Below are 57671 nucleotides of genomic sequence, written 5' to 3' on the forward strand. Positions count from 1 at the left end.
CCGATCCAACCGCTGCGCCGGCATCGCCAAGTCGAGGAGTTCAAGCGGTGCTTCTGCGGCGAGCTCCGCGACACGGTCGCCGAGCGTCGTCAGGATAATATCGGGGGTCCCGACGAAAAAATCATCGCCCCAGACGAGAACGTCCTGCCAGTCATCTCCCACGGAGACGACGCGGCGCGATCCCTCAGGAAGCCGGATGATATCCGCCGATTCAAAAGGTTCAAATTCGACGATCGTTCCGTTTCGGTCCCCGTCCGTTGAACAGCGGGCGCAATACCAGGCGTTGGACTGCGGGCCGGACGCATAGCAGGGGAGTGCCAGTCCCTCTCTGCGAAGCGGAACAAAGCCGGCGAGCAGCAGCTCGTTGATTCCGTCATTTTTCACTGAGATAGTCCGGGGTGAGAAATTTGCGAACGACGCGTGTGATCTCTTCCCGCATCTCGTTCGGAACGGTATTCGGCTGCCATTCGTAGGTGTCCCACGGAATGTCGAGCTCATTCAGCATTGCGAGGAATGACGTGTTCTCTTTGCCCCCGTCATCCAGATATTGCCGGGGGATTACGGCGAGAAGGACATTTCCCTTCAGCTGCACATTTTGCGAGCTCGCAACTTCCACCGCTGATGCCCGCTTATCTGGTGCGCGATTGGTTCCGGAACGCGCCATTCCGGCAATGGCCTGCCAGCTGTGCGTCACGCCCTCGAATCGCGGCACATCGTCGACCAGCCCGCCCTTGAGATTACCGTCAAAATAGTCGTCGAGGGTGCCGAAAGCCCAGCCGATATGCCCGACGGCGGATTCCATATCGGGTTTGAGCTCGAAATCCTCCAGATACACAAACTCATCGGCCTGGTCGGAAAAGACCCCGAGAGCTGCCCCGCCGCTGTCGAACGGGTAGACATGATAGGGGGTCGCGACCGCGTCGCCTTTCAGGACGAACGCGAACGGGAAGCGGCTGATCCGGTCTGATTTCTCGTCGCCGGTCTTGAGACTGTATGCGGGACGCAAAACGAAAAAATAGAGGAGATTCTTTTTGAAGACAGGGCAGTGTCGGATCTGGAGGGAACCGCTTTCGATGATTTCTTTCGCATATCCCGTAGCGGTAATGTGAATGAGCGGAAGTTTGTCCGGCAAACTGCCGCGGTCAGCGCGTGCCCGCAGATCGCGTTTAGGCACCGTACCCGCAGCACGACGCCGCATCGGTCTCAGCTCATCGCCTCCCTCGCCACTCATGCTTCAGCCCCTTCATCGGCATCGAGGAGCCCGGCGGACCTCACCGTGGCCAGGGCTTCGAGCCCGTAGCGAGCCTGCTTGAGCGACGGCCTTTTTTCCCAACCGCCAGCCGCATAGCCGGCCAGTGTTCTGCAGATCCCTGCAGCCGTGCGATTCAGAAGGCGGCGGCTTTGTCCTATTTCGCCAGCCTTCAACCAGAGCTGGCTGTCAATTTCCATACATCTGCTGATGCGATCAAAGTCTTCCACCGACAGAGCCGGCTCATCCCCAAGCGCCGCGTCTCCGCCCGCAGTTGCCGGCGCCGTTGCACGAGATATCTCAGGCGGAAGCGGATCCGTCAGGCTTGGGAGAGCATCGCATATTGCTTTCCAGCATTCCTCCTTCTTGAACCACTCGCCCGGATTACGCTGGCCCGCGGTTTGTCGCAGCTGACGGTCGATCTCCGGCGCCCATGCGCGCAGCATCTGCTCGAGTTCGTCGGAGATGCCCTGCTTCTTCCACACGGCGTCGAAGTCGAGCCGACCGCCGGTCCGCTGACCGAGCGCAGCGACAAGATAGGCAGCGATAGGCGCCCTAAACGCCGGAAAACCCATCTGCCGGACGAGCTTCTCGCTGGCGCGATAGAGCAGGCCGATGGAAACCACACGCCGGAACCATGTGTCGTCCGGTGCTGCCGGCGGGGCCTCTTTCATCCGCTGCATAAAATACTGAAAATTCTTCTGGCCGCCGAGGCAGACGCGATTAGGCAAGCCGTTCCATGCATGCAGCCAGCGCGCGAGATCCACCTTGCTGAACCGGCGACCTTTCGGCGTGTTCTCGCGGAAGTTTCGCGTGTCGCTGGCGCGATACGAGGCTTTCTGTTCTGCTGCCAGCCAGGACCCCCGGGCCCGCTCGTAAAACCAGCGGCCCTTGCCGCTCTCAAGCCAGCTGTTGTTCGCGAGCTCCTCGACCGCTTGATGAAAGGGATCATTTGCCGAAAAATCAGCCGGTTGGACGGTGTTCTGCCGGTTCGCTGCGCGCGACACCGAACTCACCATTTCGCTCAGGTCGCCTCCGGTGACATGAATAATTTTCATCGGCACCTCGACGGCATCGAGCTTCACGCTGTCTTTGAACCTGGCGCGGTGGAGCGACGCCGTCGTCTGCCCTCCGTTCACGATCTGGAGGCCGCGAAGTTCAGCAATCATGTCGCGCCCGAGCGCGTCCTTTTCCAGGACGATGTCGTCAACGGTCGCGACGATTCCGTTGTTGAACGCCAGGAACATCGACGGCTGTTCGACAATCGTCCGGCGCAGTTCTGAATTCACACTTTTCCGGCCCTGAAGGCCAAGGAAAGCCCGCACATTGAGTTCGAGCAGTCGGACGCCATAGCGCTGGTATACCCGCGAAAGGAGATCGCCGGGCACGACTGTGAGATACGCCTCATACGCTCCGCTGTCTGGCTTGAGATGCAGGCAGGGCAGGGCGCCGCCGACAAGCTGAGTAAGGTCAACGCTGATGTCGGAGCGCGTTTCGCCCTCGCCCAGGATCCGGTGAAGCCGGTCAATATCAAATGCCGCATGCTCGACCGTCCGGTTCGACCACATGTCATCGGCAGGAAGGGTCGGCGGCGCGATCGCGTCGGTCAGAAGAGTCAGCCGGATCGCGGAAATATTTGCCGCTTCCCGCTCAATCCGCCGGGCGAGGTCGCTTGCGTCGCTGTTTGACGGTTCCAGCTTCGCGGCCAGTCCGTCCACCGACGCTTTCGCAAAGCGTAACGCCCGCTCGTAAGCTGTGCGCATTTCGGCCGGAGTGAGCCGGCGGGGGGGAACTTCGCCGGTGTGAATAGTCGTAAACAGTTCAAGCGATCCGAGTTCATCATCGATGGCATAGCCGTCGATCCGATATTCGGCGCGGCCCGAAAACCCCTTTTGGAAAAGATCAAAAGCGCCCTCGACCCGTCCGGCCTCTTCAAGCCGCTCCAGGACAAGTTGGGTGAACATCACCTCGGAAAAGACTGTTGCAGCGTCTGGGCTGGTGACCGCTTCGTCAACATCGGCAGCGAGCTGCTCCGCAAACTGATCGCGTGGCTCGCTCATTTATTCCTGCCTCCGTAATTATCCAGTACTTCGTCTGCCGCTACCGCCCCGTGCTGCATCGGCCCGAGATCAAGCGTATAATGCACGTCGACGATGGCCGGGGGGAAGCCCGGCCGTATCAGCCGCGGAAACCCGGCGGTTACGCGGAAGGCGGTTATCTTCTGCAGCGATGTCAGCATCCCTGCGCGGGCTGACCGGTCACCGGGAGAAAGGCCGCGTCTCACCAGCGCGTTCGAGAATTCCTGCCGCGCCCTTTCGTCAGGCAGCTTTGCTCTGATCCTGCTCGCGACGTCTTCCAGCGTTTCGCCGTCCGCGTCCGCGGTCAGTCGTACATGGAGCAGGTCAAGCCGCCGGAGCCCCTCGTCGTCGAGCTGGTCGGCGTTTGAAATACGCACCTGCCAACCGGGACCGGCAGTCGTTTTCACTTCAAGCGCGTGCCCGAGATGCTCAAAATCCTGGACGCCATCGGCGGGAGCGCACCAGCTTCTGACAAGCGCCGGGTCAAGGCTGACGAGCTTGTCCAGTATATGTAGCTCGCCGGTCAGGCCGGTTACTTCCTCGGCGCTGAGCCCGCCCGCGAGCGATCGCAGAAAATACTGCCACGCATCGAGCCGTTCCATGACAAGGTCGATCGGCTCTGCGTCCGCTGCCGGGGCGGCGAAGTGGATCAGGTCGCTGCAGATCGTACCGAACAGATCAGACTTGTCGCGATCTTCAAGCACGAGCGCCATCATGTAGCGACCGTCAGCCATGACCTGCAGCAGGCGGAGGCCACCAGCCTCGAAGCCGGCTTCACTTTCATCGGCTCCTGTAAGGTCGAACAGCAGGCACCGGGCGCGATCTGTGCTGCGAAGCGCCACATGGACATCGAGCCCACCGGTGCCCGGCACGCGAAGACTGACAAACTGGCGGTCGTCACCGCGCACCGCCGCCAACCGGAACCAGAGATTTTCCAGATCTGCCGGTGCCGTCATCTGCGCGCCCTTTCGCGCTGGAGGACGCTGTTTTCAAGGTAAATGCGGCGGTTCGCCATCGCACTGTCCGGAAAACTCACCACCGTGCCGACAACCAGTCCATCCCACTCGACCAGCGTCTCCGTCTGCGGATCGAGCGGGTAAAGAATGAGCAGACCCGTTTCCGGCCGCCGTCCTCTGACCGCTCTGATATCAACGCCCGACGGCCGCGCCGGCGGCGCTTCGCCCGCGAGGGCGCGTGCCTCAGCTGTCCGCCGCAGCGCATCAGCAAACTCACCCTCGCTGAGGTCGATGGCTTCATCGGGAGGATTGAGAATCGATTTAACGACGTAGCGCCCTGCCTTGCGTTGTTTGGGCAATGGTTCGCGGACCACGCAGCTGACACGGTGCGGGCCCACGTCCACCGTCTTGCCTTCACCTGTGGCAAGGAAGACGGTCCACTCGGTGAGCTCGTGCGCGGCCATCTGGTCAAGGACATAGCCGGAGAGCGCCCCGGCTTCGATCTCCACGTTTTCGGGGGGATAGCTCAGTGCGCCGAGATAGTCGGCAACCCGGCGCCCCTCGACGTTTCGCCAGAGGAGGCCGGAAGCATTTGCTCCTGTCGGCCGCGGCGGATCACGTTCGGGCTCACCGAGCTGTTCGACAAACTGATCCGTCACCCGCGCATTGCGCTCAAGGGGATCATGCCCGGTGTGCATAACTGTCTGAACTTTGCCTTCGCCGGCAAACCCTGTCCGCCGCTCGACCGCATGGCGTCGTTTGTTGGCGGCCGTCACCCCCATGACACTATGGGCTTCGACGCGAAGGCCATAGTCTTTGGGAGTCTGAAGCATGATGCGCATACGTGCGAGTTCCGCGCGCAGGTCCTGGCTCGCCGTGGCGACGTGACGGAACCAGACCTCCATGTCCGCAGTCGTATAAAGCCGGCACACGTCGGCGAAGCCGCGGCGGTACCCGAACCAGCGGCCCATCTGGAGCAGGCTGTCATATTGCTTCGATACGCGCAGGAAGTAGCTGACGGTCAGGCCTTCAAGCGTCAGGCCGCGCGAAAGCTTGTCGCCGCCGATAGCGATGACCGACAGGCCGGTTTCGCGGTAGCGCTCATAGTCGAGGCCGGTTTTCGAGCGCCCGTTCGACACCACAACCTGAATGCGGTCGCTGCTGTCGGCCAGCGAGCTGAGGACCTGGTCCCAGCTGACATCGACGATACCGCGGTCAAAAACCGTATCGGAGACTGCTGCTCTTGTCGGGACAAAATCATCGTCCCAAAGCGCCTTCAGTCTTGCGCGTGTTGCCGCGTCACCGCCGGAAATCCGCGCGCGTACATCATCAAGATAGCGCTCGACCTGCGCATGGATGCGATCGTGAACATCGACAAAACGGGACACGTGGACAAGCATCGAGTTATGCGCCGTGGGCCGGCCCCGGGCCGCCCGTACGGCGCAACTGATGAGGAATGCATCAATTGCCTCCTCAAGCGTCGGTGGAAGCCGGTCTTCTCCCTCAAAGCGCGGCCGCAGTGTCTTGTCATGGATCTCAGGGATCCAGGCTTCGTCATGGCGGGGCACATAGCGGATAATGGGCAGCCCGCCGGTCGGGCCGTCTGAGGTTGTGCCGAAAACGGCGACAGGCCCGAAATAATCATCGGGCGGCGTCAGCGAAAATATGAAGGTCGAGGGGAAGAGGTCTGCCCCATATTCGGCTGCGCCGCGCTCGTCGTGGATGAGAATATTCGCAAACGGCGTCGCCGTGTAGGCGACATAAGCCGACCGTTCGAACGCCTTGAGCATCTTGCGGATCTCGCCGTTGATCCGGGTAGGATCATAATCTTCATCGAAACTGCCGTCGGCCAGAGTCGGCTGGTCTTTTGTATCGACAGATGCCTGATCCGCTTCGTCATCGATCAGCAGCAGCGGTGCGGTCAGGAAGTCCTGATGTTTTCTGATCCACCCATTGAGGTTCCGGAGGATGGTGGCGTTCTTTTTGACCACGAAAAGGCAGGGCGTGTCGCGCGGCGCGAAATTCTGCTGACGGGCGAAGGCAACGTTGAAGTCGCCGGTTGGAGAGGCCAGCGTCAGGCTGCCGACATTGAGAGCAGGGGGTATTGTGCCCACGCCGACGGCGCGCATCTGACCGAGGTCCTGAACGATCGGGTTTGTATCGAAGCCCAGGAAATCGAGCTCAAGGCGCTGCTGCGTCTGTAACCGCAGCAGATTGTGCATCCCGGCCAGAATGATAACGATTCGGTACCCGGCGTCGACGGCACGATTGACAACGCCGGCATAGTGCGCGGTCTTTCCCGACTGAACATCGCCGACGACGAGGCCGCGCCAGTTCCAAGGTCCCGGGCGTTGCGGGTTGTCGAGCAGCTCGACGACCCTCGCGGTGCTGTCGCGCAGTTCCTCGACCGACCGCACCGGCCAGCTGTCCTCTGCCAGCTTCTGCAGGTAGCGTGACATAAACGGGCCGGGCTTTCGCAGATCGCCGAGGTACCAGTCGGGCGGTGTGTGACGGTCAACGATGGAGATCGCCGGACCCTGCTTTACGGCGTAAGCAAACTCCAGCTCGTGAACCGCGCCTGTAATCTCATCGTCCGTAAACACATAAGCTGTCCGCCGCTCGACGAGAGGCCGCACGGTATCAACTGTATCCGCTACGTCTGAGCGGTCCGGAGCCTCGCCGTCCGTTGAGGTCAGAAGCTGGCGCGCCATATAAAGCAGCGTCTGCAGCGGCGTGACGCTCATGACTGGGCCCTCAGAGCTGCGACGGCGGCGCTTCGCACGCCCGGACTGACGATACGCATCGCGCGCAGCAGGGAATCGATCGTTTCTTCCGGCTCAGAGGCCGATCCGGCTTTCCGGACCGCCGTGACCAGATCGTCAATCAGCGCAGCATTTGCGTCAGCATCGGTTGCCGCATGTTCCACATCTTCAGACACATCGAGCCAGATGCGTTCGACAGGGACACTTCGCTCGATCAGCGTGACCGCTGCGGCTGTCATCTTTGCAACCTCTCCGCCGCGCTCAAACAGGGCAGCGAGAAGCGGGTGGTCACGGTTCACCCGATACCGGCGGCGGCCCGATGCATGTTCTTCATCCCAGATCGGCGACACTTCGTTCCGCTGAACCGGCCCGCGCGTCTGCCCTCCGCGCCATGCAAAAACCTCGCGCGCGCGTTCGCGGGAGGTGAGACCAATTTTTACAAGATAATTGCGGAGAGTCGCAGGCGGGCGTGCCCGCGCCTTTATCACGTTGATACGCCACGCAAGATCGCTCGACGTTGGCAGATCAAGCGCGATTCGCGCCAGCCGGCTGCTCTCATCTTTGGTCCACTCCCGCCGTTCCCCAAGACCAAGCCAGCTGCCCGCGACAACCAGCCGCTTCCCACGGTAAATGTAAAAGCCCTGCCGCTCGGCCCAGCCCCCGGGTCCCCCGGCTGCCATAAAATCTGCTTCGTTCCGGTAACGGTCCCGATGAGGCAGTACATAGGAGGTAACGCTGACCCGGGCAGACGCGCGTCCTACGGTCGTGGAACCCAGATTTTGCGTCGCTTCATGGGTGCGCTGCATCGGATCCCATCCGGCTACATCCCGACCATTTACGACAATACGGACGCGGCGGGCGTCGCCATTCAGAAATCGGTGGAAGACCATCGCAAAATGCGCGCGGACATCCGCCAGCCGCGAAAAGAAACGCTCTTCGTCCAGGCCGTGAAATCCGCCAGCTTCGTCCATCTCGTCAAGTATCAGCATCGTGCCGGTATCATCGGCGCCGATCGCCCGGACATGATCAAACGGTGGCAAATCGCCGCCGACCAGAACCGTCCAGCTGTTTTCCCTTTCGACGGTTTCCAGGTCCCATGTCAGGCGGGACAGTTGTCCGTCCCGTGCACTGGCCACGGTCAGCCGACGGCATTGCGAGAGCGACGCCGTCTTCAGTCCCAGGCCGAACCGGCCCAAATCCCCCGGGCTGCGGACGCAGTTGGGGCCCATCCCGCCAAAACGCATCGCTTCGAGCAGTTCGGTCCGGGACATGCCGCGTCCGTCGTCCCGGACGGTAATTCTGGGACTTCCGCGGTTCCAGTCGATGCTGAGCTCTATCACCGTAGCGTCGGCTGCAATGCTGTTGTCGATCAGATCGGCGAGCGCCGTCTCCGGCGTGTAACCGAGGCCGCGCAGCGATCCCAGCAGCGCCGCCGCCGTCGGCGCAATATCTATGCTAGTCATCTGCGCCCGCCCCCAATATTATAACTGCCAGCGATCTGTGCATTCTGATAGTTTATTTGCACGAACGCGAACCACCGCGATCAGTAATGGGCCCTGGCGTTATGCGCCAGTCAGAGATTGATCCACCTGTCTTTTGATTGCGTGCCGGATCGCTTCAATACCGGCCCGCAGTGCGTTCCCGAAACAGCACGCCGCGAAATAAATGAACGCGGGTGCCGACGGCACCGCTGTTATCGCTGAAGCCGGACGTCACCGCTCCGGTGAGAGAATAAAATAGCACCCGTCCTCCGCCCGGTAGACCACCAGGGCAATATTCGCGTCCTCAGTCTCAATCTGAAGCCAGGTCGAATGCGACCCCGGGCAAACGGATACGAAGTCCGGTGAACTTTCAATGACCGCACGCATCTCGGGCGGAAGGGGCCGGAAGGCGGCCTCGCCGGGCGGTATCAGCTCACCGATACGGCGGGACCCGTCACTCGACGGCCATGTCCGCTATCTAGAATTTTCGCCTAGAAGCGGAAAGTCCGCTACCGGCCAATGTCAGCCATCGTCACGACGTGAATGTACCCGTTCGGTCGAAAACTGGATGTTCCGGATCAGCAGTATAGTTGGCGGACGGTTGGCTGCCGCGGCCCTCGCCAATGGCATGAGCCCTATGGCGGCGCGCGCCGTACGGCGAGGTAGGTGCGCGGACATCAATTGCTCTCCCCTGGTTCGTCGGTCGCCTCTGGTTGATCTTTTCGGCGTGAACGGACGGCTGTGATCAGAAGCCGGCAAAGGTGAAGCTCGCCTCCGCGCGCAGTCCGACCACCAGCGCATCGTCGATAGCCCGGTCGGCGGACGGCCGGCGTATGTAATGGATATTCGGCTGCAGCGAGAGCCAGCGATTGACAGGCGCTCGATAGGTCGCCTCGATCGCGATCTCCGTCGGAGCGGCACCCGTCACTTGCCTGTAGCTGTCCGACGTGAAGGCGGCCGCGATGGCGATGCCGAATTCGTCTTGTTCGCGGCCGGGAACCCCGCCGCTGAATTTGAGGCCGCCACTCGCAAAACGGTCAAACATATTGTAGCGGCCGCTGGCGGTGCCGAGCCGGACGAACCCGTCGACCTTGCAGCCTGATCGTTCGACGAGCGGGAGCTCGGCGCGGATATAGGTCCCGGCATTGCCGCCGCCCGCGCCGTTCCCGTCGTTGCGATCGAAGTCGGCGGTGTACCGCCAGTGGCCGAGAAGCAGCTTGCCGCCGTCAAGAGGCGCTTCGACCTCGCCGACGAGCAACGCGCCGTCGCCATAGCCGAGCCTGACGGTCGTGCGCGCCGGATGCGCGGGATCACCGGGAACCCCGTCCAGAACGGCAGCGCGAACCGTCCAGCCGTCGGCCGGGATTACGGCAAGCCGCGCAGCGAGCGAGGTCGATGGAAAGATCGAGGGGCCGTTCTGGCCGCTCTGCGCGAAGTCGGTGCCGATGCCGTGCGAGCTGCTGACGAACACGCCCGCCGCATCGAGCGCGTCAAATTCCGAATTGAGATCATAGAGACCGGCGCGAAGCGACACCTTGTCGCCGATCTTCTGATCGATCCACGCCTCGTAGAGCCGTAATGCGCGCGTGCGGGCTTCAATATTGCTGACCGCCTGCGTATCGCCGACGAGGTCGCTGATCGAATTGCCGTTGTTGTAGAGGCCATATACATGGACCTGCGCGCCGTTCCAGCCGACGAGCTTTTCCATATCGGCTTCGAATATGATGTCGAGATTGTCGAGATAACGCGTCCCGCGCCGCACGCCGCCCGATGCATTGCCGATCATCTCGGCGGTATAGGTGGCCTGCAAAAGCAGAGGCCCGTGGGTTTCGTCGATCTCCCCCGGCGCGTGGGTATGGGCGTGCGGTAAATGGCCGTGCGGCAGTGGCAAGATCACCTCGTCGCCAGCGGCTGCGAGTATCAGGGCGGAAAGCAGCGTCAAAAGCTGATCATGAAGGCGAGGCGGATGCGGTCGAGCCAATCCGACGGCTGCAAGACGCCGGCATAGGCCGCATCGAGCGGGCGATAGTGATACCAGAGCAGGTCGAGCTGTAGGTTTGTCGCCGGGACATAGGAGAGCCCGAGACCGTGGAGACGGTAGTTGGTCGCGAGGTCGATATTGTCGTGGCTGAACGCGGCGAGCACCGAATCCACTTCGACTTCCGAATAATTATAGGCCAGACGCCAATCGCCCGTCTTGGATGTCCGGCCCGCGGCAAGTTCGAGGTTGAAGGCCGTGTCCCCCGAAACCGCGGCGCCGAAATTGTGGACATAATCCGCCGTGAAATTGATGGGCCAGCGCTCTGACAATCCGGTCCAACCAAAGGTTCCGATGCCTTCGACAAGATGGAAGTCGGACAGATAGCGGCCGCCGGACAGGAGGTTGCCGCGGAAATCGCCGACATCCGCGCCCGCGACCGAGCCGAGACGATAATGATAATAGCTGCCGGTGAGGCCTGCCTTGAAGTCCGAGGCCAGTGGGACCGAAAGCGCCAGCTGGCCGCCCAGCATGTCGCTGTCGCGGGCCGCGGCTGCCTCGTCGATGACGAAATAGAGCGCGCGCGCATCGAGTTTCGCACCGCCGAGCTTCGCGCCATAGGCGAGCGCGGCGCCCTGCGGCGACACGTCGCCATCCCACAGCATATCGGTGCGCTGGAATATCTGCGGAAACTTGCCAGCATAGGCGGTAAATCCGCCGTCCGAATAGCGAATCCAAGCCTGATCGAGCGAAACGGCGAAATCATCGACGAAGCTGCCCAGCGTGACATCGGTCGAATTCGGATCGTCTGGGTCCCCCGTGGCGATCTGCGTACCGACCGTGAATTTGTCGTTTACCGCATAGCTGGCGCGCAGACGGGCGCGGACAGCCGAGCGCGACCGATCGCGTGCCGAGCCGTAGTTCCACTCCTGCCGGACACGCATGTCGCCGCTGACATCGAGGCCGGGGATGCCGAAGGCGAGTGTCCGTGCCGGGGCTGAAGCGGCTGGCGCCGTGGTGCCGGCGATCCGGGAGGCGGCTTGGCCGTCAGCCCGCGTGGGGGCGGCAATCGATGGACCCGGGGGCGTACCGATCGACGCCGAAGCCGGTGGGCCAGCTCCCTGAAGCAGCGACGCCTGTTCGGCGACCTTCGCCTCCAGCTGCTGGATACGCTCCTGCTGCTCGGCCAGGCGGCGTTCGAGCGCGCCGAGGCGGTCTTCCTGGGCATAAGCGGGCGCACTCGCAAGACTGAGCGCCGTCGCGGCGAGAAGGCGGAGGCGGAGATGCATTGTCATTGTCCTTTTGTTTGGCCTCTTGCGAGCGATCTGCCGGGCCCGAACCGCTGCAGTTTTCGCACGACGGCGCGGTCGTTGGATGCGGTTTGCCGGGCCGGTAAGCAAAGGAGCCAAGTAAAGGTAGATTGGTGCACCAAGCGCACCAGCGTCCTACTCGGCGCGTAAGCGACTGAGCCTGCTGATCCTCGGTGCGGGGTTGGCAAACGGCAATCTGACGGCACGGGTTAGCAACCTCTATGCCAAGGTCGACGGCGCGCATTCGCGGCGTGCCCCTCTCCATCCATGTCGGCGCACAACGGCAGCGTTGGTTAGCCGGTGACCACTGAACACCGGGTGTCTCGACCTTCGCACCCCGGGCGTGCGGCGGCATTCGGCATAACGACACATGAGCCCGTTCAAAGGTGGAGGAAACTACGCGGCCTAAAATCAAGAGGAATGACGACGTCGATGCCTCGCTGTGCGGCTCCACGACCGGGGGCCGGTCAGGCCCGCATGGTGCCCGATGAGCTGGTGTCTTTCAGAGGGCGCACCCGATGCGCCTTCGCCCCGAAAACCCGACCAAGGAGAGTTTAGTGCTCAAACATCTGTTATTCACGTCGGCGCCGGTTGCGCTTTTGCTCGGCGCTTGTAGTCCGGACGGACCCGCGGCGGTCAGTCCTGGCGGGCATCATGTCGTCGAGCGTATCGCGGGACCTGATGGTGGCTATGACTATCTCTCGGTCGATAGCCCCGCCAAAAAGCTGTTCGTTGCGCGCGAATATGGTGTGATGGCCGTTGCACTGGACAGCGGCGCGATCACCGAGCGGCTCATCGAAGCGAATGACGTTTCGGCCGTGCTTGTGCTGCCGAATACGGGATTGATGCTCAGCACCATCTATGGCGAAGACAAGGCGGTGATCTTCGACCGCGCGACCGGTGTGCGCCAGGGCGAGATCGCGACGGGCAAAAGCCCTGACGCGGCCGCGTTCGATCGAGCTAGCGGGCTTGTCTTCGTAATGAACGCCAAGAGCAATGACGCGACCGTCATCGATCCCGCCGCAAAAAAAATGGTTGCGACGATCGCGATGGGAGGGAAACCCGAAGCCGCCGTGTCGGACGGCGCGGGCCGCATGTTCGTCAATATTGAGGATACCGCAGAGATTGCGGTAATCGATGTCGCCCGGCGCACGGTCGTCGGCCGCTATAAACTGCCCGGCTGTGAAGAACCCACCGGTATTGCGCTTGACTCCGCCAGCGGCACGCTGATCTCGGCCTGCCACAACCGCATAGTGAAGCTGATCGATGCGAAGACCGGTGCCGATCGCGGCAGCGTGCCTGTGGGCGAGAATTCGGACGGCGCCATTTTCGATGCCGGGAGGCGGCTTGCCTATATCCCGAGCAAGGACGGCACCTTAACGATCTTTGGTCTCGACAAGGCGGCAAAGCCCCATGACATCGAAACCGTGAAGACCGCAGTTGGCGCCCGCACTGCTGCGCTCGATCCCGCGACAGGCCGCGTTTACCTTGCCGCCGCCCGATCGACCACCGACGCAAAGGGAGAGGAACAGCAGGTCCCCGGCTCGTTCCAGATTCTCGTGGTCGCGCCGAAATGATCCGCGCAGGATTTTTCGCGCTCGCGCTGCTCCCGACGTCGGCGCAGGCCGCGACCATCGTCGTCTGTCCCGAAAAAGCGACCGCCCGCGATTGCGCCTTCAAGGGCGACCGCGCTATCCAGGCGGCCGTGGACCGGGCAAAGGATGGCGATATCGTCCTGATCCGCGCCGGCACCTATCATTCGCGTGCCTATCGCGATCTGCCATCCAGAGAGATTGTGATCCGCGCTTTCGTGGCGATCGAAGGGAAGCGCATCACGCTGAAGGGTGAACCGGGGGCGATACTCGATGGTAGTATTGGACTGCCTGTCACCGGGATTGGCGTGAAGAACGCCGACGTCACGATCGATGGCCTCGATCTCACGGGGTTTCGCTATGACATCAAGGAAGACGATCTTTACGAAGGTCATGGCATCTTCGCGTTCGACAGCCGCGTCCGGATCGCCAACGTCACCATTCGCCAGTTTCAGAAAATGGGCCTTACCGGTCGCGGCAACACCATGCTCGACGTGACGGGGCTTTCGGTGCTCGACGGGCATGTTGGGAGCTGGCTCTATGAAGGCGCTTATATGCGTCTCGACGGCGCGATATTCCGCAACAATGAATCCGCGGCGCTCGCCGCCTACAACGACAGCGTGGCGCACCTGTCGCACATCGCGGTCGACCGCAGTGTCGACGATGCGATTTATGCCGAGGATGACGCCACGATCCATCTGACGCGCTCGCTGGTGATCGGGAGCAAGCCGATCGCGTTGAACGCCACCGGGCGGAGCCGGATCATTGCTTCGCATCTCGCGCTGCACGGCAATGCGGCAGACACCAGCGCAACCGGAGTGACGCTGGGGGAGGGCCTCGTCCGCGATGACCCGAGGGTCGATGCCGGATATCGCCCGCTCGCCGGATCGCCGATCGCCGGGAAAGGCCTCGGCCCTGCGGAGCGTGCGCGATGATGCGCCCCCTGTGCATCATCGCGCTCGCCGCCGCGCTGTTTTCGCAAACCGAAACGGCGCTGGCGGCGCAATATTGGACCAAGACCCGCATTGTCGGAGTCAGCGCGGTCACGCGCGATCCCGCTCATCCCGAATATCGCAACATCTTCTGGATCGGCGTCGCTGACGACGCATGGCTGCCCCCCAAATGCCGCGCGCTCCCCGGATTGATTTTTCCCGACAGCGAACAGGCGCTGGTCGCGCTGGCGATGCGCGCCTTCGAGCGCGGCGAGCCGGTGGTGGTCAAGGCCGATGATGGCGCGATGATCGGGCAATATTGCCGCCTGTTCCAGATCACCTTGCCCGCCGATCCCAGGCCCTGAGTCCCGCGGTCGATGGTGCGGTCTCCGCACCACTTGTGGTGGCTTTGTCGTCTGGTTCGCCAGCAACCGATCGCGATGATCCGGGCCATCAGGGTCGCGTTTTAGCCGGGCCGATCAATTCATAAGGAAATCCAATACCATGCTCCGCAATTTCGGCGATACCGCCACCCTTCAGGCGATCGATGCTGCCCATCACATCCATTCTTTCGCCGATCCCAAGGCGCTGGCGGAGAAGGGATCGCGCATCATCAAGCGCGGCGAGGGCTGCTATGTCTGGGACAATGACGGCAACCGGCTGCTCGACGGCATGGCCGGCCTGTGGTGCGTGGCGGTCGGCTATGGCCGGCAGGAGCTTGCCGACGTCGCGGCGCGCCAGATGACCGAGCTAGCCTTTTACAACAATCATTTCGGCACCTCGACGCCGCAGATGATCGAACTGGCGCACAAGATCGCCGAACTGACCCCTGAAGGGCTCGACCATATCCTGTTCGCCAATTCGGGTTCGGAAGCGAATGATACGGTGGTGCGCGTGGTGCGACGTTACTGGATGTTGCGCGGCCAGCCCACGAAACAGTCCTTCATCGGGCGTGAGCTTGGCTATCATGGCAGCACGCTTTGCGCGGTCAGCCTGGGGGGCATGTCGCACATGCACGGCATGGCGCCCGAAATCCTTCCGGGTTTCGAGCATATCATCCATCCGCACCATTATCTCCACGGCGGCGACCTGACGCCCGAGGCGTTCGGGTTGAAGGCGGCGCGCGCGCTCGAAGACAAGATTCTGGCTCTCGGCGCCGATAATGTGGCGGCCTTCATCGCTGAGCCGGTGCAGGGCGCCGGCGGTGTCATCGATCCGCCCTCTACCTATTGGCCCGAGATCCAGCGTATCTGCCGCAAATATGACGTCCTGCTGGTCGCCGATGAGGTGATCTGCGGCTTTGGGCGCACCGGCGAATGGTTCGGCTCGCAACTATACGATATCCAGCCCGACCTGATGCCGATGGCGAAGGGGCTGTCGTCGGGTTATGTGCCGATCGCGGCGGTGGCCGTCGGCAAGCGCGTCTTCGACGTGATCAACGAAGGCGGCCTGCTCGCCCATGGTTTCACCTATTCGGGTCATCCGGTTGCTTGCGCCGTCGCCAGCGCCAATATCGACATCATCGCCCGCGAAGGGCTGGTCGAGCGGGTTCGCGACGATATCGGGCCCTATCTCCACAATTCGCTGCGCCAGATGGCTGACGGACATCCGCTCGTCGGCGAGGTGCGCGGCGTCGGGTTGGTCGCCGCGCTCCAGCTGATGCGCGACAAGGGCAGCAAGACGCAGTTCGCCGCGAACGATGCGGCGGCGATCTTCTGCCGCGAGACCTTGTGGGATCATGGGCTCATCGCCCGCGCGGTGGGGCAGGCGATGGTCCTCAGCCCGCCGCTGGTGATCAGCCGTTTGGAAGTGGACGAGATGGTCGACAAGATGAAGCTGGGGCTCGACGCAACCGCGGCGGCGTTCGACGTGCAATAGTAAGGGAGGCGGCGCGTGGTGACGCTGCGGCACCATATACCGCATCTTTTGCATCGCCAGCGCCATCTCGCTTGCCATAATCTCGATATGCGGCAGACGCGATTGCGCTGACTGAAAACAAAAATGGGGGACGCTATGATGACGGGTTCGGTTTGGGCGACAATATTGACGGCGACCGCGCTGGCCAGCGGCGCGCTCATTCTTCAGCCCGCCTACGCGCAAAGCGCACCGGACATTCTGACGTCCCCCGCGGATGACGTCGCGCTGACGCTCAGCGAAGGCACATGGATGAGCGTCGATGTCAGCCCCGACGGCAAGACCATCATCTTCGACCTGCTCAACGACATCTATACGATGCCTGCCGGCGGTGGCGAGGCTAAGGCGATCCTGTCGGGGCCGGCCACCCAGCGCAGCCCGCAGTTCAACCCCGACGGACGCAAGATCCTCTATCTCAGCGACGAGACCGGCGCGGACAATATCTGGATCGCCGACCCGGACGGGCGAAATCCGCAGCAAGTGACGCGCGAAAATCTGGCGATGATCACCGGTCCGGCATGGGCGCCCGACGGCCGCTCGGTCGTCGCAACCAAGACGAGCGCGGTGGTCCACGAGATGCGGACTTCGGAACTTCGTCATTTCGAAATCGGCAGCACGGCCGAGCGTCAGCTCGTCGAACCACCTAAGAGCGGCAAGGATATGCAGGAGCCGCGCTATTCTCCCGACGGCCGATATCTCTATTATACCGAGCGCGTCGCCGGCACCCATTATGTCTACAACAACACCGCGCTCAGCAATTTCGTCGTGCGTCGCCGCGACATGCGGACGGGCGAGACGGTCGACCTGATCTCGGGCTTCGGAAGCGCCACGACGCCGCAGGTTTCGTCCGATGGCAAGGCGATCGCTTTCATCCGCCGCGTCGGCGCGCGCACGGTACTATTCCGATACGACGTCGCGACGCGCGCGCAGACCGCAATTTATCAGGATCTCGATCGCGATCTACAGGCTGACTATATCCCGCAGGAACATTATTATCCCGCGTTCGACTGGTTTCCCGACAACCGCCATGTGGCGATCTGGGCCAAGGGCAAGCTGGTCAAGGTCGACATGCAGAGCGGCACGGCGGCGGATATCCCGTTCCGCCTCACCGCGAACCACCGGGTTCATCGCGCCCTGCGCACAAAGCTCGACCTCGCCCCCGACCGGGTCGATGCAAAAATCATCCGCCAGATCGCGCCGTCGCCCGATGGCCGCGAGCTTGTCTTTCGCGCGCTCGGCAATTTGTGGCGGCAGGACGCGGCGGGAGAGGCGTCTCCGCGCCGTCTGAGTGATGGCACTGGCGCTCAGACCGATCCGGCATGGTCGGCCGACGGGCGTTGGATCGCCTATGTCGACTGGGATGATGAAAAGGGCAGCACGCTTCGCGTGCGCGGCGCGGCCGGAGGCAAGGAAAGGGTGATTGCGCGCAGCGGCGGCATCATCGGCCAACCCACTTTCTCGAATGACGGCAAACGCATCGCCTATCGCATCCTCGATCCCGATTCGCAGATGGGCGGCGCGCGCGATCCCGCCGGTCTGTACGTTGTGGGTGTTGACGGAAAAGACCCGCGCTATCTCGCCAAGGCCAGCGGCCTCGCACGCTTTTCTCCCGACGACCGGCGCGTCTATTTCATGGGACCGGCCGATTATGCCGCGGGCCGCGCGGTTATCCTGAGCAGCATTGCGACGGAGGGCGGTGCGACGCAGGATCATGCCTATGCCGAAACCGCCGATACCGGCGATTTCACCATCAGCCCCGATTTCAAATGGATCGCGTTCAAGGAGTTTCAGGAACTCAATGTGATGCCGTTCCCGGCCGGGAACGAAGCGGTGAAGATCACCGCCGAGAAGAACCCGGCGGCGCGCCGGCTGACGCGTTCGGGCGGGTATGAACTGGCATGGAGTGGCGATTCATCGCGCCTCTATTGGACATTGGGGCGCAACGTCTATGCCACCGCGCCCGATGCCGAAGGCGTCGTCGACACACCGCTGCGGACGGTCGCACTCAGCGCCCCCGCCGACATTCCCGCCGGCAGCATCGCCTTCACCAACGCGCGCATTCTGCCGATGACCGGCAACGACACGATCATCGAGGGCGGGACAGTGCTGGTCGAGGGCAACCGGATCAAGGCGGTCGGCCCGGCGGGCAGCGTCGCGATCCCGGCGTCGGCGAAAGTCTATGACTTGACCGGCAAGACGGTGATGCCCGGCCTGTTCGATGCGCATGGCCATATCGACTGCTGTTATGGGACCAGCGTGATGCCGCAAAAGCACGCTGTCCGCTATGCCGCGCTCGCCTATGGCGTCACGACCAACTTCGATCCCTATGCCAATGAACTGCCCAGTTACGAAACCGGAGAGATGACGATGGCCGGACTGATGGTCGGCCCGCGCTGGCTGACCACGGGCCATGTGATCTATGGCCGGTCTGGCAAGCCCGACCGCGTCTTCAACCGGATAGACAGCCTCGAGGATGCCCGCGCGATCACGCGGCGCAAGGCGGCGATCGGCGGCCAAATTCTCAAAAGCTATAAACTGACGACCCGGGCGCAGAAACAATGGCTGTTGCAGGCGGCGAACGAGAGCGGGCAGATGATCGATGCCGAGGGCGCAGGGCATTTCTATGATAATGTCAACGTCCTGCTCGACGGCTCATCGACCCTCGAGCATAATCTGCCGGTCGCCACTTACTATGACGATCTGCTCCAGCTGTTCAAAAAGGCGGACACGGCGAACACGCCGACGCTGATCGTCACCTTCGGCGAATTGTTCGGCGAAAATTACATCTACCAGACGCAGGAGCCTTGGAAGGAGTCCAAGGTCCGGAACTTCATTCCCGGCGTGAACAATGCCTATAACCCGATCATGGGGCCATCCGACGCGCCGCTCTATGTCCGCGGCATGCACACAATCCATCAGGCCGACGAGCTGTATGACGTCGGTTTCCGCTCGGTCAGCCGGTCGGTGAAACGGCTCGACGATGCCGGGGTTACCATCAACGTCGGGTCCCACGGCCAGTCGGCGGGGATTGCGATCCATTGGGAAATGCAGCTGCTTGCCGAAGGCGGGATGGCGCCGATGCGCATCCTGCGCGCGGCGACGATCAATGGCGCGAAAACCTGGGGCCTCGATCACCAGCTCGGCTCGATCGAGCCCGGCAAGCTCGCCGACCTGATCGTCCTCGATCGCGATCCGCTGGTCGATATCAAAAATGCAAACAGCGTGCGCTACACCATGGTCAACGGACGCCTTTATGATTCCGAGACGATGAACGAGATCGGCAACCGCGACAAACCACGCACCAGGTTTTTCTGGGAGCTGACCGACCAGCACGGCATCGACTGGAATCCCGCATGGGGGGAGGTCGGCCGTGACCGTTGACCGCCGCGGCGGCCTCGCCGCGCTCGCCCTGCTGCTCGTCGCCGGCTGCGCATCCTTGCCACAAAGCGTCCCGCACAGCATCGTGCCGCCTGAAATGGCGCCGATCGCCGGCGGCACCTTCGCGATGGGGACGATGGTCGATCGCGGCTATGGGCCGATCGACGGACCGACGCATGATGTGGAGGTCGCCTCCTTTTCGCTGGCGAGGCGCGAAGTGACGGTGGGCGAGTTTCGCGCCTTTGTGAAGGACACCGGCTATGTGTCGGCGGGCAAATGCAACGTCTATGACGAAAGCACCAGCTGGCACATCGACCCCGACCGCAATTGGGAGCGCCCGGGCTTCGCGCAGGGCGAAGATCATCCGGTATTGTGCGTCAGCTGGCGCGACACCCAGGCCTATATCGCCTGGCTGAACGGCAAGACCGGGCGCCAGTATCGCCTGCCGTCCGAAGCCGAGTGGGAATATGTCGCGATGCGCGCCGATTTGGGCGATGCGCGGGGCGGCGGGCGCGGCGTCACGCACGACGCCGCGAACATCGGCAAGGTCGAATGCTGCGGCGGCAAGACCGAGGGGCGCGATACATGGATCGAGACCGCGCCGGTGGGAAGCTTCCCCGCGGACAGGCTGGGTCTCTACGATATCCGCGGCAACGTCTGGGAATGGCAGGCTGATTGCTACCATCAGGATTATGTCGGCGCGCCTGTCGACGGATCGGCGCGGCAGAGCTGTCCGGACGGCGGATATCATGCGATCCGCGGCGGCTCCTATGGCGATGCCGGAGAATTTCTCGAGGAGCGTTTCCGGCTCCGCGGTCCGGCGGACGAGGCCTATTTCACCGTCGGTTTCCGATTGGCGCATCCGGCCGGCTGATCCGGGCGCCTGGTGCGCCTGCGACACCGGCTGAACGCTTTTTCTCAACTGGGGCCGGGGGATCGCGGACCTATCGTTCGGGGATCGGACGTTTCGGTCCGATCGGGGAGCTGGCCGATGAAATGCGCTTATCCATTCCGCCGCAATATCGTTCTGGCCGCGCTTCTTGTCGGGTCGGCGCTGGCCGCGCCCGCCTTTGCCAAGGACGCGGCCGCCCAGCCTCCGCTCGCCGAGCGATTGGGCTTCTGGTCGCCCAGCGAACAGGAGAGCGGCTATCGGGCGATGGAGACGGTCTTTCCGACGAATGTGATCAAGGCGGGCGGCCCGGTGCGCGCGCTTCCGGTCGCGCCGCAGGAAATGAAGATCGACTTCACCTACGAACATCGCCCCTACACCATCGATGATTTCGTCAAGACGAACCGCGTAGCGGGCGTGCTCGTCATTCAGGACGGGAAAATCGTCGCGGAGCGCTATGGACTGGGGCGCAAGCCTGCCGACCGCTGGACTTCTTTCTCGATCGCAAAATCGGTCACCTCGACGCTGGTCGGCGCCGCGCTGCGCGATGGCAAGATCCGGAATCTCGACGAGCCCATCGCGCGTTATGTGCCCGAGCTGAAGGGTGGCGCTTACGACGGTGTGACCATCCGGCAGGCGCTGGAGATGCGATCGGGTGTCGGCTGGAACGAGGATTATAACGATCCCGCGTCGGATTTCAGCCGTTATGCGACGCATATGGGCCCCGACTTCTACAAGCGGATGTCGGCGCAGCCGCGTGTCGCCGCACCGGGCACCCGATATTATTACTCGACCGCCGAATCCAATCTGATCGGCGCGGCGGTCATCAACGCGACGGGCAAATCGCTGTCGGCCTATTTTTCCGAGAAGATCTGGCGGCCGTTCGGCATGGAGGCCGATGCCGTGTGGATGACTTCGCCCGAAGGACTGGAGACCGGCGGCATCTGCTTCAGCGCGACGCTGCGCGACTATGGCCGGCTCGGCTTGTTCATGCTCGAAGGCGGGCGCGCGGCAGGCACACCGGTCCTGCCCGACGGCTGGATCGCAGATGCGACCGCACAGCATAGCGAAAAGGCGTTCGGCGATATCGGCTATGGCTATCAATGGTGGGTCGGCCCCGGTGACAGCTACCGCGGCCTCGGGATCATGGGGCAGGCGCTGTTCGTCGACCCCAAACGCAAGCTGATCGTCGTCATCCAGAGCGCATGGCCCAAGGCGGGCGGCCCCGAACGATATGCCTTGCAATGGGCCTTCATTCAGGCGGCGGTCGACGCTGCCGACCGTACCGCGCCGGCGGGGCGCTGACATGGCGACCGGGACGGGGGTGAGCAAACGGATCGGCACCCTCGACGCGGTGCGCGGCGTGGCGGTGATGGGCATATTGCTCATGAATGTCGTCGACCTCGCGATGCCAGGCTACGCCTATTATTTTCCGACCTATTATGGGGGTGCGGACGGGCCGAATTTCGTCGCCTGGGCGGCAAACTATATTCTGTTCGACGGCAAGATGCGCGGGCTGTTCACGATGATGTTCGGGGCGAGCACGGTCCTGATCGCCGAGCGCGCCCTGCGCGCGGGCGAAAGCCCGGTGCGTGTCACCTTCGCGCGGATGTTCTGGTTGTTTGTCTTCGGCATGATCCATTGCTGGCTGATCTGGTACGGCGACATTCTTGTTCTCTACAGCGTCTGCGGGATGATCGCGCTGCTCGCATGGCGTTGGCCGGTGCGCCGCCTGTTCATCGCCGGGGCGGCGTTGCTTCTTTTGAAACTGGCACTGGGCGTAGCGACCTATGTCTCGTTCGACCATGCCCAGCGTGCGGCTGCCGCACCCAATGCTTCGGCCGAAACGCGGGCCGAATGGGCCGAGTGGCAGGCGGAGGTCGCACTGCCGTCGGTCCATTCGCAGCTCGACGGCTATCGCGGCAGCTATGCCGATGCGCTGGAGACGCGCGCGCCGGGCGCGATCCATATTCTCACCCGGGCGCATCCGCTGGCGATCCCCGATACGCTGGCGCTCATAGCGATCGGCATGGCGCTGTTCCGGCTGGGCTTCTTCTCGGGCGCCTGGTCTAAGCGCGCCTATGGACGGGTCGTCTTCTGGAGCTTCCTCGTCTGCGTCCCGTTCTATCTTCCGCTGGTGGCGTGGAATGTGGCGTCGGGCTACGCGCCGATCACGCTGAACCTGACCGAGGCCATCCATCTGACCTTCCTGCGGCCGCCGCTGTCGGCCGCCTATGCGGCGATCGTCATCCTGTTCATGAAGGCGGCGCGCGACGGCTGGCTGGCCGAGCGGCTCGTTGCGGCGGGCCGGATGGCCTTTTCCAACTATCTCGGCACCAGCATCCTCTGCACGCTGTTCTTCAACGGCTACGGCCTTGGCTGGTACGGCTATCTCGAGCGCTGGCAGTGCTACATCGTCGTCCTCGCCGTCTGGGCGATCATCCTGCTCTGGTCGAAACCCTGGCTCGACCATTTTCATTACGGCCCGCTCGAATGGGTGTGGCGCTCGCTCGCGCGCGGCGAGCGTCCGCCTTTCGTCAAACAGGAGCAAAATATATGTCCATGATCGACAAGCGCCTCGGCTTTTGCCTGCTGGCCCTGACGACCCTTGCGGCGGCGAGTCCCGCCGATGATTTCGTCGCGACCCCTGCGGAAGCCGAGCGGCTAGAGCTGATGTCGCGTCCCGAAGCCTGGTTCGTCGCCAATCTGGAAGGGCCGCGCGAGGTGGTCGACGGGCAGCACCTCGATCCCAAGTTGCAATATCATTTTGAGGCGCGGCGCCGCCGTCCGCCCGAACAGGTGGCAAAGGGGCTCGCGATGTTCCACTCGGCCGAGCAGCGCCCGGTGGCGCGCGCGGCGCTCGCGCGCGACTGGGCGCTGCTGACCAAGGTGACCGCGCCCATGCGCAAGGTGGAGGACGGCGCGATCGACGGGCGCGGGGGCCCGATCCCGATCCGCATCTATACGCCCATCGTCGATGAGCCCGGTCCCTTGCCGATGCTCCTCTACTTTCACGGCGGCGGCTGGATCTACAGCGGTATCGAGGCGACCGACCGCAGCGCGCGCCTGATCGCGAACGAGGCGCGGGCGATTGTGGTTTCGGTCGATTACCGGCTGGCGCCCGAGCATAAATGGCCGGCCGCCAACGACGATGGCGAAGATGCCTTTCTGTGGGCACGCGCCAATGCCGCCGCGCTCGGTTCGGACCCCGCGATGATCGGCGTCGGCGGCGACAGCGCGGGCGGCAATATCTCGCTTGCGATCTCGCGGCGACAGCTTGCGGCGGGCAAGCCTGCGCCGCTCTATCAATTGCTCTACTACACCTCGACCGATTTCGAACCGCGCTACCGCTCCTTTGCGCTGTTCGGAAAGGGATACGGTCTCGATATCGCCTTTCGTGACTTCATGATTCCGCTCGCGTTCGGCGATGCCGCCACCGCGGCGCGCGCGGCGGAAGAGCTCCAGGCCGGCGATATGAAGGGGATGCCCGCGACGATCGTCGTCACCGCAGGGTTCGACATCCTGCGCGATCCGGCGCAGGCGCTGGCACGGCAACTGGAGCGCGACGGGGTGGCGGTGACCTATCTCAACTATCCCACGCTCGCGCACGGATTTTTGCAGTTTTCGGGCGTGGTCGAGGACGCCGACCGCGCGGCGACCGACAGCGCGCGGCTGTTCGGCACCGCGATCCGCAGCCGCGCGGTGCTGATCGACGAGGCGGCGGCGGCGCCCTAGCGCTCCGGCGTCAGGGCGGCCCTTCGAGCAAGGTCTGCTGTATCCGGGCGACCTTCCAGCCATCGGCTTCCTTGACCAGGCTATAGTTGATCAGGATCTTGAACTGGCGTTCGGCGCTTTTGATGTAGCGCATGGGCGCGGTCAGCGTCGCCAGCGGGTCGCCGACCAGCGCATGGCCGATGGGGCCGGGCTCGATGCTCCAGCCTGCCTCGGCGAACCATTCGCGGTGCCATTGCAGGATATTGTCGCGGCCGGTGATCGTGTCGCCCCAATAATAGACGATCTGCGGTTCGACGCTGCGTGCCAGCGCCGTATCGAGCGCGGCAACGTCGCGCTTGCGCATCGCATCGAGCAGCGCGGTCAGCGGCTGCCCGACCTCGGCGGACACGCTGGTCGCAACCGGCGGGGCTTCGGCGGCCATGCCGGTGCCAGGCGAAAGCGCGAACAACAGTGCGGCGGCGTATCGAATCGTCATGGACTATTCTCCCGTATTTGCCCGCTTCCGATCCGGCACCAGGCCGGAGCGAACCGGCGATTCCCTCACATCATGTGGATCGATTTGGACACCATGAAAGCCTTCAGACCTTCGGGCCCGTCTTCCAGCCCGTGGCCCGATTCCTTGACGCCGCCGAACGGCGCGTCGCCCGTCGACAGGCCGACGGTGTTCACCCCGACCATGCCCGATTCAATGCCGTCCGACGCGCGCATCGCGGTGCCAAGGTTGCGGGTGAACACATAGGCGGCGAGGCCGAAGGGCAGGCGGTTGGCCAGCTCGATCGCCTCGTCGATCGTCGTGAAGGGGCGTAGCATGGCGACCGGGCCGAAGGGCTCCTCGTTCATGATCCGCGCCTCTTCGGGAACATCGACCAGTACGGTGGGCTGGTGAAAATAGCCCTTGCCGTCGATGGCTTCGCCGCCGTGGAGCGTCCGTGCGCCCCGGCGGACGGCATCGTTGATCAGCCCGCCGACGGCTTCGGGACGGCGGCCATTGGCCAGCGGTCCCATGACGGTGCCGGTGTCGAGCGGGTTGCCGACTATGATCGTCTCCGCCGTCCTTTGGGCAAAGGCCTTGGCAAAGCGGTCGTAAATGCCCTGCTGGACATAGAAGCGCGTCGGCGACACGCAGACTTGCCCCGAATTGCGGAATTTCCCGGGCACGAGCAACGCCAGCGCCTTGCCGATGTCGGCGTCGTCAAAGATCAGCACAGGGGCGTGACCGCCCAACTCCATCGTCGTGCGCTTCATGCCGTCGGCGCAGAGTTTCATCAGATGCTTGCCGACCGGTCCCGACCCGGTGAAGCTGACCTTGCGGATCACCGGCGAGGCGATGAGATGGCGGCTGATCAGGTCGGGATCGCCGAACACCAGCTGGCTGGCATCGACGGGCAGGCCGGCCTCAAACAAGGCTTGCTGGATCAGGATGGCCGACGCCGGGGTTTCTTCGGCGGGCTTGGAAATGATCGAACAACCGGCTGCGAGCGCGGGCGCGATCTTTCGCGCGACGTTGAAGAAGGGAAAGTTCCACGGCGCAAAACCGACCGATGGGCCGACGGGCTCATAAGTCACGGTCGCGCGTTGCCCCGACGGGCGAACGAGGACGCGGCCGTAGGATCGTTTCGCTTCCTCGGCATGGATATCGAAAAAGCGGATCCCCGCCGCCGCTTCGCCGCGCGCCTGAGCGATTGGCTTTCCCTGCTCGATCGCAATCGCCGTCGCGATCTGGTCGATCCGGGTGCGCAATATGTCGGCCGCCTTGTGGAGGATCGCGGCGCGATCGTCGACATGGACGCTACGCCAGGTGCGAAAGCCGCGATCCGCCGCCTCGAGCGCGCGATCGAGGTCGTCGGCGGTCACCTCGGGCAATTCGCCGATCACATCGCCGGTCGCCGGGTTGACGACGGGGCGGAGGCTTCGGTTGCCGGCGGGCAGCCATTCGCCGTCGATCGAGGATGTCAGCAGGGGGGAGTAGGATGTCGTCATCGGAAGGAACCTGTCGCTGGTGGGGGATCAAACACGGTTGCCGGCGATTCTAGGGCGGCCATCGCCGTCCCCCAGTCGCGTTCAGCAATGGCGCTGGTGCATTCAGCGCACCAGCTCGCCGATTCTTTGCACTTATGTTTCCGGCGATTTGTTGCGAAAGCTTCGCACCAGATACCCAAATGTCGGAAGGTGAGCAGAATGAGAGAAATTCGCGCGCAGGTCACAAGCGCCGCACTGGCGGCCGTGTTGGCCCTCAATGCGCCCTTCATGGGCATGGCATGGGCTGCCGACACCCCGCCCGCCGCTCCCGAAAGCCAGGCGGACCTTCCGATGACGCTCAACGATGGCGCGGGAACGAAGGATGCGCTGGGTTTCGACTGGCCGATGCTGTCGATCGGCACCGGGCAATATGAGGACGGGCCGACCGGGCTGACCGTGATCCGGTTCAAGGAGCGCGTTCACGCCGCGATCGACACCCGCGGCGGCGGGCCGGGGACGGTCAATTCGGACTATCTGCGTCTCGGCTACGAGTTTCCGGAACTCGATGCGATCGTGCTGTCGGGCGGGTCCTGGTACGGGCTTGAAGCCGTTACCGCGGTGAACACCGCGTTGAAGGACGACGGAACGCGCAGCGGCCATTGGGACAATGTCGGGCTGGTCGAAGGGTCGATCATCTATGATTTCGGCGGACGCCGGCTGAACGAGATTTATCCCGACAAAAGGCTGGCGCAGGCAGCCTTGCGCGCGGCGAAGCCCGGCTGGTTCCCGGTCGGTGCCTATGGCGCCGGACGCTCGGCGGTGTCGGGCGGAATTTTCGGCTGCAACGCCCGCTCGGGGCAGGGCGCGGCGTTCCGGCAGATCGGCGACGTCAAGATCGCCGTGTTCACCGTCGTCAACGCGCTGGGGGTCGTTGTCGGCCGCGATGGCAAGGTCGTGTCGTGCCACAAGGGATCGCGCTGGCCCGCCGATCTAACCGCCAGCTATCTGATGGGCAATGCGCCGGCCAGCCTCCAGCCGGGCTGGAATGGCGATGAGGGAACCGGGCCCGATCGCAAGAATACGACGATCAGCCTGGTCGTAACCAACCGCAAAATGTCCAAGGCCGAACTGAACCGACTGGCGGTACAGGTTCACACCTCGATGGCGCGCGCGATCCAGCCCTTTGCCACCGAGCTCGACGGCGATGTTCTTTATGCAGTTTCGACCGCCGAAGTGGACAAGGGGCCGGGCGAATTCCTGCCCTCGGCTGAAATCGGGGTCGCGGCATCGGAATTGATGTGGGACGCGGTGCTCGCCGCGGCTGCGCCCGCGCGGCAACTGCCGTCGGTCAAGCGTGCGAAACCGTTGACCGCTGCGGCCGCGGCCAAATTCACCGGCGACTATCGCTTCAGCCCGCTCGCCAGCCTCAAAATCTGGTTCGAGGGCGGTGCGCTGAAGGCGTCGGCCACGGGCGAGCGCGACATATTCGCGATCAAGCGTGACGCGCCGAGCGAACTGCTCTTCGTGTCGGACAACAGCTATCTGGTCCCCGGACGCTATCCTCTCGTGGTACAGTTTCGCGATGGCGAGGTGATCTTGAACCCCGGCCGCTGGCAGCAAGTGGGCCGCAGGAACTGACGCAGCTCCGGCTGGCGCCGGTGGTGCCATTCGCGCACCAGTTGGTTTGGTAAACGCGCCTCTCGTTCGCGCATGCAAGATGCTCGGATGCGATGCCGAACGTCCGGTTTCGGGCGCCGCGCAATGGACGGGAAATCCGTGTGGGAAACAGGGCAATGAAAAACCATCTTCTGATATGGGCGATCCTCGGTCTCGGCGCCTGTTCGGCTGACTCCGCAAATATGGCGCAAGCCGACGGGGCAAAGGATTGCGCCGACTGTCCGCCGATGGCGGAAATTGCCGGTGGCGATTTCGAAATGGGTGAGACGGTCGACTATGGCTATGGCCCGATGGACGGACCGCGGCATGACGTCACCGTCCCGTCCTTCGCACTGGCGAAATATGAGGTGACACGCGCCGAATATGGCCGCTTCGTCAAGGAAAGCGGCTATGTTCCCGAACGCAAATGCAACATCTACAAGGAAGATGCCAAATGGTTCATCGACCCCGACCGGGCATGGGATGCGCCGGGTTTTGCGCAGAAGGATGATGAGCCCGTCGTTTGCATCAGTTGGAACGACACCCAAGCCTATATCGGCTGGCTGAACAAGAAGACGGGGCAAAATTACCGCCTGCCGTCCGAGGCCGAATGGGAATATGTCGCATCGCGGGGCGGATTGGGGGCGTCGGGAACGATCACCCATGATGTGGCCAATATCGGCAAGGAGAAATGCTGCGGCGGCCTGGCGTCGGGCAAGGATCGCTGGGTCTATTCCGCGCCCGTGGGGAGCTTTCCGGCCGACCGTTTCGGATTGCACGACATTCGCGGCAATGTCTGGGAATGGCAGGCCGATTGCTATCACAATGATTATGCGGGCGCGCCGGTCGATGGCTTACCGCGGACAACGGGCTGCGGCTCGCCGGGTCACCGTGCGGTGCGCGGCGGTTCCTACGGCGATGCGGCCGAATATATGTTGCCGACCTCTCGGCTGCCGGGGCCGCGCGACGAAGGATATTTCACTGTCGGCTTTCGTTTGGCCAGCAATGGCGCGGCACGGCCCGGGCCGGCGCGGTGACATTCGGGCACCACGACTTCGCGATTTCGCATCATGGCGTGCCGCCGTCTTCGGATAGCTTGCCAGCAACAGATTTAACAGGTTCTGGGAGGGCCATATGAAAACGTCTTTTTACACAAGCTCCGCCGTCGCGTTGCTCGCCGCCACTTTGGCTCAGCCGGCCTTTGCGCAGGCAGCCGACGGCAGCAATGACAGCGAGTTGATCGTCGTCACCGCGCAGAAACGCGAGCAAAGGCTCGTCGATGTGCCGATGGCGATTTCGGTGCTCGGTGGCGAGGAGCTGGCGGAAAAGGGCGTGGCCAGCGTTCAGGACCTGTCCTTTTCGGTTCCCGGCCTGACCATGCGCGAAGATGGCCCCGGCAGCTATACGATCTTCATGCGCGGGCTGGCTAACCAGTCGGGTTCGGGGGCGCTGGTCGGGCAGTATCTGGACGAGGCGCCGCTTTCGCTGGGCGGCTTTATCCAGCTCAGTCCCGTCGCGCTCGATCTGGAGCGGATCGAGGTGCTCAAGGGGCCGCAGGGGACGCTCTATGGTCAGGGCGCGGCGGCGGGCGTCATCCGCTACATCACGAACAAGCCCGACCTCGATGCCTTTTCCGCTGCCGTGACCGGCGAGGTCTATGACGTCGATCAGGGCGAGGTAGGATACAAGACCTCGGCGGTCGTCAACGTTCCGATCGCGACCGGCAAGGCGGCGCTGCGCATCGCGGCGCTTTACGAAGATGGCGGCGGCTGGGTCGACCAGCCCGAGGCGGGGATCAAGGACGGTAATGGCACCGAATTGCTCAATGTCCGCGCGCAACTGCTGTTGCAGCCGAGCGACCGCTTTTCGGCCAAGGCCATGGTCCAGATTCACCGCGCCGAAACCCAGCTCGGACTGGGCTTTGAGGAGGCCGACCGGACGGTCGATATCGCGATCGACCCGGCAACGGTCCTCATCCCCAAGAAGTTCGATTTCACCAGCTATAATCTCGAACTCAACTATGATCTCGGTTTCGCCCAGCTGGTGAGCGCGACGACCTACACCGATTTCGACGAGCAATATCCCTTCACCTACATCCCGCGCCCGGGCAATTTCTCCTATGGTTTTGTCGAGGGCAATGACGACCGTTATGGCAGCGCCAGCCAGTTCAGCCAGGAACTGCGTCTGTCGTCGGGGTCGGGTCCGTTCCAATGGACCGTTGGCGGCTATTATGCGGTGGGCAAGAATGATCTGCTTGCAAATTACGACTATGCGTTCGCGGCGGATGGCGATCTGTATGAGGGCGGCGGGATCGTCGTCGAAGATCAATATTATTTCTCGAAATCGCGGACTGAAAACTACTCGATCTTTGCCGATATTTCCTATGACCTGACCGACCGCCTGACCGTCGGCGGCGGCATTCGCTATTTCCACGACAAGCAGCGCGATCTCACCGAAACATTGCCCGATACCGGTGTGACCAATCGAGGCACGTTTGAATCGACCGATCCCCGCGTCGTCGTCAGCTACCGCGTCGCCGAAAATGCGCGTGTTTACGCGAGCTATGGGCAAGGCTTCCGCAGCGGCGGTTTCAATCAGGCGCCCTTCGGTTCCTATGGCCCTGAAAATGTCGAAACCTATGAAATCGGCAGCAAGGGCAGCTTTGCCGGCGGCCTTTTCCAATATGAGGTTGCCGCGTTCCTCACCAACTACACCGACATGATCCGGCGCCGGCTCGTCAATGTGAACGGGCAGTTCCTGTCCGAATCGAGCAATATCGGCAAGGTCCGGGTCAAGGGACTGGAATTCGGCGTGCAGGTGCGCCCGGCATCGGGGCTGACCTTCGGCGTCAACGCCGCCTATCTCGACAGCAAGATCGTTGACACCGATCCCGGCGATCAGGTGAATATCGTCGGCGATCTGACCGACTACACGCCCAAGCTCAGCTATTCGGCCAGCGCCAATTATGATTTTGCGGTGTCGGACACTATCGACGGCTTTGCCCGGGTCGATTTCAACTTCCGCGACAAGGTGAGCTACACTGATCGGTCGAGCTTCATGGCGAGCGTCCTTCCGCAGGAATCGGACACGCTGTCGTTGCTCAACGCGCGTATGGGGCTCGATTTCGGCCGCTTCAGCGCGGAGGTCTATGGCTCCAACCTGCTCAACGTCAATCGTGCGATCGACCCCTATCAGGGCTGGGCCAACTCCAACCGCACCCGTCCGCGGGTGATCGGGATGAAGGTCGGGGCCAAATTCTGATCCCAATGTAAACAACAGGCTTTCCCCAGGACATGGACGCCGCATTCTTCACGGGATGCGGCGTTTCCTGTTGGGGGGAGCGGGCGTCCTATGCCAGCAGCGGTGGATGGGCTCACAGCAAAAAGCCCCAGGCAACGCTCTGTTGTCCGGGGCTTTTTTGGTCGATGATATGGTCGTCAGCTTGGGTCGCGCCTGATTTCGCCTTTGCCCTCGGTGCCGAAGTCCTCGGCATTGCCGTGGACCGTACTTTGGGTAACCGAAATGCGGCTGTTGCCGCTGGCGCGAATGCCAAAGGGGCTGTTGCCGTTGACCTCGGTCCGCGACACGAACAGCACCGCATCGTCGTCGCTGAAAATTCCATCGTCGGCAAAGCCGCTGAAGCGTGAATCCGTAATATGGGCGCTGCTTTGCGCATAGGCGCAGAGGCCTACGACCGGCCCGCGCTCGACCACCGCGTGGCTGATCCGTGCATAGGAGGTCTCGCGGAGCCAGAAGCCGACATGGCTGTCGCTGATCGTCACATGGCGCGCGGTCAGTTGGCTGTCGCCCCGCGCCGAGACGGCCATTTTCGAAATCCCCGAAAGGTGGACCCTGTCGAGCGTCAGCCGGCTGTTGATCGCGAAAATTCCGTGACCGTCGTACAGCGCGTCCTCGTCCGAAGCATAGGTGAAGTCGCGGACCTCGAGGCCCGATATCGTCGCGTTCGCATTGACGAGAGTGATCGCCGTCGATGGCGCCTTCGGATTGCCGACAAACACCGCGCCCGCATCGGCGCGGAGGGTGATCGACCGGTCGGCTATGGTCAGGAAAGAGGGGAGGGTGGCATCCTGAAAGGCGGTGCTGCGACCTCCCTCCGCCACATATTCGCCGGGCCGGATAATCAGCGTCCCGCCATCGAGGGTCGCCTCGACCGCGGCTTGCAACGCGCCGGCACCGCGAAACTGGCACTCGGCTTGAACGGCATCCTGCGGGCAGGCGATCACCGTGGCGGCAGCGACAAGCGATGCGATGCTCAGCGTCATGGGGCGTCTCCATCTGTTTGCGGCTGGATCGCCATCGCGCGCAGCAGCGGTCGGCCAAAGGCGAGGATCAACAGCGCCCCGCTGCCCACGATCGCGCCGTGCATCGCCCAGAAGGCCGCCGGCGACATGGTTTCATAAAAGCGGCCGAGCCATCCGCTCACGAAGCTGCCGGCGAAGATCGCCAGATAATAGCAACCGACCATCATCGCGTTGACCGCGGGTGGGGCCGCCCGCGATGTCAGCGCGAGCGCGATGGGCCCCAGATAGAGAAAGCCGATCGCGCAGACGAAATGGAACAGGACGGGCCAGATGATCGCGACCTGACCGCTGCCCGCCAATATTTCGCCGGTGGAGAGCAACAGGCACGCCGCCGCGAAAACCGCGCAGCCAAGCCCGATCTTGGCGAGATCCGCCGGTTCGGCCGCGCGCCGGGACTGGCGCCTCCAATACCAGAGCACTGCGGGGGCGAGGAGCAGAACGGCGAGGGAATCGAGCGACTGGAACCATGTCACCGGCACGGTCGCAAAACCCAGATTGCGGTCGACCTGATCCTTGATCCACAGCGGATAGCTGTTCCAGACCTGCGATTGCGCGGTCCAATAGAGCGCGGTGATCGCGAGCATCGCGACAATCGCCGCGATTTTCGTCCCGTCGCCGGGTTGCAGGCGAATCTTTTCGCCTTGCTGGAGCCTGGTCTTTTCGGGCGGCAAATAGCGGCGGCCCTTCAGATAGATGGCGAGGCCGATCAACATGCCGATCCCGGCCGCGCCGAAACCATAATGCCAGCCATAAAGCTCACCCAGCGTGCCGCAGATCAGCGGTGCGACGAACGCCCCGACATTGATCCCGAACACATAGACCGAAAAACCGGCGTCGCGCCGCTTGTCGTTGGCGGCATAAAGATAGCCCACCTGCGCCGCCAGATTGCCCTTCAGAAACCCCGAGCCGATCACCAGCGCAAGCAGCGCGAACAGGAAAAGCGCCTCGAACGCCATCAGGAAATGGCCGGCAGCCATGAAGACCGCGCCGATGATGACCGCGTTTTTGCGGCCCAGATAGCGGTCGCCCAGCAATCCGCCGAACACGGGCATGAAATAGACGAAGCCGACATAGAGGCCGAAGGTCTGCGCCGCGAGCGCCTGTGTGCTCAGCGGGCCGAAAACCGTGGCCATGACGGCGCGATAGCCGTCGAAGCCGGCGACAACCGCGCTATTCTCGGGCTTGAAGAGGTGCAGCGTCATATAGAGGACGAGCAACGCCTGCATTCCATAGAAGGAGAAGCGCTCCCAGGTCTCGGTGAAGACGATATAGGCGAGACCGCGCGGGTGGCCGAAAATCTCTTTGCCGTCGTCGAGGACGCCGGACGCCGGATAAAGCGGAGCGGAGGAGGCCGTCGTCATGAGAGCCACAGGCCTCTGCCGAGATCGCTTTGTGTCATTATATTTATCCCCTTCCACTGGGCACTAGTAGAAGGCGGGAGGGAAAACGGGAACAGGCGACAAAGGTCGGTGACATGGTGCGCGTGGAGCACCACTGATCCGTGCTTAGGCATCTCGTCCATCGGCCGGACGGGTTCGAGACTGGGCGGATGAAAAAGGCCACAGGCGCACGGACCGCGCGCACCATCCACAAATTTATCGGCCTGTCGCTGGCGCTGTTCTGGTTGCTTCAGATCGCGTCGGGACTGGCCATTCATTTTCGGACCGAGATGGATGACCGCCTGCTCGGCGCGCGCGCCGTCATGGTGTCGCCTGCGGCGGTGGGGACCGCGGCGCGGCGCGCTGCGGACGCCGCCTATGATATGTCCTCGATCTGGATTTCGGGCGGCGTCGAAGGGCAGCTCGACGTTTATGCGGCGAAGGACGGCCGCGATTATACGCTTCGCATCGATAGCTCGGGACGGATACTCCGCGCGCGTCCCGACAGCCAGGCGGTCGGCGACGGCGCACTCTATGAAACGATGAAGGCGTTTCACCAGACCTTGCTCGCCGGCGACACCGGACAGGCGATCGTCGGCGTGTCGGGGCTGTTCCTGATCTTCAGCATCGTCATGGGGCTGGTGGCGGGCTGGCGGTCGAAGGCGATGGGACGCAGCATCGTGCGGCGTCCGGTGCGGCTTGTCTCGGGGCAAGCGAACCTGCTCGGCTGGCATCGCTTTCTGGGCTATTGGCTGGCCATCCCGCTGCTTGCTCTCGCCGGGTCGGGAGTGATGCTCGCCTTTGCCGATCCCTTGAAAGACATGGCGGGCGTTTCGGCGCCGTCGGTCTCGGCGCTGGACGCGCCCGACCGCATCGACGCCGGAGCGGCCGTTGCGCTGGCGCTGGGGCGCATCCCCGGCGCACGCTTCACCGCCGTCGACATGCCCGATGAGACCGGCGTGTATCGCGTCCGCATCCACGCGCCGGGCGAGATGTCGCGCAGCTATGGCGCCACGGCCATCTATCTCGACCGCAGCGGGCATATCGTCCGTATCGACGACGCGCGCACGAAGCGAGGCGCCGATGCGATCTTCAACGCCCTCTATCCGTTCCACACCGGCCAGATACTCGGGACCGGCGGACGGATTGCGGCCTTTCTGTGCGGGGCGGGGGCATTGGTCATGCTGGTGCTCGCGATGACCGCATGGGTACGCTCATCCCGGCGCCGGCCCGCAAAGCGCCCGCGCGCTCCCGCCCGAGATTCCAATTGACGGTCCAACATCGCCTGTGGGAAATATCATGAATGCACCTTATCATTTTGATTGCGGCCACCTCGACGTGAGCGCACCGCTTCGTCCGCCCGAGCGAAAGTCGCTTCCGCCGTTCGAGGCGCTGCGGGCGTTCGATGCGGTGGGGCGACTGGGGGGAATCCGCAAGGCGGCGGCCTGGCTCAGTCGCGACCATGCTGTGGTGAGCCGCCATTTGCGATCGATCGAAAGCTGGCTTGGCGTGCAACTCGTCGCGCGCACGCCCGGCGGGATTGTGCTGACCGAGCAGGGGCGCATCTATCACGCCAGCATCAGCCAGGCGCTCGAAGACATCGCCCATGCGACACTCGACGTACTCAACAGCGGGCAACACAACAGCCTGTCGATCTGGTGCACGCCCGGATTTGCGTTGCATTGGCTCTCGCAGCATTTCGCGGCGTTCGAAGCGCGCAATGCGGGCATTGATTTCGAGCTGCGCCCGACCGACGCCTCGCCCGATTTCGCGGGGCATGAGGCCGATCTCGATATCCGGTTCAACGCGACTTATGAGGATGAGGTCAAACCGTCGGCCTGGCAGCAACAGGGGACGATCGCCCATGTGCCGATCATCGCGGTTGCGAGCACCCGCTATCTGGAAGCGCGCGATGCGATCGTCGATCCCGCAGACCTGCTTTCGCACGAACTGCTGCACGAAAGCGGCACGAACAATTGGGTGCAATGGCTGCGGTCATACGGCGTGCCATGCGAAGAGCGGATCGGTGGCCCGCGTCTGTGGCAGGGCCATCTGACGGTCGATGCCGCGCGCCACGGCCGCGGTATCGCGTTGGCCAACAGCCTGATCATTCGCGACGATCTGCAATCGGGGGCCTTGATCGACATCGGCGCGGGCAAGGACAGCTTTCCCGTCCGGATGGGACATTATGTGCTGATCGCGCGCCGCGATCGCTGGGACGACCGGCTGGTGCGGACATTCCGGCGCTGGCTGCGCGAGACGATAGCTAAGGAATTGCCCGAATTTGCGCCCAAGCGCGGCTGATCAGCCGATCGCACCCACCACGGCGTTGAAGAAGTCATTGTCGAGAATGGCTTCGGAATATTTTGGCTTGGCGCGGCTGCTAAGCACGGTGACGAGCAGGCTCCGCGCCGGGTTGATATAGATATACTGACCAAAAATGCCACGCGCGCTGTAGGCGCCGTCGCGGAAGCTGCCGCTCCGGTCGGGCACCGGCCACCACATATAGCCATAGTTGAACGCGTCGTCGCTGTCGTGCGCGCCGCTGGCGTCGGCGAACCAGCCCTCCGGCACCACCTGTTCGCCGCCGGCCACTCCGCCATTGAGCGCGAACAGACCGAAGCGCACATAATCGCGCATCGTCGCGCACAGGCCACTTCCCGCAACCTCCAGCCCGTCCGGGGCTTCGAGCCACCAACAGGCGTCGGCTTGCATGCCGACGCGGGACCAGATTTTTTCGCTCAGATAATCGGCCAGCCATTTGCCGGTCGCGGCTTTCACCAGCGCGCCGACGACATGGGTTTCGCCGGTGCTGTAATTCCACACGCTTCCCGGCTCCGCGATGCGGGGCAGCGTCGCCATATAGTCCATGATCGCGCCATGCTGTCCGCCGACCTGCAAATCGAGCATATGCCGCCGGTGCGACTGGGGATTGGTGTGGGTGTCGTCCCATTCGACCCCCGATGTCATGCGCATCAGATGCCGGATCGACACCCCGTCATATCCGCTGCCGCGCAGCGCCGGCAGATAGTCGGTGAGCGGGTCGTTTACTCCGCCAATATGCCCGTCGACGATCGCGGCGCCGATCAGCGTGGTCGCGGCCGATTTCGCCATCGACATCGAAATCCAGCGCATGTCGGGGCCGAGGCCGCCTTCATAGCGTTCGTGGACGACCGCGCCATCCTTGACGATCGTCAGGCCGACCAGGCGATTGCGTGACACATAGTCGATCAGGTCGCAGCTTTCCCTGTCCGTCACGATCGGCAGATCGGGCAACATCGTCGCGGCATATCGCAGGTCCGCGACAACCCCCGTGCCCCGCGAAACGGTGCGGGTGGGAAAGCTTTTTTCGGATGCCGAAAAGGTCGCGAACTGTTCGTTCGGAAACAGTTTTCCGGCATAGGCGTCGACAATGTTGGAAGGCTGGCGGCTCATGGGGCGTCCTGTTCAAAAATCACATGTTGCGCGGCACTATAGCCCGTTCGTTCGGCCGGATCGGTGCGAAGGAGTAGGGAGGTGGTGCCCATCCGGCACCTATCCGGCCGGTGCTGGATGAGCACCACCTCTTTGCGCCTTGGCAACTTGCTGTCGATGCGACAGGCCCGCTTAAAGGCGGAACAGGAGGATGTGAAATGGAAGAACAGGAAAGCCGGCGCCGGATGCATGTCCCCGAACATTATCGGGCGCCTGACGCGCGCGCGCTGGTCGCACAATATCCCTTTGCGCAGCTCGTTTCGGCAGCGTCTGACGGCTCGCCCTTCGCGACGAGCGTCCCCATCTATTTCGCGAGCGACGCCCCGGACGAGATGGAGCTTGTCGGCCATCTGGCGCGGGCGAACCCCCATGCCGCGGTCCTCGCCGACGGGCAGGCGGCGCTGGCGATCTTTGCCGGCCCCCATGCCTATATTTCCTCGTCCTGGTATGTCGAACGGCCGACGGTGCCGACGTGGAACTATATGACCGCACAGGTCCGCGGCCGATTGACGCCGATCGACGATGATGAGGAACAGCGGGCGATCATGCGGCGCACCATCGCGATGTCGGAGGGCTATAATGGCAGCGCATGGCGGATGGAGGACGCGCCGGAAGGCAAGGTCGAGTTTCTGTTGCCGATGATCCGGTCGTTCCGGATCGCGATCGAGCGCATTGATGGCGTGACGAAGCTCAGCCAGACGCACCCCCCGGGCGATCGCCAGCGCGTGATTGCCGGGCTGCGCGATCGGGGCGCGGCCGAGGATGTGCAGATCGCCGATCTGATGGCCGACCTCGACCGAGGTTGACGTCCGCGCACCGGCGCCGGTGTTCTCACGGCAACGCCCGCGGCGCTTTCGACATCTTTCGCCCAGGCCCCAAGTCCGGGATGCTTCCATTGAACCGATGACAATGGGAGGTGAGATCGTGGAAGCTGGATTTTCGACCGAGGCATGGCGCGCGCTGGACGACCGGCACCATCTTCACCCCTTTTCCGACCCGCGCGAGCTGGCCGAACGCGGCACGACTATCATCACCCGGGGCCGTGGCAGCTATGTCTGGGACAGCGAGGGCAAAAAGATCCTCGACGGCATGGCGGGGCTCTGGTGCGTCAACGTCGGCTATGGCCGTGACGAACTGGTCGATGTGGCGGCCAGCCAGATGCGCGAACTGCCTTACTACAACAGCTTTTTCCAAAGCGCGACGCCGTCGCAAATCTCGCTCGCCAAGCGGCTGTCGGAGGTGACGCCTAAGGGCATCGACAATTTCTTTTTCACCAATTCGGGGTCGGAGGCGAACGATACCGTCATCCGGTTGGTCTATCATTACTGGAAACTCTGCGGGCAACCGTCGAAGCGCGTCTTCATCGGGCGGCATCTGGGCTATCACGGCAGCACCTTGGCCGCGACCAGCCTCGGCGGGATGAAGGCCATGCACGACATGGGGCACGAACTGCTCCCCGGCTTTGAACATATTATGGAGCCGCACTGGTATCGGCATGGCGCCAACCAGACCCCCGAACAATTTGCCGAAGTCGCGGCCGCCGCGCTTGAAGACAAGATCGCCGTCATCGGCGCCGCCAATGTCGCTGCCTTCATCGCCGAACCCGTCCAGGGCGCGGGCGGGGTGATCGATCCGCCGCCGGGATATTGGGACCGGATCCAGAAAATTTGCCGCAAGCACGATATTCTACTGGTCGCCGACGAGGTGATTTGCGGTTTCGGCCGACTCGGCGAATGGTTTGGTTCGCAATATTACGGGATCCAGCCCGACCTGATGCCGATCGCGAAAGGCCTGTCATCGGGATATATGCCGATCGCCGCGGTCGGCATCGGCGAGCGCGTCCATCACGCGCTCTACGAAGGCGGCCCCATTCCGCACGGCTATACCTATTCGGGGCATCCTGTCGCCTGCGCGGTGGCCGAGGCGAATATCGAGATCATCGCGCGCGAAGGGCTCGTCGATCGCGTTCGCGAGGATGTCGGACCCTATTTCCGCGGCGTGCTGCAACAGATCGCCGACGTCCATCCGCTGGTCGGCGAACTGCGCGGCGCCGGATTGCTCGCCGGGCTCCAGCTGATGAAAGATCGCACCGAAAGGCTGTTCTTCGATCCGTCCGAAAAGGCGGCGGTCACCTGCCGCGAAATCGCCCTGCAAAATGGCCTGATCGCGCGCGCCGTAGGCCATACGATGGTGCTCTGCCCACCGCTGACGATCACCCGCGGCGAGATCGACGAGATGGGCGATAAGATGATGAAAAGCCTCGATGCCACCGCGAAGGACTATGGTGTGCAGGCGCGGTGACCCGATCGAAAGCGGTACCGGCCTGCCGGAAAGCTGCCGGGCTGGTACCGCTTTCGATCGGGTCAGGGATCAGGACGCGGCGCGCGGCAGTTTCGGCGCCGGGCGGTCGCAGGACAGCGCGGCATCGGAGAACCGGATCGGGGTGCGTATTCCGGGCGCGGCGGCGGCGCCATCGCGATCGAGCGCAAGGCGCATTCCGCGGTGGACGATCTGCGGATCGGTGAAGACGTCTTCGACGCGGTTGATCGGGCCGGCGGGTACGCCGCGATCTTCCAGCGCCGCCATCAGGTCGCCATTCTTCCACGACGCCAGCTTTGCCGTAATCGCGGCCGACAGCGCCGTGCGATCGGCGACTCGTGCGGCGTTGCTTTGCCATTCGGGCCGTTCGTCCAGTGCGAGCAAATCGACCAATTGCGCAAACTGCCGGTCGTTGCCGACGGCGATGATGACCCAGCCGTCGGCGCAGGGAAAGGCTTCATAGGGGGCGATGTTGGGATGGGCGTTGCCTAGCCGTGATGGCGAGACGCCCGATGCCAGATAGTTCAGCCCCTGATTGGCGAGGGTGCCGACCATGACATCGAATAACGCCATGTCGATATGCTGCCCGGTGCCGGTCGTCGCGCGCTGGATCAGCGCGGCTTCGATGGCGATGACCGCATAAAGCCCGGTCATGATGTCGGCATAGGCGACGCCGATCTTCTGGGGCGGGCCGTCCGGCGCGCCGGTCAGGTCCATGATCCCGCTCATCCCCTGGACGACGAAATCATATCCTGCGCGGCCGGCATAGGGGCCGGTCTGTCCGAAACCGGTGATCGAGCAATAGATCAGCCGGGGGTTGATCGCCGCCAGACTGGCATGGTCGAGGCCATAACGCGCCAGCGTTCCGACCTTGAAATTCTCGATCACGACGTCGGCGTCGCGGATCAGTGCGATCACCTCGGCGCGGCCGGCGGACGACGAAAAATCGATCACGCGCGATGCTTTGCCGCGATTGGCGCAGTGGAAATAGGCGGCGTCCGCCGTCCCGTCGCCATTGTCGATAAAGGGCGGACCCCATTTGCGGGTGTCGTCACCGTCGGGGCTTTCGACCTTGATCACCTCGGCGCCCAGATCGGCGAGGATCTGCCCCGCCCATGGCCCGGCCAGGATGCGGGCAAGCTCGATGACCTTCAGCCCGGCGAGCGGCGTTCTGGCGGCACCGGGCATGTCAGAACGCCGCCAGACCGGTGATCGCCCGGCCGATGATCAGCGCATGAATATCGTGCGTGCCTTCATAGGTGTTGACCGTTTCCAGATTGATCGCGTGGCGCATCACCGGATATTCGTCCGAAATCCCGTTGCCGCCGTGCATGTCACGCGCGGCGCGGGCGATATCGAGCGCCTTGCCGACATTGTTCCGCTTGATCAGCGAGATCATTTCGGGGGCGACGGCGTCATCGTCCATCAAACGTCCGACCTGCAACGCGGCTTGCAGGCCAAGCGCGATCTCGGTTGCCATGTCGGCGAGCTTCTTCTGGTAAAGCTGCGTCGCGGCGAGCGGGCGACCGAATTGATGGCGGTCGAGGCCATATTGCCTTGCGGCCGCATAACAGGATTCGGCGGCGCCCATCGAACCCCAGGCAATGCCGTATCGGGCACGGTTGAGGCAGCCGAACGGCCCCTTCAGCCCCTCGACATGGGGGAGCAGCGCGTCCTCGGACACGATCACACCGTCGAGGTTGATCATCCCGGTGATCGATGCGCGCAGGCTCAGCTTGCCCTCGATCTTCGGCGCCGAAAGGCCGGCCATCCCCTTTTCGAGGATGAAGCCCCGAATGGCACCGCCATGCGCGTCCGATTTGGCCCAGATGATGAAGACATCGGCGATCGGCGCGTTCGAAATCCAGGTCTTGTTGCCGTCGATGCGGTATCCGCCGTCGACGGCCGTCGCTTTGGTCCGCATCCCGCCGGGGTCCGATCCCGCATCGGGTTCGGTCAGGCCGAAACAGCCGACGCTGGTACCCGCGACCAGCCCGGGCAGATAGTGCCGCTTCTGGGCGTCGGACCCATAGGCCAGGATCGGATGGATCACGAGGCTGGATTGCACCGACATCATCGAACGATAGCCCGAATCCACCCGTTCGACTTCGCGCGCGACCAGACCATAGGCGACATAGGATGCGCCGATGCCGCCAAATTCTTCGGGGACGGTGACGCCCAGCAGGCCTTGTTCGCCCATCTCGCGGAAGATGTCCGGGTCGCTATGCTCGCGGGCATAGGCTTCGCGGATGCGCGGGCGCAGTCGGTCGTCGCAATAGGCGCGCGCCGCATCGGCGATCATCCGCTCCTGTTCGTCGAGCCGATCGAAAATATTCAGCCCATCCTGCCAGTCAAACCTACGCACCATTTTGTCTCCGTGTCCCTCATATTATCTCGGCTTTTAGGCAAAGGACGCAAAGACAGGTGTTGCCAATCCCGCACGTGGCGGTGTCGGCGTCGCGCTGCCCATCTTTGGGTTCGAAGCGGATCGCGAGATTTGGGTTGCAGAAGTTCCGGCCCGGATTTGGATACGGGTGTAATGGAGGTGCTCATCGCCCCAATTGGCAAGTTTGTCAGTCGGACGCGGGCCCTGTTTTTGGGACGGCGCCGCCGGCACTTGATTCTGGATCGATCCCGGAAATAAGCTGCCGCTTGTTGGGATGATCCAGCTTCTATCGTTCACAGTGCCTGCATTGCAGAAATCACCCAGCGGCTTATCGACGAGGGGATGCTCAGCTAGTGTGGCGCTCCAACTGAGAGCTGGTGTGCCGATTTTTGTCTGCTTTTGAACTCAATCATCCATAGGCTGCCAGTCCGTAATCGGCCACAAGCGGTGACGAATGCCCAAATATTGATGTTGTCGAATGTTCCTGAAATGATAATATTGGGTCATTCTCGCCGCATTCGGGCCTCGAACCAATGCAGTAAATCCTTTTATGGGTCACGATCCGGGTCATTCTGAAAACCAAATTTGATTTTATATTTTAGATCAATTTCTTAAGATAAGAAATTGAGTCCTCTTCTGGCACCATTTCTTCTTCCGGAAATATCCGGGAGGAATGAGGCCATCAGCCGATGGTCCGCGCCGTCGTCGTCCGGCGAAATCCGGGCGAATGTGGGGCTGGCGATGATATCCTGCATGGTATCGAACAGCCTCAGGCGACCGCCGATTTCATGATCAATTTACCCGAAGGCCATCTCCGGCGCCGAGCCGAAGGGTCGCGATTGCGCGCGTGCCGATGCGCGGGATGCGGTCGGCTTGCCCGTCTGGAAGGGCGTCGCAAAAAAGGGGCACGGTGTTCGACCGCGCCCCTTCATGCATGCGCTTTTTTTTAGCTCAGGCCTTGCAGGGGCCGATGTTGGTGCTGGTGACCTGCATCTGCATTTCCATGTCGCCGCCGCCCATCGGCGACTTGCCCTTCGACGTCACGAGAACGTCGGTCTTCTTGGCACCCAGGGTTCCTGCGAGGGCGAGTTCGACCTTCTGCGCGCCTTGCGTGCAAGTCCCCGCGACGTCGATCTTGCCGTCGCCGATCTGGTTCTTGTTCCAGGTGCAGGCCTCGCCATAACCCTTGGACAGTGCACCGGCGACGTCTTCCTTGTCGGCCTGTTCCTTCGTGAGGCACTGTTCCGTGCCGCTGGCGGCCGCGAGCTGGCTCGACATCTGATCCTTCACATTGTCGGGAACGCCCGGCATCTCGAACTTGACCAGCTTGACGTCGGTCTTCCAGTTGCCGGCCTCGCGCTTCACCGTCCCGGCTGGCGAAGCCGTCGCATCGTCGCTCTTGCCGCAGCCGCCAAGTGCCAGCGCCGCGCCTGTTACGGCGACCGTCAAAAACTTCTTCATGCTTCGATAATCCTTCGATTGTTGCTCTTGGGTCCCCCGAGAGATCGCGATCGCTTCGCGCCCAAGCGATCGCGAGCGCGCGTGTACCAAGATTTCAATGAGATGCACCCCCAATATGGGCGAAAGCCATCCGGCGGTGGCGCAATGCAACCTATCGATTCCGGTCGCAGCGCTTCAATTCCGGTGCCTCGACTGATCAGGCTGGTCTGCTTTTCCGGGGGTTTTGTACGCTCCCGTATACCGCATGGTTACCATTGCGATGCCACTGATTAACCACTCGTTTCGGTGTATGCTGCGCCATCTTCTGCTATCGATGCGTCCATCAAGACGGGGCAGTGCGTCACGAAGGATCAATAGGCATGCGTAAGGCGGCAAGCTGGTGGCGGGTGGCGAGGGGCAATTGGGTGCTCATCGTCACCGGTGGAGCCGCCCTGCTGATATTATTCTTTCTTTCGCTCGCGACCGATCGGGGGTTCGAACAGAATGCGCGCCTGCGGCAGCAGGTTTCCGATTCCTATAATGCGAGGGCCGCGCTGCAGGGTGTCCTGACGCGGCATCAGGATATCGAGCTTGGCCAGCGTGGCTTTATCATCACCGGCGATCGCGAGTTTCTTACCCCTTATCGAAGCGGCGCATCCCGTATCGACGCGAATCTCGATCGCTTTGCGAAACTTGCCGGAAACGACGGGCAAGAGAAACGGATCGACGAGCTTCGCAGAGCGTCGGTGGAGAAACGGCGTTTCGTGGCGCGGACGGTCGGGCTTATGGAGCGCGGGCAGCGGGACGAGGCGGTGCGGCTGATCGCGAGCGGCGAAGGCAAACGGTCGATGGACCATATCCGCAAGCTGATCAGCGATATATCCGACGCCGAACGAACAAAGCTGGAGGAGCGCACCCTGGCTGCTAATGCCGCCCGTGAGCGCCTGCGCGCGCGCAGCTTTACGCTGCAGATCGGGTTGATCCTGTTGCTGGCATTGTCCGCCATATTGATCGGACGCAGCCAGTGGGCACGCAAAAAAGCACATCGGCGCGCGCGCGACCTGGCGGCGCGACAGGAGGCGATTTTCGACAGCGCCAAGGACGGGATGATCGTGCTGAACCCGAGCGGCAGTATCGAGAGCCTGAATCCGTCGGCAGCCAAGATGTTCGGCGTGCCGTCGGAATCGCTGCTCCGCCGCGACATCGGATCGCTCTTTGAAATTGCGCCCGACCGCGGGCAGATCGAAACCTTCCTTCGCCGCCTGAAAGCGAACCGGAAGGAAAATTATGGCCAGATCCAGGAATTTGTCGGCCGCCGTCAAAATGGCACGACCTTTCCGCTCGAAGTATCGGTCAGCCCGGTGCACCTCGCAGACGGTACGCTTTTCGTCGCGGTGATCCGCGACATCAGCGACCGGCGCGAGGTCGAACAGATGAAGGGCGAGTTTGTCGCGACCGTCAGCCACGAACTGCGAACGCCGCTGACCTCGATTGCTGGGTCGCTCGGCCTGATCAGTGGTGGCGCGGCGGGAGAGATTCCGCCCAAGGCTGCGCGACTGGTCGAAATTGCGCACAGCAATGCGGCGCGCCTCGTGCGGCTGATCAACGACATCCTCGATATCGAGAAGATCGAGGCGGGGCGGATGCAATTCGATCTTCGGCCGCTCGCGCTGGGGCCGCTGCTCGATGCGGCCGAGCATCAGGCTGCGGGGTTCGCCAGTGAATATGGCGTATCGGTTCATGTCGAGCCGGTCGCGCCTGCGGCCGTCGTCCTCGCTGACGAGGACCGGCTGATGCAGGTCGTCACCAACCTATTGTCCAACGCGATCAAATTTTCGCGGCGCGGCGAAGCGGTGACGGTTCGTGTGACGCCGCTCGATCGCCGCTTCCGGATCAGCGTCATCGACCGGGGCGAAGGTATTCCCGAAGCCTTCCGGGACCGCATCTTCGGTAAATTCGCACAGGCCGATGCGTCGGACTCGCGCCAGAAGGGCGGCACGGGGCTTGGCCTGAGCATCGTGCGCGAAATCGTCGTGCGGCTGGGCGGATCGGTCGATTTCGAGAGTGTCGAGGGCGCAGGCAGCATCTTTCACGTCGATCTGCCGGCCGCCGAATTGCCGGGGGCCGCGCCGGCACCTGTCGAGGTCGAGGCGCCGCAGCCCGTCGATCCCGCGCTTCCGGTCATCATTCATGTCGATGACGACCCAGACATGCTCGCGGTCGTCGCCAGCGCTTTTGAAGGCAGGGCGGTGATTCACTCGACCCCAAGCGTCGCGGAGGCACGCGCCGCGATCCGGCGGACGCGCTATGACGCCGCGATCCTCGACGTCGGGATGATCGACGGATGCGGAACCGATCTTGTCGCACCACTGCGCAAGCGATCGGTCACCTTGCCCATCGTCCTGTTCACCGCGCAGGAAGTCGACGGCGCGCCGAAAGAGGGTATCGACCTTGTCCTCGTCAAATCGCGCGCCAGCCTCGACACGCTGGTTCGCGAGGTGACCGACCGGACCGGATCGAAGCGGGCGAAGGGCGGAGGCGGCAAATGAGCAGTCGGATTCTTTATATCGATGACGAGGACGATATTCGCGAAGTCGCCGAGATGGCGCTCGAGCTCGATCCATCCTTCGTCGTGCGCACGTGCGGATCGGGCCGCGAGGGGCTGGCGGCGGCGGCCGAATGGCAGCCCGACCTCATCCTGCTCGATGTGATGATGCCTGAGCTCGACGGGCCGGGGGTGCTCGAGATTCTTCGGGGCGATGCCGCAACAGCAGCGATCCCGGTCGTGTTCATCACTGCGCGTACACAGGCGCACGAGGTTGCGCGGCTGCACGAACTCGGCGCGCGCGGCGTCCTTGCGAAGCCCTTCGACGCGATGGCGCTGGCAGGGCAGGTCAAGGCGTTCCTCGATGGCTGAATTCGACGCGCGCCTCGCCGCGATTGCCGAACGCTTCGCCGCGCAGGCGGGCGAGACGGCAGCGGAGATCGACGCCGCGCTCGATCGCGAAGACTGGGCCGAGCTGGCGCGGCTGGGCCACAGTCTCGCCGGGCGTGCCGGAATGTTCGGCTATGCTGCGATCGGCGAGGCGGCGAGGCGGGTCGAGGAAGCGGTCGATGGCGGGCTTTCGGGCGAGGCGATTGCAGGGCTGACGCGGAATTTGCTGGCGCAGTTGGCGCTGTTAACGGGGCCGGATCGGTCGATATGATTAACGGCGAGGGTGGACCATGGCGCGCGACCAGTGATAGCGTATAAATTCAACAGCATCGTGGTGGATTGAAATGACGAAAGTGCTCGTGGCCGACGACGATCCGCTAACCATGGCGGGGATCACGGCGCTTCTCGACCAGACGAATTTTGAAGTGGTGGCGACGGTCAATACCGGCGCGGCCGTACTCGACACGCTGGGCAGCGCGCGGCCCGACCTTCTGATCCTCGACAATGGCATGCCCGAACGCAGCGGCCTTGATGTCCTGCGCACGCTGCGCAGCCGCGGGGATGTGCGTCCGGTCGTCCTGCTGACCGGCGGCCTCAACGACGAACTCGCGCGTGAGGCGATCCAGCTGTCGGTCAACGGCATCGTGATCAAGGCGACCGCGCCACGTGACCTGCTCACCTGCCTCGAAAGCGTCGTGCAGGGGCGGCGCTGGCTCGATCAGGACGTGATGCAGCGGGTGATGGAGCAGGCGATGTCTCCCGATGCGCCGCGCGACCCGTTCGAGGTGCTGAGCGGGCGCGAGCGTGCGGTGGCCTCGCTTGCGCGGCGCGGGCTGCGCAACAAGGAAATCGCCGACGAGCTGGGGCTGACCGAAGGGACGGTGAAGGTCCATCTTCACAAGGTTTTTGATAAGCTTAACATTCGCGGCCGGACGGAATTGATCCTGCTGGCGCAGGACCGCGGCGTCTGAATCTATACCGGAAGATATAAGGTGTTTTAGCCGTTGGAGAGCGGCTTTGTCGCCTGTCGGTGAATATCGCACGCGCGGGAGATAGCGCATCTGTCGATCAAGTTGGCGGCATCGGGCCGTCACCGACGACAGGCGATACATGGGCTTTCTTCGCGTTCTTTTCTTGCTGGCCATGGCGGTGATCAGTGTGATCGCCAGCCAGCATGCGCACGCGCAGGTCACCGCCTATGCGGTCGGGCAGGGCGCAGTGAACAGCGTCGAGGTCGGAGTCGAAGTGCGCGCGTCGGTGCTTGGCCGCTGCGGTTTCGCGACCGGCGGCGCGCCGACCGGCACCGTCGATCAGGCCAATTTCGATCAGAGCGGTTTTACGAAGGATTTCACGATCCAGCTCAACTGTAGCGGTGCGTCGCGGATCGCGGTGTCGTCGGCGAATGGCGGGATGGCCAACGCAGAGGCGGGCGGCGCCGGTTATCAGACCAAGGCGCCCTATAATGTCGCGCTGTTTGTGGCCGCCGACAATGGCACCAATGCATCGGCCACCTGCGCCGCCGCGACGCTCGCCGCGGGCGGAAGCTGCAGCTTCGCGGGTACGGCGGGCACCGCGACGGGACTGCGCCTCGGCGGTGCGTCGACCCGGGCGAACGGATCATATCTGCGCGTCAGCGCGCCCGCCTATGCGGGAGGCGATACGCTTGCAGCCGGTCGCTATACCGATACCCTCTCGATCACAGTCAGTGTCAGTCCTTAACGCCATGTTGAACAATTCGAATTTGCCCTTATTAACTATCGGGTCCTATTTCGGGGTTCGATATGACACCTGCGATATTGATCTCGAACCGGATTGCCCGCGCGGCGATTGTTCTGGCCACTATGGGAGCTGCGGCACCCGCGATGGCGAACGAGGTGAACCAAATCGACATTTACGGCGAAGTGGCGCCGCGATGCTGGGTTTCTCGTCCCATGAAGATCGCCGCGACCGATGCAGCGGTGCAGGTGACGCCCGCGCGCGCGATCTGCAATCAGGCGCGGCCGGTGCTGCTGACCGAAGTGCGGATGATCGATTCGGAGGGTGCGTTGGTCAAGCGCGCACCGGCTGCGGCCGATCGCTCCGCGCCATTCTCCCCTCGCACCGCGCTGGAGATCGTCGTAACACCCCAATTATGAGGGTTTTGACGGCCGGTTTATCAGCGCTGGGATTGACGTTCGCGTTCGCGCAGCCGGCGGCCGCGCAATCGCAGATATCATCGGTTTGCGGCGTGACGGGCGCTGCAACCGCGCCCGCCAGTATCACCTATGACCCTTTTTCGCCCGGGGGACTGTCCGAAGCGACGGTGCCGCTGATCCTGCGGCGCAATCGCGGACTGATCCTTGGGCGCACACGTGAGGTCAGTTTGGTGATCGTCTCGCCGTCGGGTTCGCCCGCGGTCGACGTCACGTATAATGGCTATCGCGTCATCTACCCCGAGGGTGCGACCGCAGGACGCCCACGCTCGCTCAATTCGAAGGACAATGGCGCAGGTGGGGCGGGTGAAATCCGTTATGACTTTGGCAGTCTTCTCGCTGCCGACACGTCGACGCCGCTGAACCTGCGCGTGACGGTGCCGCCGGGAACCGACCTGTCGGCGGGCGAGCCGATCATCCTCGACCTCCTTTATATCTGCTCGGGCGAGAATGGTATGGCGAGCGTGTCGGTCCCGACGCGCGATACCGGCACGATCCGCATCAACGTCAATACGGTGAGCGCGCTGCAGGCCTATTATGCCGGATCGCCCCTCGATTTCGGCGAGATCGGCGATGCGACGACCGCGGCGGTGCTCGCTGCGCCCGATCGCTATACGACCGCGGCTTCGAACTCGCTGCGGGTGCGGAGTTCGGGGCCATTCGAGGTCAAGATGCGCTCGCAAAATGATTTCAAGCTGACCTTTCCGGGCGGCAGCCTGTCCAACGCCGCGCAGACGATCCGGTACAGCGCGCGCTTCCTGGGGCAGGAAATCACGTCCAACAGTGGCTTCGGCACCAGGACGTGCGCGCGGGCGGGGATGGACGGCAGCGCCGGGGTGCTGCCGCTGCGCGCGACGCTGAAGGAAGGCGGGTCGGCCAAGACGCCTGCGACCAACTATAGCGACATCATCAGCATCACTTTCACCCCGATCGTCACCGCGGGTTCGGCGACCAGCTGCTCGGGGCTTTAGGGTTTATTCCCGACCGCGACGGTCGTCATTCGGGCGAAGCAGCACGATCCGGCGTGTCTTTCCGGTCTTCGTTGCAATGAGCGGTTGTACCCATCCAATGGTCAGGCGGCTAATTTGGACGGTTGCGGGCGTTCCTTACCCGTCACCTGAGCGTGCTTTATTTGAGCCGGCGGGCAAAGAAGGAAGACGGGTCCCGGGTCAAGCCCGGGATGACGAAATTAGAGGTCAAATCGCACACAAAGGCGCGAAGCCCCAAAGAAGGCGTGACCCCCGCTTTAGCGGGCATGGCGGGTGGTATAGACACCCAAAAGACGGAAATTAGCCAATTTTCACCGAACGATCCGGGGTCAGGCTCCCGCGCCTATATCGTCGGGTATAGAAAATGATGCCCGAAGTTAGCTTCGTTTTTGCCGGACGCTAAATATTGGCGGACGTCGATCCGGCCTATCTCCAACTCGTCAGGGCGATGCGCCCTCCCGGATTTTCGATTGGAGATATGAAATGAAAAAGCTTGTTCTCTCGGCCCTGATCATCGGTTCGACCTTCGCCGCAGCCCCCGCTTTCGCGCAGACGGTTTCGGGTTCGGTCGACGTGACCGGCACCGTCGCCGCCCGTTGCTCGGCGGTCACCGCAATCAGCGGCAGCATCACGCTCGGCGAACTTGCCAAGGCCGACGGCACCGTCGATGCGGGCTTCACCGGCAACACTGGTGGCCTCAGCCGCAACTTCACCGTGAAGTGCAACGGTTCGAACCCGAAGATTTCGGTCGAAGCCAAGCCGCTGGTGAACGCCGCCGCGCCCAACTCGCCGAATGGCTATACCAACACGGTCCACTACACCGCGACGCTGGTTGCGACGGGCGCCAAGGGCGGCACCACGCCGGTTGCCGACCAGTCGCTGAGCAACGGCGCGACCTCGGCGCAGGTTGGCGACCGCCTGGCCGCGACCGCGAACAACATCACGCTGACCGTGGGCAGCGGCGTGACCACAGATTCGGCGGCGATCCTCGACGCCGGTGCCTATGCCGGTAAGGTCGAAATCACGATCGCACCGACCGCCTGACACCCCGGGGGGGTGTTCCCGGCAGGCCTTCGTCCACGGGCCTGCCGGGATTACCTTTTGAAGGATATGGACATGCGCAATCCCAAAGCTCTTGCTGCCGAACTTCGCCTTCGCGCGCTCGACGCCGAGCCGCAGGAGCGCGCAGATCTGCTGTTTCTGGCGGCGGAATATGAACGAATGGCCGATATGCCCGCATTCGGTGGTCGGCCCGACTGGTTGGGGGTCCCTCTCCCCAAATGAAGGCGGCCGGCGAATTGCCGGTCGCCTTTATGGATAACATCATGATTACCAGATTTCTTTCTTGGCGGATCACCCCCTTCGGTCCATCGTCGCGCCAGCGGGTGGGGCAACGGGTGAGGAGTAGATCATTGCAGTTGCTCAGGAGTTTTGGAGGCGCGCTCGTCGCCGTGGCGATTGCCGCCACTGTATCGATGGCCGCATATGCGATGGTCGTCCAGCCGGTGGTCATCGACCTCACGACCTCTGGTCGCGGGATGAGCCAGGTGATCACGGTCGAAAACACCTTCGACAAGCCGCTGCCCGTCGAAATGCGCATCGAAGGTCTCGACCTCAACCCCGAAGGCGTGAATGCGACCGGCAAGGATCCCGGTGACCTGTCGGTCTTTCCGCCGCAGGCGATGATCCAGCCGGGCCAGCGCCAGAGCTTTCGCGTGCAATATGTCGGCGAGCCCGCGCTCGCGCGCAGCAAGCATTATTTCGTTACCGCAGCGCAGCTGCCGGTGCAGACGAACGACACGCAATCGAACGTCCAGCTGCTCTATAATTTTCAGGTGCTGGTCAGCGTGTCGCCCGACGGCGCCAAACCCACGCTGTCGATCGCGTCGGCCGAAATCGGCAAGGATGCCGAAGGCAATCCGGCACCGGTAATCGTGGTTGCGAACGCTTCGGCGGCCCACGGCTATCTGTCGCGCGGCCGCGTCCGCATCGTCCAGCTCGCTCCCGACGGCAAGGAAGTTTTCCGCAAGGAAATCTCCGGGCCCGAGTTGCAGCAGGCGCTCGGCTATGGGCTGATCGGTGGTGGTCAGACGCGCCGGATGACCTTGCCCATGCGCCTTCCGCAGCCCGGCGGGCGGATCGAGGCGCAGTTCACGCCCGACAATTGAAGGCTTTGGCGGTTCGCATGAACCCTCTTCTTATCGCAGGACTTTTGCTCGCCGCCTCGGCGATCCCGGTTGCAGGACATGCGCAGGGTCCGGCAGACGCCGGCACGCGCGTGGTCATCGACCCGGGCGCCGACGGCGCGGCGATCAACCCGACCGGACGGGCCGTGGTGCTGACCGCGCCGCTGCTCGACGGGCAGGCCTATCTTGGCGATACCACGCTGACGCTCGAACCCGGCGGGCAGGCGAGCTTTCCCGCCGAGCGGCTGCTCGTGCTGCTGACGCCGCGGCTGGCGCCGTCCCTCATCGAACGCTTGCGCGCGCGCCTTGCCGAGCGTGGCACGATCGGGCGTGCCGATCTGGAGGGCGTTGGCGTCGGCATGCGTTACGATCCGCTGACGCTGCAACTGATCATGGAGATCGCGCCCGCCAGCCGCGCCACCCGCTCGGTCACGCTCGGCGACGACGCTGCGCGCGGCCCGGTCAACTACATCGCGCCCGCCGATTTCAGCGCCTATCTCAATATCCGGGGATCGATGGACTGGGTGCAGCAGGGCAGCGACGAGGGGCTGGCGGCGCCGATCACCTTCCTCGACGGGGCGGTGCGCGCGGGCGGGGTGGTGCTCGAAAGCGAAGCGAACTGGCAGGCCGGCGCACGCGGCGCGGATTTCCAGCGTCGCGGCACGCGCTTCATCTACGACGATCGCGACAGTCTGGTCCGCTGGGCTGGCGGCGACCTGCAGACGCTGGCGCGTGGGTTTCAGGCGGCGCCCGAGATCAGCGGCCTGTCGATCTCGCGCTTCTATTCGCTGCTCGACCCGCAGCGGATCATCCGCCCGCGCGGCAACCGCAGCTTTCGCATCGAGCGTCGGTCGGTCGTCGAGGTTCGCGTCAACGGTCAGCTGGTACGGCGGCTCGAACTCGATCCCGGCACCTTTGACCTCAAGGATTTTCCATTCACGCAGGGATCGAACGACGTCCGGCTGACGATCACCGACGATGCCGGGCGTACCGAATCGTTCAACTTCAACACCTTCCTCGATCAGTCGCAGCTTGCGGAGGGGCTCAGCGAATTTGGCCTTTACGCTGGCGTACTCGCGCCGCTGGGCCGGCGCGGGCCGGTTTACAGCAACGACATGGCGTTCAGCGGCTTCTACCGCCGCGGGATCAGCGACCAGTTGACCCTTGGCGCGAATGCACAGGCCGATCCCAATGGCTGGATGGGCGGGGTCGAGACGGTGATCGCGACGCCGATCGGCTCGTTCGGCGGCTTTGCCTCCGCCTCGCACGTCAAGGATGTGGGGTCGGGCTGGGCATCGATCCTGACCTTTCAGCGCACGATCACACGGCGCAGCGGCGGCGCAGACGCCTTGTCGCTGTCGTTCGAGACGCGCAGCCGCGACTTCGCGCCGATCGGCGTCGGCCTGCCATCCAATCCATACCGCTATGTCGCGGGCGCGAGCTATAATGGGGCGATCAACGATGCGCTCTATGCCGGGCTCGACGCGCGTTACTCGCGCGGGCGCGATGACGAGCCCCATGTTGCGAGCCTGCGTGCGACGGGCGGCTGGCGCATCTCGCCGCGGCTCAACCTGACCGGCGACGTCAGTTACGAGCGCGCGGGGCGGCAGGACCGCGTCGGGGTTTTCCTCTCGCTCGTCTTCCGGCTCGACCGCGCGTCGAGCCTGCGATCGGATTATGACAGCCGCAACAACCGCAAGCGGCTGACCTACCAGACCTATCATGGCTCGGGGACGGGGGCGTATAATTTCAGCGCCGATGTCGAGCATAGCGACCTGGGGGTCGCGACGACCGCGAACGGTATATATTACAGCAATCGCGCCGAACTGGGCTTCAGCCATTTCGGCACCTTCGACCGCGATCTGGGCGGGTCGACGGGGCAGCGCAGTTCGCTGCGTTTCGGAACCTCGCTCGCGATCGCCGATGGCAGCGTCTCGATCGGGCGGCCGATCCAGGACAGTTTCGCGATCGTTCGCGCGCATCCCTCGCTGAAGGGTTCCGATCTTTTCATTGACGCCAACGGCGGCTTCTCGACCGCAAACAGCGGCGCGATGGGCACCGCCCTGCAACCGAGCCTCAGCAGCTACAGCGAGCGCAACCTGCTGGTGACCGCGCCCGACGCGCCGATCGGCACCGACCTTGGCGAAGGATCGTTCCGGCTGCTTCCCGCTTATCGCAGCGGATACCGGCTGACGGTCGGATCGGATTATATGGTCAGTGTCGTCGGGCGCCTGCTCGGTACAAATGGCGAGCCGATCACGCTGGTTGCGGGAACCGCGGTCGAGGAAGCTCATCCCGAGCGCGAGCCGGTGCCGCTGTTCACCAATGCTGCGGGCCGCTTCGGCGCGACCGGACTGGCGCCGGGGCGCTGGCGTATCCTGTTGAACGATGCCGACCGGACACGTTTCGAACTGATCATCCCCGAAGGTGCCGATCGCACGATTGCGGCGGGCGATCTGATGCCGAATAGTCCGTGAACCTCTGGAAACACTAACTTCGCAACGGGGCCATTTTCGCCTTGTCGCTTCAGCCGAACCATCGCCCATAAGATAATTTTGCGCGCGGGATCGCTTCGGTTGGCGCTCATCCGCTCTTATTGCAAGCCGTTGGTCATCGATCGGAGCAAGCGCAAATGAACAGTCGAACCCAGCATATTGATGCCCTTATGGATCGCGAGATGATCCGCGACTGTCTTTATCGCTATTGCCGCGGCATCGACCGGTGCGACGAGGCGATGTTGCGGTCGGCCTGCTGGCCCGGCGGCACCGACGATCATGGCGCCTATAACGGCACAACCGACGGCTTTATCGACTGGGCGATGCAGACGCTGCCCATGATCGAACGCGGCATTCACCAGATCCATAATATATTGATCGAGCTGCGCGGCGACGAGGCGGCGGTCGAAAGCTATTTCACGGCGCTGCAGCGACAACCGGGCGGCGAAGGCGGGCTGGTCGAACTCACCATGGCCGGACGCTATGTCGACCGGTTCGAAAAGCGGGGTGATGAGTGGCGGGTGGCCGACCGGGTCGTCGTCTTCGACTGGGTGGACGAGCGGCCAGCGCCGGAAAAGAGCGAGGCCGAACGCTTCGCACACCGCAAATCGGTCGGGCGTCCCTGGCCCGACGACCCGGTTTATGCGCTGTTCGGGACGGAAACGAGGGGAGAGGGCTGATGGGTATCGAGACGCTGGCGTGGGAGCCGCTGTTCGTCATGCGGCTGAACGTCGCTTATGATCAGGCGCAGCCGATCGGCGGCGAGAGCCGGCTCGGGATTTTTCCCGTGCACGGCGGCACGTTCGAGGGGCCGAAGCTGAAGGGCCGGGTGATGCCCGACGGCGCTGACTGGGTAACCTGGCGCGGTGATGGGACGATGATCATCGATGTGCGGACGTCGCTGGAAACCGACGACGGCGCGCGGATCGCGATGCATTACACCGGCCTGACCGTGCCGACCTCGCCCGAAGCGGCCGAACGCTTTCGGCGGCGCGAGCCCGGGCCCTATGAGGACCTTTATCTGCGCACGACGCCGCGCTTCGTGACGGCGCACCCGGACTATGACTGGATGAACCGCATCGTAGCCGTCGCCAATGGCATGCGCACCGACGACGGCCCGATGTATCACGTCTTCGCGATCAGGTGACGGCGTCGGCCGCCACCGCGAAATGATCGCCGTGGCGCTTGCGCAGTTCGGTCTTGAGCAGCTTGCCCGTCGCGGTGTGAGGCAGTTCCTCGACGAAGAGGATATCGTCGGGAAGCCACCAGCGCGCGACCTTGTCGGCGAGGTGCGCCATGATCTCGTCCTTCGAGCAGGCTTCGCCGGGGTGGAGCCGGACAAGGAGGAGCGGGCGTTCCTGCCATTTGGGGTGGGCGACGCCGATCACTGCGGCCTCGGCGACCTTGGGATGCGCGACGGCGGCATTTTCGAGGTCGATCGATGAAATCCATTCGCCGCCCGACTTGATGACGTCCTTGGCGCGGTCGGTGATCTGGAGGAAGCCGTCGGGGTCGATCTTGGCGACGTCGCCGGTGTCGAACCAGCCGCCCGTGTCGAGCGCGCTGCCCGCCGGCTGGCCATGATAGGCACTGAGAACCCAAGGTCCGCGTACCTTGAGCAGTCCGGCGGCCTCGCCGTCGCGCGGCAGTTCTTTGCCATCCTCGTCCTCGATACGCAGTTCGATGCCGAAGACCGGGCGGCCCTGCAGGGCGCGGAGGTCGATCCGGGCCTCTTCGTCCAGATCGGCATGATGCGCGAGCGGGCGGCAGACCGTGGCGACGGGGCTCGTCTCGGTCATCCCCCACGCCTGCATGGTCTCCACACCGAGCAGATTACGGAAGCGTTCGATCAGCGAACGCGGGGTCGCGGCGCCGCCAGTGAAGATGCGGTCGAGTTTTAGCGCCGCGCGGTCCTCTGGCGCGCGTTCGCGCTCCAGATGGTCGAGGAAAGCGAACCAGATCGTCGGCACGCCGAGCGAGAAGGTCACGCCCTCATCGCGCATCAACGCGTAGAGCGAGACGGGATCGAGCGCCGATCCCGGCAGCACCAGCTTCGACCCTGCCATCGCCGCCGAATAGGGAATGCCCCAGGCGTTGACGTGGAAAAGCGGGGTGACGACGAGGATCGAATCTGCAGAGCCCAGCGACATGCTGTCGTTCGCTAGCGCGCTCATCGCATGCAGCACCGTCGAGCGATGGCTGTAGAGCACCCCCTTCGGATTGCCCGTCGTCCCGCTGGTGTAGCAGAGCGCGCTGGCGCTGTTTTCGTCGAGGTCGGGCCAGTTTGCGATCGCGCGCGGGCCGTCGGTCAGGCTCTGGTACGAGATCGGGTCGGTGATGCCGGTAACAGGCATGTCGGCCTGGTCAGCGAGGACGATCACGCGTTCGATCTTTGGCAGATCGGCGAGCAGCGGCTCTATGGTCGGCAGAAGGTCGGGGGCGACGCAGAGCACCCGTGCTCCACCATGGTCGACGATATAGCGTATCTGTTCGGGAAAGAGGCGCGGGTTGACGGTGTGGAGCACCATGCCGGCGCCGCTGACGCCATAATAAAGTTCGAGATGGGGCAGGCGGTTCCATGCCAGTGTGGCAACGCGGTCGCCGGGTTTCAGGCCAAGGTCGGCGAGACCCGCGGCGATGTGACGCGCGTGGCGTTCGACCGTCCGCCAGTCCGATCGCTCGAGCGAGCCGTCGGCGCGCCGCGACACGATCTCGCGGCGGGGATGGTTGGTCGCCGCGTGCCGGATCAGCATCGCGGTCGTCAATGGCTGCGCCTGCATCAGGCCGTGCATGAAACCTCTCCTTTAATGATTTGATTGGCCGCGACGATTGCCCAGCTGCGCCCGCGCGCGAAGCACCGCATTCACCGCACGCCGACAATCACATTTGCGAAATTGGCGCTTTCGCCCTCCGCCCGCGAGCCAGCGGGCCCTTGCTGCAGCTAAGCCCGCTGCAATTGATGGGAGATGCGACGATGAATCTGGACCTGGCACCCGAAGACCGGGCGTTTCAGCAGGAGGTGCGCGACTTTTTCGCGAACTCGATTCCCGAGGAGTGGAAGACGACGGTGCGCGCCGGGCTGCGCCTGTCGCCCGAGAATCTTGTGACCTATCAGCGCCGTCTGGCCGATCGCGGCTGGGGCGCGCCGACCTGGCCGAAGGAATATGGCGGCACCGGCTGGACGCCGCAGCAGCTTCACATCTTCTGGTCCGAAGCCTCGGCCGCCGATGCGCCGGCGCAGTTCCACCAGGGGCTCGAACTGATCGGCCCGATCATCTTCACCTATGGCAGTCAGGCGCAGAAGGATTATTATCTGCCCCGCATCATCAGCGGCGAAGACTGGTGGTGTCAGGGTTATTCGGAGCCGGGCGCGGGGTCCGACCTTGCGGCGCTGCGCACGCGTGCCGACCGGGACGGGGACGACTATGTCATCAACGGCCACAAGATGTGGACGAGCTATGCCCATGTCGCTGACCGCATGTTCGTCCTTGCCCGCACCTCGACCGAGGGACGACGCCAGCAGGGCATTTCGCTGATGCTCGTCGACATGGATACGCCGGGCATCCGCATCAGCCCGATCCACACGCTCGACGAAAAGCACCACACGAACGAGGTGTTCCTCGACGACGTCCGCATCCCCGCTGCCAATGTGGTTGGCGAGGAGGGCATGGGATGGAATTACGGC

Annotated in this window: 47 protein-coding genes (2 of these 47 cut by a window edge); 30 read left to right on the plus strand and 17 right to left on the minus strand. The window is 63.4% G+C overall.

Annotated elements, in window-relative coordinates; translation table 11 throughout:
* The 8 genes from ACSYDV_RS06725 to ACSYDV_RS06760 all read right to left on the minus strand — a co-directional run.
* Positions 1–384: the 5' end (the start) of a hypothetical protein gene (locus ACSYDV_RS06725; protein ID WP_438323014.1), read on the minus strand. It extends 2316 nt beyond the left edge of the window; the window shows 384 of its 2700 coding nt (coding positions 1–384); it begins with the start codon at positions 382–384; its stop codon lies beyond the left edge, outside the window.
* Positions 374–1231 carry a hypothetical protein gene (locus ACSYDV_RS06730; RefSeq protein WP_438323015.1) on the minus strand — a complete coding sequence of 286 codons (858 nt, stop codon included), beginning with the start codon at positions 1229–1231 and terminating at the stop codon, positions 374–376. Before ACSYDV_RS06730 ends, ACSYDV_RS06725 begins: the two co-directional genes overlap by 11 nt.
* A complete protein-coding gene (locus ACSYDV_RS06735; RefSeq protein WP_438323016.1) occupies positions 1228–3309 on the minus strand; it encodes an AIPR family protein in 2082 nt (693 codons plus the stop codon). Before ACSYDV_RS06735 ends, ACSYDV_RS06730 begins: the two co-directional genes overlap by 4 nt.
* The gene (locus tag ACSYDV_RS06740; protein WP_438323017.1) at positions 3306–4283 is read right to left on the minus strand and encodes a PD-(D/E)XK motif protein; all 978 of its coding nucleotides are present in this window, start codon (positions 4281–4283) and stop codon (positions 3306–3308) included. Before ACSYDV_RS06740 ends, ACSYDV_RS06735 begins: the two co-directional genes overlap by 4 nt.
* Positions 4280–7027 carry a Z1 domain-containing protein gene (locus ACSYDV_RS06745; protein WP_438323018.1) on the minus strand — a complete coding sequence of 916 codons (2748 nt, stop codon included), beginning with the start codon at positions 7025–7027 and terminating at the stop codon, positions 4280–4282. Before ACSYDV_RS06745 ends, ACSYDV_RS06740 begins: the two co-directional genes overlap by 4 nt.
* Positions 7024–8508 carry an ATP-binding protein gene (locus ACSYDV_RS06750; RefSeq protein WP_438323019.1) on the minus strand — a complete coding sequence of 495 codons (1485 nt, stop codon included), beginning with the start codon at positions 8506–8508 and terminating at the stop codon, positions 7024–7026. Before ACSYDV_RS06750 ends, ACSYDV_RS06745 begins: the two co-directional genes overlap by 4 nt.
* Before the next feature lie 763 nt (positions 8509–9271).
* Entirely contained in the window at positions 9272–10468 is a 1197-nt protein-coding gene (locus tag ACSYDV_RS06755) for a carbohydrate porin (protein WP_438323020.1), read from the minus strand.
* The gene (locus ACSYDV_RS06760; protein WP_438323021.1) at positions 10465–11793 is read right to left on the minus strand and encodes a putative porin; all 1329 of its coding nucleotides are present in this window, start codon (positions 11791–11793) and stop codon (positions 10465–10467) included. Before ACSYDV_RS06760 ends, ACSYDV_RS06755 begins: the two co-directional genes overlap by 4 nt.
* Positions 11794–12371: 578 nt before the next feature.
* On the opposite strand from ACSYDV_RS06760, the gene ACSYDV_RS06765 reads away from it, so the two are divergent.
* The 9 genes from ACSYDV_RS06765 to ACSYDV_RS06805 all read left to right on the plus strand — a co-directional run bounded on the left by ACSYDV_RS06765 (position 12372) and on the right by ACSYDV_RS06805 (position 24254).
* A complete protein-coding gene (locus ACSYDV_RS06765; RefSeq protein WP_438323022.1) occupies positions 12372–13391 on the plus strand; it encodes a YncE family protein in 1020 nt (339 codons plus the stop codon).
* Positions 13388–14341: a right-handed parallel beta-helix repeat-containing protein gene (locus ACSYDV_RS06770; protein ID WP_438323023.1), complete on the plus strand. Its 954-nt coding sequence runs from the start codon at positions 13388–13390 to the stop codon at positions 14339–14341. Before ACSYDV_RS06765 ends, ACSYDV_RS06770 begins: the two co-directional genes overlap by 4 nt.
* Positions 14338–14703: a hypothetical protein gene (locus tag ACSYDV_RS06775; RefSeq protein WP_438323024.1), complete on the plus strand. Its 366-nt coding sequence runs from the start codon at positions 14338–14340 to the stop codon at positions 14701–14703. The genes ACSYDV_RS06770 and ACSYDV_RS06775 overlap by 4 nt, the downstream gene beginning before the upstream one ends.
* A 139-nt stretch (positions 14704–14842) precedes the next feature.
* Positions 14843–16216: an aspartate aminotransferase family protein gene (locus tag ACSYDV_RS06780; RefSeq protein ID WP_438323025.1), complete on the plus strand. Its 1374-nt coding sequence runs from the start codon at positions 14843–14845 to the stop codon at positions 16214–16216.
* Between the two features lie 138 nt (positions 16217–16354).
* Positions 16355–19633: an amidohydrolase family protein gene (locus tag ACSYDV_RS06785; protein WP_438323026.1), complete on the plus strand. Its 3279-nt coding sequence runs from the start codon at positions 16355–16357 to the stop codon at positions 19631–19633.
* Positions 19623–20504: a formylglycine-generating enzyme family protein gene (locus ACSYDV_RS06790; protein ID WP_438323027.1), complete on the plus strand. Its 882-nt coding sequence runs from the start codon at positions 19623–19625 to the stop codon at positions 20502–20504. The genes ACSYDV_RS06785 and ACSYDV_RS06790 overlap by 11 nt, the downstream gene beginning before the upstream one ends.
* A gap of 117 nt (positions 20505–20621) precedes the next feature.
* Entirely contained in the window at positions 20622–21824 is a 1203-nt protein-coding gene (locus ACSYDV_RS06795) for a serine hydrolase domain-containing protein (protein ID WP_438323028.1), read from the plus strand.
* A 1-nt stretch (position 21825) separates the two neighbouring features.
* On the plus strand, positions 21826–23085 hold the full coding sequence (locus ACSYDV_RS06800) for a DUF418 domain-containing protein (protein ID WP_438323029.1): 1260 nt from the start codon (positions 21826–21828) through the stop codon (positions 23083–23085).
* On the plus strand, positions 23076–24254 hold the full coding sequence (locus ACSYDV_RS06805) for an alpha/beta hydrolase (RefSeq protein ID WP_438323030.1): 1179 nt from the start codon (positions 23076–23078) through the stop codon (positions 24252–24254). The genes ACSYDV_RS06800 and ACSYDV_RS06805 overlap by 10 nt, the downstream gene beginning before the upstream one ends.
* A gap of 10 nt (positions 24255–24264) precedes the next feature.
* Here the strand turns inward: ACSYDV_RS06805 and ACSYDV_RS06810 are convergent, their stop codons facing one another.
* Entirely contained in the window at positions 24265–24729 is a 465-nt protein-coding gene (locus tag ACSYDV_RS06810) for a nuclear transport factor 2 family protein (protein WP_438323031.1), read from the minus strand.
* Between the two features lie 65 nt (positions 24730–24794).
* Positions 24795–26234 (minus strand): NAD-dependent succinate-semialdehyde dehydrogenase, encoded by a 1440-nt coding sequence (locus ACSYDV_RS06815; protein ID WP_438323032.1) that lies wholly within the window; start codon positions 26232–26234, stop codon positions 24795–24797.
* Between the two features lie 198 nt (positions 26235–26432).
* Here ACSYDV_RS06815 and ACSYDV_RS06820 point away from each other — a divergent pair, with 198 nt between their 5' ends.
* From ACSYDV_RS06820 to ACSYDV_RS06830, 3 genes are all read left to right on the plus strand, one after another.
* On the plus strand, positions 26433–27851 hold the full coding sequence (locus tag ACSYDV_RS06820) for a P1 family peptidase (protein WP_438323033.1): 1419 nt from the start codon (positions 26433–26435) through the stop codon (positions 27849–27851).
* Between the two features lie 155 nt (positions 27852–28006).
* The gene (locus tag ACSYDV_RS06825) at positions 28007–28906 is read left to right on the plus strand and encodes a formylglycine-generating enzyme family protein (RefSeq protein WP_438323034.1); all 900 of its coding nucleotides are present in this window, start codon (positions 28007–28009) and stop codon (positions 28904–28906) included.
* A gap of 97 nt (positions 28907–29003) precedes the next feature.
* Complete coding sequence (locus tag ACSYDV_RS06830) at positions 29004–31130, plus strand: TonB-dependent receptor (RefSeq protein WP_438323035.1); 2127 nt, start codon at positions 29004–29006, stop codon at positions 31128–31130.
* Positions 31131–31306: 176 nt separating this feature from the next.
* Here ACSYDV_RS06830 and ACSYDV_RS06835 read toward each other — a convergent pair whose 3' ends face one another.
* Together ACSYDV_RS06835 and ACSYDV_RS06840 are read right to left on the minus strand one after the other, a co-directional pair.
* Positions 31307–32152, minus strand: a complete 846-nt coding sequence (locus tag ACSYDV_RS06835) for a right-handed parallel beta-helix repeat-containing protein (RefSeq protein ID WP_438323036.1) — start codon at positions 32150–32152, stop codon at positions 31307–31309.
* A complete protein-coding gene (locus ACSYDV_RS06840; RefSeq protein ID WP_438323037.1) occupies positions 32149–33552 on the minus strand; it encodes a peptide MFS transporter in 1404 nt (467 codons plus the stop codon). The genes ACSYDV_RS06835 and ACSYDV_RS06840 overlap by 4 nt, the downstream gene beginning before the upstream one ends.
* 188 nt (positions 33553–33740) lie before the next feature.
* Between ACSYDV_RS06840 and ACSYDV_RS06845 the strand changes: the two genes are divergently transcribed.
* Both ACSYDV_RS06845 and ACSYDV_RS06850 read left to right on the plus strand, forming a co-directional pair.
* The gene (locus tag ACSYDV_RS06845; RefSeq protein WP_438323038.1) at positions 33741–34841 is read left to right on the plus strand and encodes a PepSY-associated TM helix domain-containing protein; all 1101 of its coding nucleotides are present in this window, start codon (positions 33741–33743) and stop codon (positions 34839–34841) included.
* A 28-nt stretch (positions 34842–34869) separates the two neighbouring features.
* Positions 34870–35874 carry a LysR substrate-binding domain-containing protein gene (locus tag ACSYDV_RS06850; protein WP_438323039.1) on the plus strand — a complete coding sequence of 335 codons (1005 nt, stop codon included), beginning with the start codon at positions 34870–34872 and terminating at the stop codon, positions 35872–35874.
* On the opposite strand, the gene ACSYDV_RS06855 is transcribed toward ACSYDV_RS06850, so the two are convergent.
* Positions 35875–37005, minus strand: coding sequence for a serine hydrolase domain-containing protein (locus ACSYDV_RS06855; protein WP_438323040.1), 1131 nt, complete (start codon positions 37003–37005; stop codon positions 35875–35877).
* 197 nt (positions 37006–37202) lie between these two features.
* Here ACSYDV_RS06855 and ACSYDV_RS06860 point away from each other — a divergent pair, with 197 nt between their 5' ends.
* Together ACSYDV_RS06860 and ACSYDV_RS06865 are read left to right on the plus strand one after the other, a co-directional pair.
* Positions 37203–37850 carry an FMN-binding negative transcriptional regulator gene (locus ACSYDV_RS06860; protein WP_438323041.1) on the plus strand — a complete coding sequence of 216 codons (648 nt, stop codon included), beginning with the start codon at positions 37203–37205 and terminating at the stop codon, positions 37848–37850.
* Between the two features lie 118 nt (positions 37851–37968).
* Positions 37969–39345 carry an aminotransferase gene (locus ACSYDV_RS06865; protein ID WP_438323042.1) on the plus strand — a complete coding sequence of 459 codons (1377 nt, stop codon included), beginning with the start codon at positions 37969–37971 and terminating at the stop codon, positions 39343–39345.
* A 69-nt stretch (positions 39346–39414) separates the two neighbouring features.
* On the opposite strand, the gene ACSYDV_RS06870 is transcribed toward ACSYDV_RS06865, so the two are convergent.
* The 3 genes from ACSYDV_RS06870 to ACSYDV_RS06880 form a co-directional block, all read right to left on the minus strand.
* Positions 39415–40551 carry a CaiB/BaiF CoA transferase family protein gene (locus tag ACSYDV_RS06870; protein WP_438323043.1) on the minus strand — a complete coding sequence of 379 codons (1137 nt, stop codon included), beginning with the start codon at positions 40549–40551 and terminating at the stop codon, positions 39415–39417.
* Position 40552: 1 nt separating this feature from the next.
* On the minus strand, positions 40553–41731 hold the full coding sequence (locus tag ACSYDV_RS06875) for an acyl-CoA dehydrogenase (protein ID WP_438323044.1): 1179 nt from the start codon (positions 41729–41731) through the stop codon (positions 40553–40555).
* Between the two features lie 969 nt (positions 41732–42700).
* Complete coding sequence (locus ACSYDV_RS06880) at positions 42701–43210, minus strand: DUF3617 domain-containing protein (protein WP_438323045.1); 510 nt, start codon at positions 43208–43210, stop codon at positions 42701–42703.
* 359 nt (positions 43211–43569) lie between these two features.
* Between ACSYDV_RS06880 and ACSYDV_RS06885 the strand changes: the two genes are divergently transcribed.
* From ACSYDV_RS06885 to ACSYDV_RS06945, 13 genes are all read left to right on the plus strand, one after another.
* The gene (locus ACSYDV_RS06885; RefSeq protein ID WP_438323046.1) at positions 43570–45738 is read left to right on the plus strand and encodes a CHASE3 domain-containing protein; all 2169 of its coding nucleotides are present in this window, start codon (positions 43570–43572) and stop codon (positions 45736–45738) included.
* Positions 45735–46106 (plus strand): response regulator, encoded by a 372-nt coding sequence (locus tag ACSYDV_RS06890; protein WP_438323047.1) that lies wholly within the window; start codon positions 45735–45737, stop codon positions 46104–46106. Before ACSYDV_RS06885 ends, ACSYDV_RS06890 begins: the two co-directional genes overlap by 4 nt.
* Complete coding sequence (locus ACSYDV_RS06895; RefSeq protein ID WP_438323048.1) at positions 46099–46395, plus strand: Hpt domain-containing protein; 297 nt, start codon at positions 46099–46101, stop codon at positions 46393–46395. Before ACSYDV_RS06890 ends, ACSYDV_RS06895 begins: the two co-directional genes overlap by 8 nt.
* 73 nt (positions 46396–46468) lie before the next feature.
* Positions 46469–47095: a response regulator transcription factor gene (locus ACSYDV_RS06900; RefSeq protein ID WP_438323049.1), complete on the plus strand. Its 627-nt coding sequence runs from the start codon at positions 46469–46471 to the stop codon at positions 47093–47095.
* Between the two features lie 139 nt (positions 47096–47234).
* Positions 47235–47843 carry a hypothetical protein gene (locus ACSYDV_RS06905; RefSeq protein WP_438323050.1) on the plus strand — a complete coding sequence of 203 codons (609 nt, stop codon included), beginning with the start codon at positions 47235–47237 and terminating at the stop codon, positions 47841–47843.
* Between the two features lie 143 nt (positions 47844–47986).
* Complete coding sequence (locus ACSYDV_RS06910; protein ID WP_438323051.1) at positions 47987–48259, plus strand: hypothetical protein; 273 nt, start codon at positions 47987–47989, stop codon at positions 48257–48259.
* A gap of 92 nt (positions 48260–48351) precedes the next feature.
* Positions 48352–49287 (plus strand): hypothetical protein, encoded by a 936-nt coding sequence (locus ACSYDV_RS06915; protein WP_438323052.1) that lies wholly within the window; start codon positions 48352–48354, stop codon positions 49285–49287.
* Positions 49288–49788: 501 nt separating this feature from the next.
* Positions 49789–50349: a hypothetical protein gene (locus ACSYDV_RS06920; RefSeq protein ID WP_438323053.1), complete on the plus strand. Its 561-nt coding sequence runs from the start codon at positions 49789–49791 to the stop codon at positions 50347–50349.
* A gap of 72 nt (positions 50350–50421) precedes the next feature.
* Positions 50422–50589 (plus strand): hypothetical protein, encoded by a 168-nt coding sequence (locus ACSYDV_RS06925; RefSeq protein WP_438323054.1) that lies wholly within the window; start codon positions 50422–50424, stop codon positions 50587–50589.
* A gap of 128 nt (positions 50590–50717) precedes the next feature.
* Positions 50718–51473 carry a fimbrial biogenesis chaperone gene (locus ACSYDV_RS06930; RefSeq protein ID WP_438323055.1) on the plus strand — a complete coding sequence of 252 codons (756 nt, stop codon included), beginning with the start codon at positions 50718–50720 and terminating at the stop codon, positions 51471–51473.
* 17 nt (positions 51474–51490) lie between these two features.
* On the plus strand, positions 51491–53968 hold the full coding sequence (locus ACSYDV_RS06935) for a fimbria/pilus outer membrane usher protein (protein WP_438323056.1): 2478 nt from the start codon (positions 51491–51493) through the stop codon (positions 53966–53968).
* 155 nt (positions 53969–54123) lie between these two features.
* Positions 54124–54666 (plus strand): nuclear transport factor 2 family protein, encoded by a 543-nt coding sequence (locus ACSYDV_RS06940; RefSeq protein ID WP_438323057.1) that lies wholly within the window; start codon positions 54124–54126, stop codon positions 54664–54666.
* Positions 54666–55133: a DUF3237 domain-containing protein gene (locus tag ACSYDV_RS06945; protein ID WP_438323058.1), complete on the plus strand. Its 468-nt coding sequence runs from the start codon at positions 54666–54668 to the stop codon at positions 55131–55133. The genes ACSYDV_RS06940 and ACSYDV_RS06945 overlap by 1 nt, the downstream gene beginning before the upstream one ends.
* Here ACSYDV_RS06945 and ACSYDV_RS06950 read toward each other — a convergent pair.
* A complete protein-coding gene (locus ACSYDV_RS06950) occupies positions 55126–56778 on the minus strand; it encodes a long-chain fatty acid--CoA ligase (protein ID WP_438323059.1) in 1653 nt (550 codons plus the stop codon). The genes ACSYDV_RS06945 and ACSYDV_RS06950 overlap by 8 nt on opposite strands.
* Positions 56779–56960: 182 nt before the next feature.
* Between ACSYDV_RS06950 and ACSYDV_RS06955 the strand changes: the two genes are divergently transcribed.
* On the plus strand, positions 56961–57671 hold the 5' portion of the coding sequence (locus ACSYDV_RS06955; RefSeq protein WP_438323060.1) for an acyl-CoA dehydrogenase family protein. It continues 471 nt past the right edge of the window; the window shows 711 of its 1182 coding nt (coding positions 1–711); it begins with the start codon at positions 56961–56963; its stop codon lies off the right edge, out of view.

The organism is Sphingopyxis selenitireducens (genome assembly GCF_051550705.1).
Classification (GTDB): Bacteria; Pseudomonadota; Alphaproteobacteria; order Sphingomonadales; family Sphingomonadaceae; genus Sphingopyxis.

Bases quoted from the DNA above. Each gene is read 5' to 3' on its own strand.
- ACSYDV_RS06820 (WP_438323033.1), top strand. From the start codon at position 26,433: ATGAGAGAAATTCGCGCGCAGGTCACAAGCGCCGCACTGGCGGCCGTG.
- ACSYDV_RS06860 (WP_438323041.1), top strand. From the start codon at position 37,203: ATGGAAGAACAGGAAAGCCGGCGCCGGATGCATGTCCCCGAACATTAT.
- ACSYDV_RS06800 (WP_438323029.1), top strand. From the start codon at position 21,826: ATGGCGACCGGGACGGGGGTGAGCAAACGGATCGGCACCCTCGACGCG.
- ACSYDV_RS06760 (WP_438323021.1), bottom strand. From the start codon at position 11,793: ATGCATCTCCGCCTCCGCCTTCTCGCCGCGACGGCGCTCAGTCTTGCG.
- ACSYDV_RS06770 (WP_438323023.1), top strand. From the start codon at position 13,388: ATGATCCGCGCAGGATTTTTCGCGCTCGCGCTGCTCCCGACGTCGGCG.
- ACSYDV_RS06900 (WP_438323049.1), top strand. From the start codon at position 46,469: ATGACGAAAGTGCTCGTGGCCGACGACGATCCGCTAACCATGGCGGGG.
- ACSYDV_RS06870 (WP_438323043.1), bottom strand. From the start codon at position 40,551: ATGCCCGGTGCCGCCAGAACGCCGCTCGCCGGGCTGAAGGTCATCGAG.
- ACSYDV_RS06845 (WP_438323038.1), top strand. From the start codon at position 33,741: ATGAAAAAGGCCACAGGCGCACGGACCGCGCGCACCATCCACAAATTT.
- ACSYDV_RS06810 (WP_438323031.1), bottom strand. From the start codon at position 24,729: ATGACGATTCGATACGCCGCCGCACTGTTGTTCGCGCTTTCGCCTGGC.
- ACSYDV_RS06830 (WP_438323035.1), top strand. From the start codon at position 29,004: ATGAAAACGTCTTTTTACACAAGCTCCGCCGTCGCGTTGCTCGCCGCC.
- ACSYDV_RS06885 (WP_438323046.1), top strand. From the start codon at position 43,570: ATGCGTAAGGCGGCAAGCTGGTGGCGGGTGGCGAGGGGCAATTGGGTG.
- ACSYDV_RS06805 (WP_438323030.1), top strand. From the start codon at position 23,076: ATGTCCATGATCGACAAGCGCCTCGGCTTTTGCCTGCTGGCCCTGACG.
- ACSYDV_RS06890 (WP_438323047.1), top strand. From the start codon at position 45,735: ATGAGCAGTCGGATTCTTTATATCGATGACGAGGACGATATTCGCGAA.
- ACSYDV_RS06945 (WP_438323058.1), top strand. From the start codon at position 54,666: ATGGGTATCGAGACGCTGGCGTGGGAGCCGCTGTTCGTCATGCGGCTG.
- ACSYDV_RS06835 (WP_438323036.1), bottom strand. From the start codon at position 32,152: ATGACGCTGAGCATCGCATCGCTTGTCGCTGCCGCCACGGTGATCGCC.
- ACSYDV_RS06795 (WP_438323028.1), top strand. From the start codon at position 20,622: ATGAAATGCGCTTATCCATTCCGCCGCAATATCGTTCTGGCCGCGCTT.
- ACSYDV_RS06905 (WP_438323050.1), top strand. From the start codon at position 47,235: ATGGGCTTTCTTCGCGTTCTTTTCTTGCTGGCCATGGCGGTGATCAGT.
- ACSYDV_RS06785 (WP_438323026.1), top strand. From the start codon at position 16,355: ATGACGGGTTCGGTTTGGGCGACAATATTGACGGCGACCGCGCTGGCC.
- ACSYDV_RS06735 (WP_438323016.1), bottom strand. From the start codon at position 3,309: ATGAGCGAGCCACGCGATCAGTTTGCGGAGCAGCTCGCTGCCGATGTT.
- ACSYDV_RS06950 (WP_438323059.1), bottom strand. From the start codon at position 56,778: ATGCACGGCCTGATGCAGGCGCAGCCATTGACGACCGCGATGCTGATC.
- ACSYDV_RS06880 (WP_438323045.1), bottom strand. From the start codon at position 43,210: ATGAAGAAGTTTTTGACGGTCGCCGTAACAGGCGCGGCGCTGGCACTT.
- ACSYDV_RS06875 (WP_438323044.1), bottom strand. From the start codon at position 41,731: ATGGTGCGTAGGTTTGACTGGCAGGATGGGCTGAATATTTTCGATCGG.
- ACSYDV_RS06745 (WP_438323018.1), bottom strand. From the start codon at position 7,027: ATGAGCGTCACGCCGCTGCAGACGCTGCTTTATATGGCGCGCCAGCTT.
- ACSYDV_RS06855 (WP_438323040.1), bottom strand. From the start codon at position 37,005: ATGAGCCGCCAGCCTTCCAACATTGTCGACGCCTATGCCGGAAAACTG.
- ACSYDV_RS06895 (WP_438323048.1), top strand. From the start codon at position 46,099: ATGGCTGAATTCGACGCGCGCCTCGCCGCGATTGCCGAACGCTTCGCC.
- ACSYDV_RS06940 (WP_438323057.1), top strand. From the start codon at position 54,124: ATGAACAGTCGAACCCAGCATATTGATGCCCTTATGGATCGCGAGATG.
- ACSYDV_RS06740 (WP_438323017.1), bottom strand. From the start codon at position 4,283: ATGACGGCACCGGCAGATCTGGAAAATCTCTGGTTCCGGTTGGCGGCG.
- ACSYDV_RS06850 (WP_438323039.1), top strand. From the start codon at position 34,870: ATGAATGCACCTTATCATTTTGATTGCGGCCACCTCGACGTGAGCGCA.
- ACSYDV_RS06925 (WP_438323054.1), top strand. From the start codon at position 50,422: ATGCGCAATCCCAAAGCTCTTGCTGCCGAACTTCGCCTTCGCGCGCTC.
- ACSYDV_RS06920 (WP_438323053.1), top strand. From the start codon at position 49,789: ATGAAAAAGCTTGTTCTCTCGGCCCTGATCATCGGTTCGACCTTCGCC.
- ACSYDV_RS06825 (WP_438323034.1), top strand. From the start codon at position 28,007: ATGAAAAACCATCTTCTGATATGGGCGATCCTCGGTCTCGGCGCCTGT.
- ACSYDV_RS06815 (WP_438323032.1), bottom strand. From the start codon at position 26,234: ATGACGACATCCTACTCCCCCCTGCTGACATCCTCGATCGACGGCGAA.
- ACSYDV_RS06775 (WP_438323024.1), top strand. From the start codon at position 14,338: ATGATGCGCCCCCTGTGCATCATCGCGCTCGCCGCCGCGCTGTTTTCG.
- ACSYDV_RS06780 (WP_438323025.1), top strand. From the start codon at position 14,843: ATGCTCCGCAATTTCGGCGATACCGCCACCCTTCAGGCGATCGATGCT.
- ACSYDV_RS06750 (WP_438323019.1), bottom strand. From the start codon at position 8,508: ATGACTAGCATAGATATTGCGCCGACGGCGGCGGCGCTGCTGGGATCG.
- ACSYDV_RS06935 (WP_438323056.1), top strand. From the start codon at position 51,491: ATGAACCCTCTTCTTATCGCAGGACTTTTGCTCGCCGCCTCGGCGATC.
- ACSYDV_RS06840 (WP_438323037.1), bottom strand. From the start codon at position 33,552: ATGACGACGGCCTCCTCCGCTCCGCTTTATCCGGCGTCCGGCGTCCTC.
- ACSYDV_RS06730 (WP_438323015.1), bottom strand. From the start codon at position 1,231: ATGAGTGGCGAGGGAGGCGATGAGCTGAGACCGATGCGGCGTCGTGCT.
- ACSYDV_RS06910 (WP_438323051.1), top strand. From the start codon at position 47,987: ATGGCGAACGAGGTGAACCAAATCGACATTTACGGCGAAGTGGCGCCG.